Source organism: Pseudomonas sp. SWRI179 (assembly GCF_014268705.1).
GTDB classification, from domain to species: domain Bacteria; phylum Pseudomonadota; class Gammaproteobacteria; order Pseudomonadales; family Pseudomonadaceae; genus Aquipseudomonas; species Aquipseudomonas zanjanensis.
This window is the reverse complement of sequence record NZ_JABWRA010000046.1, coordinates 1-52,875: the sequence shown is the minus strand read 5'-3', so window position 1 is coordinate 52,875 and position 52,875 is coordinate 1. Positions and strand designations below refer to the sequence as shown.

The 52,875-nt window shown below is 61.8% G+C and carries 49 protein-coding genes and 1 pseudogene; 19 read left to right on the top strand and 31 right to left on the bottom strand.

What is annotated here, in order from left to right; all coding sequences use genetic code 11:
• Positions 1–387: 387 nt before the first annotated feature.
• The 4 genes and pseudogenes from HU767_RS22595 to HU767_RS22580 form a co-directional block, all read right to left on the bottom strand.
• Positions 388–1,623 (bottom strand): RNA polymerase sigma factor, encoded by a 1,236-nt coding sequence (locus HU767_RS22595; RefSeq protein ID WP_186709171.1) that lies wholly within the window; start codon positions 1,621–1,623, stop codon positions 388–390.
• Positions 1,623–1,760 (bottom strand): annotated as a pseudogene (locus tag HU767_RS22590) (polyketide cyclase); the annotation flags it as partial. The gene HU767_RS22595 and the pseudogene HU767_RS22590, both read right to left, overlap by 1 nt.
• Before the next feature lie 60 nt (positions 1,761–1,820).
• Positions 1,821–2,165 carry a YciI family protein gene (locus HU767_RS22585; protein ID WP_186709173.1) on the bottom strand — a complete coding sequence of 115 codons (345 nt, stop codon included), beginning with the start codon at positions 2,163–2,165 and terminating at the stop codon, positions 1,821–1,823.
• A 67-nt stretch (positions 2,166–2,232) separates the two neighbouring features.
• The gene (locus tag HU767_RS22580; protein ID WP_186709181.1) at positions 2,233–2,667 is read right to left on the bottom strand and encodes an SgcJ/EcaC family oxidoreductase; all 435 of its coding nucleotides are present in this window, start codon (positions 2,665–2,667) and stop codon (positions 2,233–2,235) included.
• A gap of 142 nt (positions 2,668–2,809) precedes the next feature.
• Between HU767_RS22580 and HU767_RS22575 the strand changes: the two genes are divergently transcribed.
• A complete protein-coding gene (locus HU767_RS22575) occupies positions 2,810–3,295 on the top strand; it encodes a GNAT family N-acetyltransferase (protein WP_186709182.1) in 486 nt (161 codons plus the stop codon).
• Positions 3,296–3,329: 34 nt separating this feature from the next.
• A complete protein-coding gene (locus tag HU767_RS22570; RefSeq protein WP_186730500.1) occupies positions 3,330–3,935 on the top strand; it encodes a pyridoxamine 5'-phosphate oxidase family protein in 606 nt (201 codons plus the stop codon).
• Positions 3,936–3,946: 11 nt separating this feature from the next.
• Here HU767_RS22570 and HU767_RS22565 read toward each other — a convergent pair whose 3' ends face one another.
• Positions 3,947–4,435 (bottom strand): GyrI-like domain-containing protein, encoded by a 489-nt coding sequence (locus HU767_RS22565; protein ID WP_186730499.1) that lies wholly within the window; start codon positions 4,433–4,435, stop codon positions 3,947–3,949.
• A gap of 79 nt (positions 4,436–4,514) precedes the next feature.
• Positions 4,515–5,177, bottom strand: a complete 663-nt coding sequence (locus HU767_RS22560; RefSeq protein ID WP_186709184.1) for a LysE family translocator — start codon at positions 5,175–5,177, stop codon at positions 4,515–4,517.
• A gap of 208 nt (positions 5,178–5,385) precedes the next feature.
• On the opposite strand from HU767_RS22560, the gene alaC reads away from it, so the two are divergent.
• On the top strand, positions 5,386–6,603 hold the full coding sequence (alaC, locus tag HU767_RS22555; protein ID WP_186730498.1) for an alanine transaminase: 1,218 nt from the start codon (positions 5,386–5,388) through the stop codon (positions 6,601–6,603).
• Between the two features lie 119 nt (positions 6,604–6,722).
• Here alaC and HU767_RS22550 read toward each other — a convergent pair whose 3' ends face one another.
• A complete protein-coding gene (locus tag HU767_RS22550) occupies positions 6,723–8,075 on the bottom strand; it encodes a GntP family permease (protein WP_053182604.1) in 1,353 nt (450 codons plus the stop codon).
• Positions 8,076–8,167: 92 nt separating this feature from the next.
• Positions 8,168–8,701 carry a gluconokinase gene (locus tag HU767_RS22545; RefSeq protein ID WP_186613539.1) on the bottom strand — a complete coding sequence of 178 codons (534 nt, stop codon included), beginning with the start codon at positions 8,699–8,701 and terminating at the stop codon, positions 8,168–8,170.
• A gap of 216 nt (positions 8,702–8,917) precedes the next feature.
• Here HU767_RS22545 and HU767_RS22540 point away from each other — a divergent pair, with 216 nt between their 5' ends.
• From HU767_RS22540 to HU767_RS22530, 3 genes are all read left to right on the top strand, one after another.
• The gene (locus HU767_RS22540) at positions 8,918–9,949 is read left to right on the top strand and encodes a LacI family DNA-binding transcriptional regulator (RefSeq protein ID WP_186730497.1); all 1,032 of its coding nucleotides are present in this window, start codon (positions 8,918–8,920) and stop codon (positions 9,947–9,949) included.
• Positions 9,950–10,111: 162 nt separating this feature from the next.
• Positions 10,112–10,666, top strand: a complete 555-nt coding sequence (locus tag HU767_RS22535) for a hypothetical protein (protein WP_186730496.1) — start codon at positions 10,112–10,114, stop codon at positions 10,664–10,666.
• Between the two features lie 290 nt (positions 10,667–10,956).
• Positions 10,957–11,379: a GNAT family N-acetyltransferase gene (locus HU767_RS22530; protein ID WP_186730495.1), complete on the top strand. Its 423-nt coding sequence runs from the start codon at positions 10,957–10,959 to the stop codon at positions 11,377–11,379.
• Positions 11,380–11,503: 124 nt separating this feature from the next.
• On the opposite strand, the gene def is transcribed toward HU767_RS22530, so the two are convergent.
• Positions 11,504–12,043: a peptide deformylase gene (gene def / locus HU767_RS22525; protein ID WP_186730494.1), complete on the bottom strand. Its 540-nt coding sequence runs from the start codon at positions 12,041–12,043 to the stop codon at positions 11,504–11,506.
• Positions 12,040–12,990, bottom strand: coding sequence for a YihY/virulence factor BrkB family protein (locus HU767_RS22520; protein WP_053119137.1), 951 nt, complete (start codon positions 12,988–12,990; stop codon positions 12,040–12,042). The genes def and HU767_RS22520 overlap by 4 nt, the downstream gene beginning before the upstream one ends.
• 246 nt (positions 12,991–13,236) lie before the next feature.
• On the opposite strand from HU767_RS22520, the gene HU767_RS22515 reads away from it, so the two are divergent.
• A complete protein-coding gene (locus tag HU767_RS22515) occupies positions 13,237–13,614 on the top strand; it encodes a hypothetical protein (protein WP_186709198.1) in 378 nt (125 codons plus the stop codon).
• Positions 13,615–13,864: 250 nt separating this feature from the next.
• On the opposite strand, the gene fadD1 is transcribed toward HU767_RS22515, so the two are convergent.
• Together fadD1 and fadD2 are read right to left on the bottom strand one after the other, a co-directional pair.
• Positions 13,865–15,556 (bottom strand): long-chain-fatty-acid--CoA ligase FadD1, encoded by a 1,692-nt coding sequence (gene fadD1 / locus HU767_RS22510; protein WP_186709199.1) that lies wholly within the window; start codon positions 15,554–15,556, stop codon positions 13,865–13,867.
• Positions 15,557–15,918: 362 nt separating this feature from the next.
• The gene (gene fadD2 / locus HU767_RS22505; protein ID WP_186730493.1) at positions 15,919–17,607 is read right to left on the bottom strand and encodes a long-chain-fatty-acid--CoA ligase FadD2; all 1,689 of its coding nucleotides are present in this window, start codon (positions 17,605–17,607) and stop codon (positions 15,919–15,921) included.
• 224 nt (positions 17,608–17,831) lie between these two features.
• On the opposite strand from fadD2, the gene HU767_RS22500 reads away from it, so the two are divergent.
• Entirely contained in the window at positions 17,832–18,776 is a 945-nt protein-coding gene (locus tag HU767_RS22500; protein ID WP_186730492.1) for an alpha/beta hydrolase, read from the top strand.
• Between the two features lie 40 nt (positions 18,777–18,816).
• A complete protein-coding gene (locus tag HU767_RS22495; protein ID WP_014336929.1) occupies positions 18,817–19,287 on the top strand; it encodes a MaoC family dehydratase in 471 nt (156 codons plus the stop codon).
• A gap of 174 nt (positions 19,288–19,461) precedes the next feature.
• Here HU767_RS22495 and HU767_RS22490 read toward each other — a convergent pair whose 3' ends face one another.
• The 4 genes from HU767_RS22490 to HU767_RS22475 form a co-directional block, all read right to left on the bottom strand.
• Positions 19,462–20,325, bottom strand: coding sequence for an HlyD family secretion protein (locus HU767_RS22490; RefSeq protein WP_186730491.1), 864 nt, complete (start codon positions 20,323–20,325; stop codon positions 19,462–19,464).
• A 9-nt stretch (positions 20,326–20,334) separates the two neighbouring features.
• On the bottom strand, positions 20,335–20,541 hold the full coding sequence (locus tag HU767_RS22485) for a DUF1656 domain-containing protein (RefSeq protein WP_053119123.1): 207 nt from the start codon (positions 20,539–20,541) through the stop codon (positions 20,335–20,337).
• Positions 20,528–22,528: an FUSC family protein gene (locus HU767_RS22480; protein WP_186730490.1), complete on the bottom strand. Its 2,001-nt coding sequence runs from the start codon at positions 22,526–22,528 to the stop codon at positions 20,528–20,530. The genes HU767_RS22485 and HU767_RS22480 overlap by 14 nt, the downstream gene beginning before the upstream one ends.
• Before the next feature lie 260 nt (positions 22,529–22,788).
• Positions 22,789–23,253: a PA2169 family four-helix-bundle protein gene (locus HU767_RS22475; protein ID WP_186709209.1), complete on the bottom strand. Its 465-nt coding sequence runs from the start codon at positions 23,251–23,253 to the stop codon at positions 22,789–22,791.
• A gap of 205 nt (positions 23,254–23,458) precedes the next feature.
• Between HU767_RS22475 and HU767_RS22470 the strand changes: the two genes are divergently transcribed.
• Entirely contained in the window at positions 23,459–23,695 is a 237-nt protein-coding gene (locus tag HU767_RS22470) for a DUF3820 family protein (RefSeq protein WP_186709211.1), read from the top strand.
• Between the two features lie 15 nt (positions 23,696–23,710).
• The gene (locus HU767_RS22465; RefSeq protein WP_186730489.1) at positions 23,711–24,898 is read left to right on the top strand and encodes an aminotransferase class V-fold PLP-dependent enzyme; all 1,188 of its coding nucleotides are present in this window, start codon (positions 23,711–23,713) and stop codon (positions 24,896–24,898) included.
• Positions 24,899–25,010: 112 nt separating this feature from the next.
• On the opposite strand, the gene HU767_RS22460 is transcribed toward HU767_RS22465, so the two are convergent.
• The 3 genes from HU767_RS22460 to zwf are packed head-to-tail and all read right to left on the bottom strand — an operon-like array spanning position 25,011 to position 27,863.
• Positions 25,011–25,676, bottom strand: coding sequence for a bifunctional 4-hydroxy-2-oxoglutarate aldolase/2-dehydro-3-deoxy-phosphogluconate aldolase (locus tag HU767_RS22460; RefSeq protein ID WP_053119112.1), 666 nt, complete (start codon positions 25,674–25,676; stop codon positions 25,011–25,013).
• Positions 25,677–25,693: 17 nt separating this feature from the next.
• Complete coding sequence (pgl, locus tag HU767_RS22455; RefSeq protein ID WP_186709215.1) at positions 25,694–26,407, bottom strand: 6-phosphogluconolactonase; 714 nt, start codon at positions 26,405–26,407, stop codon at positions 25,694–25,696.
• Positions 26,394–27,863, bottom strand: coding sequence for a glucose-6-phosphate dehydrogenase (zwf, locus tag HU767_RS22450; protein ID WP_186709220.1), 1,470 nt, complete (start codon positions 27,861–27,863; stop codon positions 26,394–26,396). The genes pgl and zwf overlap by 14 nt, the downstream gene beginning before the upstream one ends.
• A gap of 196 nt (positions 27,864–28,059) precedes the next feature.
• Between zwf and HU767_RS22445 the strand changes: the two genes are divergently transcribed.
• On the top strand, positions 28,060–28,920 hold the full coding sequence (locus HU767_RS22445; protein ID WP_170842276.1) for a MurR/RpiR family transcriptional regulator: 861 nt from the start codon (positions 28,060–28,062) through the stop codon (positions 28,918–28,920).
• A gap of 140 nt (positions 28,921–29,060) precedes the next feature.
• On the opposite strand, the gene HU767_RS22440 is transcribed toward HU767_RS22445, so the two are convergent.
• The 11 genes from HU767_RS22440 to edd form a co-directional block, all read right to left on the bottom strand.
• Positions 29,061–29,915 (bottom strand): D-hexose-6-phosphate mutarotase, encoded by an 855-nt coding sequence (locus HU767_RS22440; RefSeq protein ID WP_186709221.1) that lies wholly within the window; start codon positions 29,913–29,915, stop codon positions 29,061–29,063.
• Positions 29,916–30,193: 278 nt separating this feature from the next.
• On the bottom strand, positions 30,194–31,540 hold the full coding sequence (locus HU767_RS22435) for a carbohydrate porin (protein WP_186709222.1): 1,347 nt from the start codon (positions 31,538–31,540) through the stop codon (positions 30,194–30,196).
• A 227-nt stretch (positions 31,541–31,767) separates the two neighbouring features.
• Entirely contained in the window at positions 31,768–32,928 is a 1,161-nt protein-coding gene (gene ugpC, locus HU767_RS22430; protein WP_186730488.1) for a sn-glycerol-3-phosphate ABC transporter ATP-binding protein UgpC, read from the bottom strand.
• A gap of 2 nt (positions 32,929–32,930) precedes the next feature.
• A complete protein-coding gene (locus tag HU767_RS22425; RefSeq protein WP_003198539.1) occupies positions 32,931–33,776 on the bottom strand; it encodes a carbohydrate ABC transporter permease in 846 nt (281 codons plus the stop codon).
• On the bottom strand, positions 33,769–34,677 hold the full coding sequence (locus HU767_RS22420; RefSeq protein ID WP_003198535.1) for a sugar ABC transporter permease: 909 nt from the start codon (positions 34,675–34,677) through the stop codon (positions 33,769–33,771). The genes HU767_RS22425 and HU767_RS22420 overlap by 8 nt, the downstream gene beginning before the upstream one ends.
• A gap of 182 nt (positions 34,678–34,859) precedes the next feature.
• The gene (locus tag HU767_RS22415) at positions 34,860–36,161 is read right to left on the bottom strand and encodes an ABC transporter substrate-binding protein (protein WP_186730487.1); all 1,302 of its coding nucleotides are present in this window, start codon (positions 36,159–36,161) and stop codon (positions 34,860–34,862) included.
• 116 nt (positions 36,162–36,277) lie between these two features.
• Positions 36,278–37,537 (bottom strand): AGE family epimerase/isomerase, encoded by a 1,260-nt coding sequence (locus HU767_RS22410; RefSeq protein WP_186730486.1) that lies wholly within the window; start codon positions 37,535–37,537, stop codon positions 36,278–36,280.
• 242 nt (positions 37,538–37,779) lie between these two features.
• Positions 37,780–39,249 (bottom strand): ATP-binding protein, encoded by a 1,470-nt coding sequence (locus HU767_RS22405; RefSeq protein WP_186709229.1) that lies wholly within the window; start codon positions 39,247–39,249, stop codon positions 37,780–37,782.
• On the bottom strand, positions 39,239–39,970 hold the full coding sequence (locus HU767_RS22400; RefSeq protein ID WP_186709230.1) for a response regulator transcription factor: 732 nt from the start codon (positions 39,968–39,970) through the stop codon (positions 39,239–39,241). Before HU767_RS22400 ends, HU767_RS22405 begins: the two co-directional genes overlap by 11 nt.
• Positions 39,971–40,151: 181 nt before the next feature.
• A complete protein-coding gene (locus HU767_RS22395; protein WP_186709231.1) occupies positions 40,152–41,111 on the bottom strand; it encodes a glucokinase in 960 nt (319 codons plus the stop codon).
• Entirely contained in the window at positions 41,108–42,934 is a 1,827-nt protein-coding gene (gene edd / locus HU767_RS22390; protein WP_186709232.1) for a phosphogluconate dehydratase, read from the bottom strand. The genes HU767_RS22395 and edd overlap by 4 nt, the downstream gene beginning before the upstream one ends.
• Before the next feature lie 230 nt (positions 42,935–43,164).
• Between edd and gap the strand changes: the two genes are divergently transcribed.
• The 7 genes from gap (at position 43,165) to HU767_RS22355 (ending at position 51,365) form a co-directional block, all read left to right on the top strand.
• Positions 43,165–44,166 carry a type I glyceraldehyde-3-phosphate dehydrogenase gene (gene gap / locus HU767_RS22385; protein WP_003184623.1) on the top strand — a complete coding sequence of 334 codons (1,002 nt, stop codon included), beginning with the start codon at positions 43,165–43,167 and terminating at the stop codon, positions 44,164–44,166.
• Positions 44,167–44,367: 201 nt separating this feature from the next.
• Positions 44,368–44,880 carry a sigma-70 family RNA polymerase sigma factor gene (locus HU767_RS22380; protein ID WP_186730485.1) on the top strand — a complete coding sequence of 171 codons (513 nt, stop codon included), beginning with the start codon at positions 44,368–44,370 and terminating at the stop codon, positions 44,878–44,880.
• Between the two features lie 129 nt (positions 44,881–45,009).
• Positions 45,010–45,915 (top strand): FecR domain-containing protein, encoded by a 906-nt coding sequence (locus HU767_RS22375; protein ID WP_186709245.1) that lies wholly within the window; start codon positions 45,010–45,012, stop codon positions 45,913–45,915.
• 119 nt (positions 45,916–46,034) lie between these two features.
• The gene (locus tag HU767_RS22370) at positions 46,035–48,629 is read left to right on the top strand and encodes a TonB-dependent receptor (RefSeq protein WP_186730484.1); all 2,595 of its coding nucleotides are present in this window, start codon (positions 46,035–46,037) and stop codon (positions 48,627–48,629) included.
• 150 nt (positions 48,630–48,779) lie between these two features.
• Positions 48,780–49,370: a biliverdin-producing heme oxygenase gene (locus tag HU767_RS22365; RefSeq protein ID WP_186730483.1), complete on the top strand. Its 591-nt coding sequence runs from the start codon at positions 48,780–48,782 to the stop codon at positions 49,368–49,370.
• 172 nt (positions 49,371–49,542) lie between these two features.
• Positions 49,543–49,983: a YbaN family protein gene (locus tag HU767_RS22360; protein WP_186730482.1), complete on the top strand. Its 441-nt coding sequence runs from the start codon at positions 49,543–49,545 to the stop codon at positions 49,981–49,983.
• A 35-nt stretch (positions 49,984–50,018) separates the two neighbouring features.
• Positions 50,019–51,365, top strand: a complete 1,347-nt coding sequence (locus HU767_RS22355; protein ID WP_186709239.1) for a CoA transferase — start codon at positions 50,019–50,021, stop codon at positions 51,363–51,365.
• Positions 51,366–51,515: 150 nt separating this feature from the next.
• Here HU767_RS22355 and arcD read toward each other — a convergent pair.
• A partial coding sequence (gene arcD / locus HU767_RS22350; protein WP_186730481.1) for an arginine-ornithine antiporter occupies positions 51,516–52,875 on the bottom strand: 1,360 nt, incomplete at its 5' end.

Here is a 52,875-nt window from a genome sequence, read left to right as displayed (position 1 = left end):
TGTGGGAGCGGGCTTGCTCGCGAAGACGGTGGGTCAATCAACAACTGTCTTGACTGCGCCGACGTTTTCGCGAGCAAGCCCGCTCCCACAGCGGTTTCCGGCGTTTCGAAAATGCTGGATCAGCCATCAATTCCCTTGTGGGAGCGAGCCTGCTCGCGATGAGGGTATGTCAGTCAACATCAATGTTGGCTGATCCACCGCTATCGCGAGCAAGCCCGCTCCCACAGTGGTTTCCGGTGTTTCGAAGATGTGCGATCAGTCATCACTTCCCTTGTGGGAGCGGGCTTGCTCGCGAAGACGGTGGGTCAATCAACAACTGTCTTGACTGCGCCGACGTTTTCGCGAGCAAGCCCGCTCCCACAGGAATTTCGTTGTTCTTGTGGTTCATCACTGCAACCCGGCGAGCCTGGCTTCAATGAACCGCCGTTCCGGCAGTTGCTGCGTCAGTTCAAGCGCACGTCGGTAGGCGGCCCGCGCCTCCTCCACCTGCCCTAACTGCCGACAGAACTCCGCCCGTGCCGAATGGGCCAGGTGATAGTCCGTCAAATCGCCCCTGGCGAGTATTCCGTCAACCAGGCGCAGCCCTTCCTGGGGCCCGTCGCGCTTGGCCAGGGCGGCGGCTCGGTTGAGTTCGATCACCGGCGACGGCACGGCCCGCAGCAGCACATCATAGAGCCCGACGATCTGCGGCCAATCGGTCTCCTCGGCCGTCGGCGCTTCGGCATGCACCGCCGCTATCGCCGCTTGCAAGCAGTACGGCCCGAACCGCCGGGTTTTCAGCGCGGCTTCCACCAACGCGCAGCCCTCGGCGATCAGCTCGGCATCCCACAAGGATCGGGACTGTTCATCCAGCAGGACCAGCTCACCGGTCGACGACGTTCGCGCCGGTCGCCGGGATTCGTGCAGCAGCATCAACGCCAGCAGCCCCATGACCTCGGCCTCGGGCAGCAACTCCATCAGCAGACGCCCGAGGCGGATGGCTTCGCGCGTCAGGTCTTCGCGGGTCAGCTCGGCGCCCATCGACGCCGAGTACCCTTCGTTGAACACCAGGTAGATCACCCGCAGCACGCTGTCCAGACGCTCCGGCAGCTCCGCCCGGGACGGCACCTGGTAGGGGATCCTGGCATCGCGGATTTTCGCCTTGGCCCGCACGATGCGCTGGGCAATGGCCGCCGGGGCGGCGAGGAATGCCCGGGCGATCTGCTCGGTGGTCAGGTCGCAGACTTCCCGCAGCGTCAGGGGCACCTGGGCATCCGCCGCCAGGGCTGGGTGGCAGCAGGTAAAAATCAGCCGCAGGCGATCGTCTTCCACGTCTTCGTCACTCCACTGGCCCTGTTCCAGTTCCTCGAGTTGGGCGATCAACATCGGTTGGGACGCGGCGAAACGCGCCCGTCGGCGCAAACTGTCGATGGCCTTGAAACGCCCGGCAGACACCAGCCAGGCCCGTGGATTGTCCGGCACGCCGTCGCGCTGCCAGCGCTCGACCGCAATGAAAAAGGCCTCGTGCAAGGCCTCTTCCGCCAGGTCGAAGTCCCCCAGCAGGCGAATCAGCGTCGCCAGGATCCGTCGCGAGTCTTGCCGATAAACCTGCTCGACCCGCGCCTTGACCGTTTCGGCCGACATCAGTCGGGCATGCCTCGGGTAACCAGCGCTTCAAGCCGGTCCAGGCTCTCGCCCCGCCCTTCATGGAAGCCCATGGCTTCGTGCGCCTGGCGATCCTCCTCGCTCCAGTGCAGCGCACGGGCGGTGTAACGGGTTTGGGATAACGCATGAGAGGCCGTTGTGTGGTTCATGAATGAAATCCTGTTTGTGCTTGTTGTTCAGGGGTTCAGTTGGCGTACCGGTCGTACTTCGACGCAGCCGACCCGGGCCGCCGGAATATTGCCGGCGACCTGGATGGCTTCGTTGAGGTCCTTGGCGTCGATCAAATAGAAGCCCGCCAGTTGCTCCTTGGTTTCGGCGAACGGGCCGTCGGTGATCGACAGCTTGCCGCCGCGCATGCGCACCGTCGTGGCGGTCTGTACCGACTCCAGGGCCTCGGCGGCCACCATGCGCCCGCTGCCCTGGATCGACTCGGCATAGGCCATGCACTCGGCGTCCTCCGGGCTGTCGGGCGAATTGTGCAGCGTGTGTTCGTTGCTATACACCAGGCATAGGTACTTCATGGAAGGCTCCGTGATCGGACTGATCAACTATGGACGGCAGAATGACCCTCGGCAAAAAAACCGACGATCAGGGTTGCAGGTCGAACAGCGCCGTCCCGGCCATCGGGTCGAACGGGGCGGACCAATGTTCATGGACGATCCGCCATTGTCCGGCAACACGCTGATAGCAGGCCGTCACGCGCATCCAGCAGGCTTGCTCCTCACCCTTTTCGTTGGTGCCGCCGCAATAGGCGAGCCAGTGGGCGAAGGCGATGTTATCGGCCGGGGTAATCTTGACCTGATGAAAGTCGAACTTGTGCGGGCCGGGGCACATTTCCATGCAGGCTTGCCAATGGGCCCGGTAAGCGGCCTTGCCCTTGAACTGCAAGGCCTGGATGGCATCGAACGAGACAATGTCCTCGTCATAGAGCGCCATGACCTTTTCAACGTCCTTGGTCATCACGGCCTGGCGATAGGTGTCGATCAGGGCCTGGATCTGGGTTTCAGTGGTTTGGGTATTCATGGTGATTCTCCGCAGTTTTTTTGTTGAAGACACCCTTGGTCGTTTGGAGAAACAGCGAATCGACAATCCAACAAAAATAATCCAAAGAAAAAAATTCGCTAGAATCCACGTCTCATTTAGCCGGCAAACAATGGATGTTTTTGTGACCGTTCAGCTCGTCCCCTACGAAGACCTGACCCCGCGTCAACGCGAACAGGTCACCGCCATCGAAATCCACCCCGGACAGATCAAGTTCGCCGGCGATATCCACGGCGCCCTGCATACGCTGCTGTCCAAACCCGGCCCCGGGGTCAAAGGCTTTGCGCTATTGGCGCAGGAGGTGCCGGTGGCCTTCCTGCTGCTCAAGCGCCCACCGGTACTGCCCGCCTGGGCCAACGAACACAGCGCCACCCTGCATGCCCTGCAAGTCGACCACCGGGCCCAGGGCCAAGGTTATGGCAAGGCCTGCCTGCAGGCGCTGCCCGCCGTGGCGCGCGCCGCCTGGCCGGAGATCCGCGGGTTGGAGCTCTCGGTGGACGCCGACAACGACTCGGCCATCGGCCTGTACACCCGGATGGGCTGGGTCGACAGTGGCGAAGCCTACAAGGGCCGCATCGGTTATGAGCGGCGGATGGGGTTGATGTTTTGAAGACCTTGGCCCATAGACTCAGGATGAATGGATGATGGTGACGTCGATTGAACAGTTGGAAGCCCTGTATGGCTTGCCTCACGAACGGGCAGTGCGTAAACAGATCCCGTTTTTGAACGAGGATTATCAGGCGATGGTCCGGGCCTCGCCGCTGGTGGTCATCGGTTCCGCAGGCCCCGACGGCCTCGATAGCTCGCCCCGGGGCGACGTGCCAGGTTTTGTGCAGATCCTCGACGAGCGGACCCTGGCCCTGCCGGATCGTCCCGGCAACAACCGCATCGACACGCTGCGCAACGTTTTGCACGATCCACGGGTATCGCTGCTGTTCCTCATTCCAGGCATTGGCGAGACCTTGCGGGTCAACGGCACCGCCCGGATCAGCGCCGAACCGGCACTGCTGGAACGCTTTGCGGTCAACGGCAAGCCGGCTCGCACCGTGCTGCTGGTGACGGTCGAAGCAACGTTTTTCCATTGTGCCAAAGCCATCGTGCGTTCAGATCTGTGGAACCCGGCCCGCCATCTCGAGCGCTCAGCCCTGCCCAGCGCCGGGGCGATCCACAAGCGTTTGAATGATGGGCAGTTCGATGCCGAGACTTACGACCGTGAAGCGCCTGCGCGGGTGCAGGCCAGTTTGTACTGAAGCCGCGACGATCAGCTCGGCTTGAGCGGGATCCAGATCTCCAGGGTGCCTTGGCCGGTCCTGGGGTTGAAATCCTCGCTGTAGCGCTCGAACTCCGGCAGCTCGGCCGCTTCGTGGCCGGAATGCGGCAACCACTCATTCCAGATGTATTGGAACGTGTCCGGCAGCTGTTTCAACGGCCCCTTGTGTTCGAAGACCGCGTAATGCCCTGGCTGGATTTCGATCCAACGGTATTGCTCCGGCAGATCGTCGAGCCGACTGATCTCCACGCCGGCAATGTATTCGAACCCACCCTTCCCGTCCGGGTTGCAACACACGCCGTAGGTCACTTCATCTTTCTGCCCTGGCACTTTGCCGAGCCAGGGCAGGAACTTTTCCCAGAGCAAAGGGATGTCTTGGGCGGTGTCCTCGGTAAACCGGGCACCAAAGCCGGCGATCAGCTGAAAACGTCCCTGCTCAAAGCGTGGTTCGGTTGTGCAATCGCGTTTGTGCTTTTCCATGCGGCAACACTCCAGCAAACGTGAAGTCGGGTTTGGCAGTATAGAAGCCAAACCGTGATTGGCAGGACCGTTTCGCTTGTCAGAAGCCAGGCACAGTGCCGGTGCCGGTTTTTCCTACAAACTCGTTGTAGCCAGAAACGATCACATATACTGCGAAATAGCAGAAGATCGCGGCGGATGCCCAATAGGAATAGCGCAACAGTTTATCCCCCAACAGTTTGCCGCCCTGGGTCGCGGCCAGGCACAAGGCCGCGCACCACAGCAGCCCGGCACAGAGAAAACCGCTGAGGAACAGCGCCGAGCTGAGCAAGGTTCCGCCGCCCGAACGAGCAATCAGCGTGCCGCCCACCGCCGCGAACCAGAGGATGGCACTGGGCGATGACATGGCCAGGAAAATCCCGCGAAAAAACTCCTGGCGCGAAGAGTTGCCCTGCACCTCGCCCGCCTCGGCCAGTACGGTGCTGTGATAGATCGCCGAATGGATCATCTTCGCCGCGAAATACAGCAACAGCACCGAACCACCGAGCCACAGCACCCAGCGCACCGTTTCGTATTGCAGCAGCACGGTCATGCCGGCCAGGGCCAGGACGGCGTAGACCAGGTCGCCCACGCAAGTGCCCAGGCCCAAGGCGAAACCCTGGAAATAGCCACGCTGCATCGCCAGGGTGATCATCGCGATATTGGCCACGCCAATGTCCAGGCACAGGGAAAGGCTCAGCAGGAAGCCGCTGGAAAATTCCATCATTCATTCCATCAGGATTGGGAGAGACAGGTTAAACATGTCGCGGCGACCATCGATAGCGCCGCAGCCTGGGCGACAGTGTCGTCGAAAATAGTTCGACGCGGCTACTGGACAATCCGACATCCGCCCGATTATCTTGCGCCGCAGGCCACCGCAGTGGCCAACGTCGCTCGGACGGTTCCGGGCGCTCACGTATCTCGAGGCAACAATGGCCGAACAAGGTTCGCCGCGCCGCTTTGCGCGCATCGATCGACTCCCCCCGTACGTATTCAATATCACTGCCGAGCTGAAGATGGCTGCGCGTCGGCGCGGCGAAGACATCATCGACTTGAGCATGGGTAACCCCGACGGCGCCACGCCCCCGCACATCGTGGAGAAACTGGTCACCGTCGCCCAGCGTGAAGACACCCACGGCTACTCCACGTCCAAAGGCATCCCACGCCTGCGCCGCGCCATTTCGCGCTGGTACAAGGACCGCTATGAAGTGGACATCGACCCGGAAAGCGAAGCCATCGTCACCATCGGGTCCAAGGAAGGCCTGGCACACCTGATGCTGGCTACCCTGGACCAGGGCGACACGGTGCTGGTGCCCAACCCCAGCTATCCGATCCACATCTACGGCGCGGTGATCGCCGGCGCCCAGGTGCGTTCGGTGCCGCTGGTGCCAGGGGTGGATTTCTTCGACGAACTGGAGCGGGCCATTCGCGGCTCGATTCCCAAGCCGAAGATGATGATCCTGGGCTTCCCCTCCAACCCCACCGCCCAATGCGTGGAGCTGGACTTCTTCGAACGGGTCATCGCCCTCGCCAAGCAGTACGACGTGCTGGTGATCCACGACCTGGCCTACGCCGACATCGTCTATGACGGCTGGAAAGCCCCGTCGATCATGCAGGTGCCTGGCGCCAAAGACATCGCGGTGGAGTTCTTCACTCTGTCCAAGAGCTACAACATGGCCGGCTGGCGCATCGGCTTCATGGTCGGCAACCCGGAACTGGTCAGCGCCCTGGCGCGGATCAAGAGCTACCACGACTACGGCACCTTCACCCCGCTGCAAGTGGCCGCCATCGCCGCTCTCGAAGGCGACCAGCAATGCGTACGCGACATCGCCGAACAGTACCGCCAACGCCGCAATGTGCTGGTCAAGGGCCTGCATGAGCTGGGCTGGATGGTGGAAAACCCCAAGGCTTCGATGTACGTCTGGGCGAAGATTCCCGATGCCTATGCGCACCTGGGCTCGCTGGAATTTGCCAAGAAGCTGTTGGCCGAAGCCAAGGTCTGCGTCTCGCCGGGGGTGGGGTTCGGGGAATATGGAGATGATCATGTGCGCTTTGCGCTGATCGAGAACCAGGACCGGATTCGCCAGGCTGTGCGGGGGATCCGTGGGATGTTTCGGGCGGATGGGCTGACCAAGAAACCTGAGGCCTGACACAAAATTAATGTGGGAGCGGGCTTGCTCGCGAAGGCGGTGTGTCAGTCATCATCTACTCGACTGAGACAACGCCTTCGCGAGCAAGCCCGCTCCCACAGTTTGAGCCGCAGCGCCTGTTAGATCACCAGCGACAACAGCAGGATAAAGATCAGCCCCACCACGGACAGGATGGTTTCCATCGCGGTCCAGGTCTTGAAGGTTTCGGCCACGGTCATGTTGAAGTACTGCTTGACCAGCCAGAAACCTGCGTCGTTCACGTGGGACAGGATCAACGAACCGGCACCGGTCGCCAGCACCAGCAGCTCACGGTTCACGCCCGGCATCATTCCCACCACCGGCACCACGATCCCGGCCCCCGTAATGGTCGCCACAGTGGCCGAACCGGTCGCAATACGAATCACCGCCGCCACCAGCCACGCCAACAGGATCGGCGAAATCTGCGCACTGACCGCCATGTGGCCGATCACATCGCCGACGCCGCTGGTCACCAGCATCTGCTTGAAGCCGCCACCGGCACCGATGATCAGGATGATCGCGGCAGTCGGGGCCAGGCTTGCGTCCAGCCATTTGAGCATCTGGCTGGAGCCGATGCCCTGCTTGTAGCCGAAGGTGTACAGCGACAGCAGCAACGCCAGCAGCAAGGCCGAGATCGGGTGGCCGATCATGTCCATCCAGACGCGGAAGAGGTTGCCGTCCGGCAGCGCTACGTCAGCAAAGGTCTTGAGCAACATCAGGAACACCGGCGACAGTACGGTGATCAGGGTGATGCTGAAGCTTGGCAGCTCGGCGGCGTTCGTCTCGCGGGCCAGCTGATCCACCAATTCCTGGTTCGGATGGCCGGGGATGTGCTTGGCGATGAACGTACCGAAGATCGGGCCGGCAATGATGGCGGTCGGCAGTGCGACGATCAGGCCATAGAGAATGGTCTTGCCGATGTCTGCGCCAAAGATGCCGATCGCCAGCAGCGGACCCGGGTGCGGTGGCACCAGGCCGTGGACTGCGGAAAGGCCGGCCAGCAACGGGATACCGATCTTGATGATCGACACGCCGGTGCGGCGCGCCACGATGAACACCAGCGGGATCAGCAACACGAAGCCGATCTCGAAGAACAGCGGGATGCCCACCAGGAACGCGGCGAACATCATCGCCCACTGCACCTTGTCCTTGCCGAAGGCACGGATCAAGGTCTGGGCAATCTGATCGGCCCCGCCCGACTCGGCCATCATCTTGCCGAGCATCGTACCCAGCGCCAGGATGATGCCGACAAAGCCGAGCACGCCACCGAAGCCGTCCTGGAACGCCTTGATGATGGTGCCGGTCGGCATGCCCGACGTCAGGCCGAGGAACGCGGCGGCGATGGTCAGTGCAATGAACGGGTGGAATTTGAACTTGGTGATGAGGACGATGAGTCCGATCACCGTGACCACTGCATCAAGCAGTAGGAACGTCTCGTGGGACATGCCGAACATGGGAGGTGTCTCCTGATTTGTTGTTGTTATTGAAGCAGTTATTTATAAGCCGTCGGGACAGCGCTATCTTTCTGACGCAAATTTTTTGAAACTCAGCCGGCAAGCTTCAAACCGTGGGCCAACCACCAGACGTAAGCCTGGCGCGCCAGTTCGTCGATGCTGTGGCTGGACGCGTCCAGAGCCAGGGTCAGGGGCTCGCCGACAGGGGATTCAAGGGTGGCAAACTGGCTGTCGATCAGAGTCGACGGCATGAAATGACCGGGACGGTGGGAAACGCGATCGGCGGCCACTTCGGGGGTCAATTCAAGGAATACGAAGCCCAGGCCGGGCAAGGCACTGCGCAGACGTTCGCGATAACTGTGCTTGAGGGCCGAGCAGGTCAGCACCGGGCGCTCGCCCGTGGCGTCGACACGGCGCAACTCATCGCACAGGCTGTCGAGCCAGCCGGCACGGTCGTCGTCGTTCAGGGGAATACCGGCGCTCATCTTCTGGATGTTGGCCGCGGGGTGGAAGGTGTCGCCTTCGATGGCGGTGGCGCCGCTCAATTGGCACAGGGCCTGGCTGACGCATGTCTTGCCGCAACCGGCAACGCCCATGATGACCAGGGCGGTGATGGGATTGTTCATGTAACACCTCAGCGCGCAGACAGCGCTACCTTTGCCAGTTATGACACCGCAGCAAAAGCAGAAGTTGCCGACGCCTTCTTGTCATTTTTGTGGTTGCAGCATGTTCGTTCACGACGCGAGCGGACGGGAGATCAGGCAACCCCCGTTCACGCATTTGCAGCGGCGTCGAGACAGCGCTACCTTAGTGCCTTGATTTTTGTTTGGCAAGCCGCCCTGATGACCGCCCCTAAAAACGATAAGAATACTCGCACCACCGGTCGCCCCACGCTCAACGAAGTCGCACGCCTGGCCGGTGTCAGCCCCATCACCGCCTCCCGTGCCCTGCGCGGCGTCAGCACCGTTGCCTCGGAACTGGTGGAAAAAGTCCGCCAGGCCGCCGTGGAGCTCAACTACGTCGTCAATCCCGCCGCCCGTGCCCTGGCTTCGGCCCAGAGTCATTCGGTGGTGGTGTTGGTGCCGTCGTTGTCCAACCTGTTGTTCATCGACACCTTGGAAGCCATCCATCGGGTCCTGCGGCCCAAGGGTTTCGAAGTGGTGATCGGCAACTATCACTATTCCCGGGACGAGGAAGAAGACCTGTTGCGCAACTACATGGCCTATCAGCCACGGGGTTTGCTGCTGACCGGTTTCGATCGCACCGAAAGTGCCCGGCGGATGATCGAGGCCAGCAACATTCCCTGCGTGTACATGATGGAACTGGACCCCGGCGCCGGGCTCAACTGCGTTGGTTTTTCCCAGCTCAAGGCGGGCGAAACGGCAGCCGAGCACTTGATTTCCAAAGGACGCAAGCGCCTGGCCTACATCGGCGCGCAGCTGGACCAACGCACCCTGCTGCGCGGCGAAGGCTTTCGTCGCGCCCTGCAGAAGGCCGGCTTGTATGACCCGGACCTGGAACTGCTGACCCCGCGCCCCTCCTCGGTGGGCCTGGGTGGTGAATTGTTCCTGCAATTGCTCGACAGCCACCCGGACGTCGATGCGATTTTCTTCGGCAACGACGACCTGGCCCACGGCGCCTTGTTCGAGGCCCTGCGCTGCGGCATCAAGATCCCCGAGCAGGTCTCGGTCTTGGGCTTCAACGACCTGCCCGCCTCGGCCCACATGGTGCCGCGCCTGAGCAGTATCAGCACCCCACGGGAAGCCATCGGCCGTCGCGCCGCCGAACAGATGCTGACGCTGATGGCCGGCAACCGCATCGCCCAACCGGTGGTGGACATGGGCTTTGAGCTCAAGGTACGCGAAAGCACCTGAGCGACCCGGCACGAGGCGGTCGATCCCTGCCGACGAACGGCAAGAATTGGCCGCCCCGCTCGCAGCACGCCCGTCTAAAAGCCCTTGGCATAAGGTTCTCGCGGCAACGGCATGGGAATTGCTCCTGCCCCTCGCTCAGCCATTACCTACAAGGTGTTCATCATGTTGGTCAGTGCAAAACAGCAAGCGATGGTCTTGCCGCTCAAGCGCCCGGGCGAGGATCCCACCGCCGAAGCCGCCAGCGGCCTGCAAAGCGCCGTATTGCAGGCGTTGCGCGATAACGTCCAGGCCCAGGCCAGCCAGGGCAGTGCCCAAGTCCAGGACGCCTTCACCCAACAAGCCACGCAGCAGGTCAGCGCCGCCACCGCCATCGGCGACAAGGTGGACGAGGCATTCGCCAAGACCCGCGTGCACTTGCAGACTGTTGCTTCGTCAGCGTCCGAGGAAACCACGACGCTTGGTGGCTCCGCGACGGCAGAATTCAAGGACTACATGAGCAAGACGCCCGAAGAGCGCCTGCGCGACAGCATCCTTGAAGAGATGGGCATTACCCAGGAAGAGTTGGAGGCGATGCCGCCCGAGAAGCAGATGGCCGTCAGTCAGGAGATTGCCCAGCGCATGCAGGACAAATCGGCGATGGCGCAAGTGGAAAAGGCCGAGGAAAGCCGCACGGGCGACAAGGCCTCGGCCACGGACATGTTTCTCGCCTCGCTTTGAGCTTCGACACATAACGAAGGGGTTGAGCTGGGGCGACCGCCCCAGCTCAAACGGAGGCCAACCCGGACGATAGCGGCTCAATGACCGAACAGATTCACCTTCTTGGCCTTCTTGTCGGCACGCTTTTCATCAGCACTCTTCGCCGGTTTTTTCTTTGCCGCTTTTTTTGAATCCATGCCTTTGGCCATGATACGTACTCCACTCATACGGGATGTGCAGTCAGGTATACACCTATCGCCGCACCCGCGTTCTTTTATAATCACCTCCCCCTTCTGCGCCACGACCCTGCCATGTCCGAAATCCATTACACGCAACTCGACGAGCCGCTGTGGCCACTGATGAACAAGTTTTACCGCGCCCACCAATCTTCGATGAAAGCGGTGCGTGACGCACAATTGTGGGTGGCAAGGCGCGATGAGATTGTCGCCGCCCTGTGCCTGCGGCCCGTGTCGGGCGGGCATTGGTTGACCGGATTGTTCGTCGCCCCGACGTACCGCGTACAGGGCATTGGCGCGCGGTTGATCGCCGAGGCAGTGACAGACGTGGATGAGCCGGTGTGGCTGTTCTGTCACCCGGACTTGCGTGGTTTTTATGAGCGACGTGGTTTCAGCTTCGATCCTGAACTGCCCTATGCCATGGCCGAGCGCCTGAGCCGGTATGCGCGCAGCAAGCCGATGATTGCGATGGGGTTAAAGCTAAATACACAGTCCTGAAGTGCAATACAGATCAATGTGGGAGCGGGCTTGCCCGCGAAGACGGCGGCACATTCAACATCAATGCAAGCTGACCTACCGCTTCGCGAGCAAGCCCGCTCCCACAGGGTTCGGGGGCGGGTTATTAGTCGTCGGCCATGGGATCCAGGTCCGGAAACATCACCTCGGTAAAGCCGAACTTGCTGAAATCCGTAATGCGCGACGGGTACAAGCGCCCGATCAGGTGATCGCATTCATGCTGTACCACCCGCGCATGGAAGCCCGACGCGTAGCGCACGATCGGCTCGCCCTTGGGGTCGAAGCCTTCGTAGCGGATGTCCTGGTAGCGATCCACCGCACCGCGCAGGCCCGGTACCGACAGGCAACCCTCAAAACCCTCTTCCATCTGCGGGCCCAACGGAGTGATCAATGGGTTGATCAGAATCGTCTGGGGCACCGCCTCGGCGTCGGGGTAACGCTCGCTGTGTTCGAAGCCGAAGATCACCAGTTGCAAGTCGACGCCGATCTGCGGCGCCGCCAGACCGACGCCGCCGACGCTTTCCATGGTCTGGAACATGTCGTCGATCAATTGCCACAACTCAGGGCTGTCGAGCAGGTCGGCGGGCACCGGTGGGGCGATGCGCAGCAGGCGTTCGTCGCCCATTTTCAGGATTTCACGGATCATGGTCGGGCTTCGTCAGGGTGGGTGTGAGGGATGGAATGGTCGCGCCCCAGGCCGGACACGTGCTGCTTTTCATGCTCGCCCGGGTTCTTTTCACCTGGATTCTTGCCCTCGGCGGACATGTGCTCGATCACCGCATTCATCTCCGCACCGAGCAGCAGCACCGCCGCAGAAATATAGAAATACAGCAACAACACGATGATCGCGCCGATGCTGCCATACATGGCGTTGTAGTTGGCAAAGGTCTTGACGTAAAACGCGAAGCCCAGGGAGGCGATGATCCACACCACCACCGCCAGCACCGACCCTGGGGTGATGAAGCGAAACTCCTGCTTGACGTCGGGCATCACGTAATAGATCAGCGCCACGGCGACCATCAGCAAGAACACGATCACCGGCCAGCGCACAATCGTCCAGAGCGTGACGATGAACTCCTCCAGGCCGACCTGGGCCGCAATCCAGCCCATCACCTGCGGCCCGAGCACCATCAGCGCCGCGGCGGCCAGGAGCATGCCGGCGATGCCGACCGTGTAGAAGATCGACAGCGGAAAGCGCTTCCAGGCCGGACGGCCCTCGACCACGTCGTAGGCGGCGTTCATCGCGCTCATCATCAACCGCACGCCCGCCGAAGCGGTCCACAAAGCAATGACGATACCCACCGACAACAAGCCGCCCTTGGATTGCTGGAGCTGGTCGATCACCGGGTTGACCTGCTCCAGGGCCTGGGGCGGCAGCACCAGTTCCGATTGCAGGCGCAGCCAGGAGAAGAAGTCCGGCAGGTGCAGGAAGCCGATCAATGCGATCAGAAAGAGAATGAACGGGAACAGCGAAAACAGCATTTGGTAGGCCAAAGCCGAGGCGTAGGTCGACATCTCGTCGTCGAGAAATTCGGTCACGGTGCGCATCATCACACGATGCAAGGGTAAGCCTTTCAAGGCCGGGAACATCATGTGCGTCTCCTTTCGCCGCAAAAAGGGGTGGTCGCTTGGCGACTCAGGGGCGTTGCCTCGACAAAGTAGCCTGTTTGGCGACGCTGGATCAATTTCGTCTTTTCAGGCCCGACGCTGAGTTGACCGATGATTGCCAAGCCAAGTTTCATCGTTCGTACAGGCGGGGCTTTATGTTTACCCGGCAACCACCGAGAATGCCCCACGTATTCAGGCGGCGGCCTGAAGCTCCAACCCCGTAGGAACGTTATGAAACTCGATAAAAAGCAGGCCATCGCCCGCAGAAACCTTGAACTGGGCGGCGCCGTACTGGGCGTCAACAACTGCCACTTCAGCGAATTGAACCGCAACCGCAACATCTTCTGGTTCGATATCCCGGTGGCGCGCCTGGCCATCGGTCAGTACGAATGGATCCACCTGCTGCTGCACACGCCGGCCACCGATGAGCTGTTGCACTTGAAAGTGCCGACCGTGTTCCTGCGCGAAAAGATGGAAGGCCTGGAAGTGCGCAACCAGGGCAAACGCAAGGCAGCCCTGAGCCTGGAGCTGAGCGCTGACAAGGACTCCTACCTGCAGGACATGCGGCCGGGGGGCACCAACCTGGATTTTGCGCAGTTCAGGTTGTAATGCTCCACATAGGTTGATTGCAGGGGAGCTGTTGTGGCGAGGGAGCTTGCTCCCGCTATGTGGGAGCAAGGCTTGCCCGCGATGGACGCGATGCGGTCTTACAGAATCGAGGCGCCTGTTTCGCGAGCAAGCTTTGCTCCCACAGCCCAGCGGGAGCAAGCTCCCTCGCCACAAAAAGCGGCCCCGCCTCGGGACATTCGCCGCACATGAAAAGCCCCGCATCAGCGGGGCTTTGTCATTGGCAACGGCCTTACTTCTTCAGCCCCAGCTTTTTAAGCTCTTCATCACGCAACTCGCGCCGCAGGATCTTGCCCACGTTGGTGGTAGGCAAGGCATCGCGGAATTCCACGGCCTTGGGCACCTTGTAGCCGGTGACGTTGGCGCGCATGTGCTCCATCACCTGTTCCTTGGTCAACGTGACACCCGGCCGTGCGACGATGAAGATCTTGATCGCCTCGCCAGACTTCTCGTCCGGGATGCCGATGGCCGCGCATTGCAGCACGCCCGGCAGGGTTGCCAGCACATCTTCCAGCTCGTTGGGGTACACGTTGAAACCGGAGATCAGGATCATGTCTTTCTTGCGATCGACGATGCGCATGTAGCCATCCGGCTGGATCAGCGCGATGTCACCGGTCTTGAGCCAGCCTTCGCTGTCGAGGATCTCATCGGTGGCTTCCTGGCGCTGCCAATAGCCTTTCATGACCTGCGGGCCTTTCACGCACAACTCGCCGATTTCGCCCAACGGCTGTTCGACGCCCGCATCATTGATCACCTTGCACAGCGTCGACGGCACAGGAATGCCGATGGTACCGACCTGGATGTGCTGGATCGGGTTGACCGTGGCCACCGGGCTGGTTTCGGTCATGCCGTAACCTTCACAGATCGGGCAACCAGTGACCGCTTTCCAGCGCTCGGCTGCCGCGAGTTGCAGGGCCATGCCACCGGACAGGGTGACTTTCAGGGCCGAGAAGTCCAGCTTGCGGAAGGCTTCGTTGTTGCACAGGGCCACGAACAGCGTATTGAGGCCGACGAAACCGCTGAACTTCCATTTCGACAGTTCCTTGACCATCGCCGAGAGGTCACGCGGGTTGCTGATCAGGATGTTGTGGTTGCCGATCAGCATCATCGCCATGCAATGAAAGGTGAAAGCATAAATGTGGTACAGCGGCAGTGGCGTGATCAGTACCTCACAACCTTCATTGAGGTTGGAGCCCATCAGCGCCTTGCACTGCAGCATGTTGGCCACCAGGTTGCGGTGGCTGAGCATCGCGCCCTTGGCCACGCCGGTGGTGCCACCGGTGTATTGCAGCACGGCCACATCGTCGCTGGAGGGGTTGGCTTCGTTCACGGGCTGGCCGTGGCCTTTGCTCAACACGTCGTTGAACTTCACGGCCTTGGGCAAGTGATAGGCCGGGACCATTTTCTTGACGTACTTGATCACGCTGTTGATCAACAGGCGCTTGAGTGGCGGTAGCAGGTCGGCGACTTCGGTGACGATGACGTGCTTGACGCCCGTCTTCGGCACCACGGTCTCGGCCAGGTGCGCCATGTTTGCCAGGCACACCAACGCCTTGGCGCCGGAGTCATTGAACTGGTGCTCCATTTCCCGCGCGGTGTACAACGGGTTGGTGTTGACCACGATCAGCCCGGCGCGGATCGCACCGAACACGGCCACCGGGTACTGGAGAACGTTGGGCAACTGCACGGCGATTCGATCGCCCGGCTGTAAATCGGTATGCTGTTGCAGGTACGCGGCAAACGCCCCGGACAACTCGTAGAGCTCACCGTAGGTGATCGTCTTGCCGAGGTTGCTGAATGCCGGCTTGTTGGCAAAGCGTTGGCAGGACTGCTTCAACACCGCCTGAATATTCGGATACTCGTCTGGATTGATGTCGGCAGCAATCCCAGCTGGGTACTTATCCTTCCAAAAGTCTTCGATCATGGAAGCCCACTCCTCAGCAACGCGAATTCTCACCGCATTTGATGCGATTATTATTGGTGTGTTTATTGGTGAATCTGGCTTGAATCAAGGCCGAGAAGTCACAAAAGCGCGCCGAGAGTAGCAGCTTTGCCGAGGGTCGCCTAGAGCCAAAAACAACCCACACAGTCATAAACATGACTCATGAATAGTCAATGGTCATTTTTAGAGTAAAAATTCAAACTCCAGCACAATTACTACAAAATACACAAACCTGTGGGAGCGAGCCTGCTCGCGAAGGCGGCATATCAGTAACAAAGATGTTGGCTGATATGCCGCCTTCGCGAGCAGGCTCGCTCCCACAAGAACACCATGAGGCAGGCGCCTCAGGCGATATCCCGCAACTCCCGCCGCAGGATCTTGCCCACCGGCGTCATCGGCAATGAGTCCCGCAAGACGATGTGCTTGGGAATCTTGTAGCCGGTGAAGTTCTCCTTGCAGTAGGCCTTGAGTTCTTCAAGGCTGACCCCGGTTTCCCGCGCCACCACGAACAACTTCACCGCCTCTCCCGAACGCTCGTCCGGCACGCCGATCACCGCACAGTTGGCGACCTTGGGGTGGGCCATCACGACGTCTTCGATTTCGTTGGGGTACACGTTGAAACCCGAGACGATGATCATGTCCTTCTTGCGGTCAACGATGCGCACGAAGCCGTCCGGGTCGATCACCGCGATGTCGCCGGACTTGAACCAGCCCTCGCTGTCCAGCACTTCGGCCGTGGCCTCGGGCTTGTTCCAGTAGCCTTTCATGATCTGCGGCCCCTTGATGCACAGCTCGCCACGCTCGCCCAGGGGTTGCTCGACGCCCTCGTCATCGATCACTTTCATCAGCGTGCCCGGCACCGGCATCCCCACCGTGCCCAGGCGGGACTTGCCGCCATAAGGATTGGCACTGGCCACCGGCGAGGTCTCGGTCAGGCCATACCCCTCGGTAATGCCGCAACCGGTAATCTGCTGCCAGCGCTCGGCGGTGGCCTTGATCAACGCGGTGCCGCCGGAGTTGGTGACCTTGAGGTGGGAAAAATCCAGGGTCTTGAAATCCGGATGGTCCATCAGCGCCACGAACAGCGTGTTGAGCCCCAGCAATAACGAGAAACGCCAGTTCTTCAGCTCCTTGATGAAGCCACCGATGTCCCGCGGATTGGTGATCAGCACGTTGTGGTTACCGGTCACCATCATGCACATGCAGTTCGCCGTGAACGCATAGATATGGTACAGCGGCAATGGCGCGATCATGACCTCCTGGCCTTCGCGCAGCAGCGGCTGGCCGTCATCGCCGAGCTGTCCCAGGCACGCCCGGGCCTGTTGCATGTTGGCCACCAGGTTGCCGTGGGTCAGCATCGCCCCCTTTGCCAACCCGGTGGTGCCGCCGGTGTATTGCAGCACGGCAATGTCATCGAGGCTGACCTTCAACGGCTTGATGCCCTGGCCGCGTCCCAGGCGCAAGGCGCTCTTGAAGGAAATGGCCTGGGGCAGCGAATAGTCCGGGACCATTTTCTTGACCTTGCTCACCACCGTGTTGACCAGCCAGCCCTTGGCGGTGGGCATCAGGTCACCCATCTTCGCTTCGATCAGGTATTGCAGGTCCGTGTCGGGCAACACCTCCTGGACTTTCTGCCCGAACATGTTCAGGTAAACCAGCGCCCGGGCACCGGAGTCCTTGAACTGATGACGCATTTCCCGCGGGGTGTACAACGGGTTGGTGTTGACCACGATCAGCCCGGCGCGCAACGCACCGAACACGGCGATCGGGTACTGCAGGATGTTAGGCATCTGCACCGCGATACGATCGCCCGGCGCCAGGTCGGTATGGGCTTGCAGGTAACCGGCGAAGGCTGCGCTGTGGCGCTCGAGCTCGGCGTACGTGAGGGTCACCCCCATGTTGCTGAACGCCGGGCGGTCGGCGAATTTCTTGCAGGAACGCTCGAACACCTCGACCACCGACTTGTAGGCCCCGAGGTCGACATCCAGGGGCACGCCGGCCGGGCGTTTGTCATTCCAGAAATCAGGCTGCATTGTTTTTGTCCTCTTTACCTGAGCATATCCGGGCCGCGTCTGTATCGCTTGCAGAGGCGGAGCTCCTGGGACACTAGCAGCTATGGCGAATCAGGCAAATATGGCAACCTGCGTCATAGATTGTGTGAATCTTCCTCCCATGGATCAGCCTGATCAGGCGAGACGCAGCGGATGCGCTATACAATGCAGCGACGCTGCGTCTGACTTTGTGCAAAGGAACCGCCATGATCCACCAAACGTTCTGGCTGACCGCGACCGACCACAGCCGCCTGTTCGTCAACCAGTGGCTGCCTGAAACCGCCCCGCTGGCGGTGGTCATGCTGGCCCATGGCATGGCCGAACACAGCGGCCGCTACGCCCGCCTGGCCCAGGCGCTGTGCGACGAAGGTTACGGAGTCTACGCGCTGGACCTGCGCGGCCATGGCAAGACCGGCGAAGAAGCGATCCTCGGTCACTTTGCCGACGAGGACGGCTGGGCGAAGGTCGTGGGCGACCTGGCCAGCCTCAACCATCACATCGGCCAGCAACATCCGGATACGCCTATTCTGCTACTGGGCCACAGCATGGGCAGCTACCTGGCCCAGGGTTACCTGCTGCATCACAGCGCCAGCCTGCACGGGGCGATTCTCAGCGGCTCGAACTTTCAACCGGTGGTGCTCTATCGCAGCGCTCGCCTGATCGCCCGCTTCGAACGCCGACGCCAGGGTGCGGCGGGGCGCAGCGCCCTGATCGAGTGGCTGTCGTTCGGCAGTTTCAACAAGAAATTCAAACCGACGCGTACTCCCTTCGACTGGCTCAGCCGTGACCCGGTCGAAGTCGATAAATACATCCACGACCCTTTGTGCGGTTTCCGTTGCACCAATCAGCTTTGGATCGACCTGCTCGGCGGCTTGCAGCAAATCAGCAAAGCGTCCAATCTCGCCCAGATCGATCCGGGCCTGCCCCTGCTGGTGATCGGCGGTGAATGTGATCCGGTGAGCGAAGGCAAGCGTCTGAAGGATCTGGCCGACGCCCTGCGCGACGCGGGCAGCCAACACCTGCGATTGACGATTTACCCGCAGGCCCGGCACGAATTGTTCAATGACACCAACCGCGATGAAGTGACCGCCGACGTGCTGGCCTGGATCGCCCAGGCCTTGGACCACAAGCGGCCGCCACGCAGCGAGTAGGTTTGCGACGTTTTTCTTTACCCCACAGGATCTGAAACAGATGACCCAGGTTACCAACACCCCTTACGAAGCCCTCGAAATCGGCCAGACCGCCAGCTACAGCAAGACCGTCGAGGAACGCGACATCCAGCTGTTCGCGGCGATGTCGGGCGATCACAACCCGGTGCACCTGGACGCCGAATTCGCCGCGGCGAGCATGTTCAAGGAGCGCATCGCCCATGGCATGTTCAGCGGTGCGCTGATCAGCGCGGCGGTGGCGTGTGAGTTGCCTGGGCCGGGCACCATCTACATCGGCCAGCAGATGAGTTTCCAGAAACCAGTGAAAATTGGCGACACCCTGACCGTGCGCCTGGAAATCCTGGAAAAACTGCCGAAGTTCCGCGTGCGTATCGCCACCCGCGTATTCAACCAGCGCGACGAGCTGGTGGTGGACGGCGAGGCCGAGATCCTCGCCCCGCGCAAGCAGCAGACCGTGACGTTGCCGACGTTGCCGGCGATTACTGTCGGTTGATGCACCCTGTGGATTGAATGAACTGTGGCGAGGGAGCTTGCTCCCGCTCGGCGGCGAAGCCGTCGTAAAAAAAGCGTCCGCGTTTGATCAGATCTAACGTGGGCGCCTTTTTTGGGGACGCTTCGCGCCCCAGCGGGAGCAAGCTCCCTCGCCACAGGGAACGCAGCGCGGCGGTTATTGCGGGTCTTCCCGCACCTGCACGCTCGCCGTCATCCCGGCGCTCAGGTTCACGCCCTCAGGCACCTTGTCCAGCTTGATCCGCACCGGGATCCGCTGGGCCAGGCGCACCCAGTTGAAGGTCGGCTCGACCTCCGCCAGCAACTGCGCATCGGGGTTGGTGTTGCGGTCGGTAATGCCACGACTGATGCTTTCGACATGCCCCTCCAGCGCATGGCCGGCACTCATCAGCCAGACCTTGACCGGATCGCCCACACGAATCCTGGGCAACTTGGTCTCTTCGAAATAGGCCTGAACATAAAACGTCGAGTCGTCGATCAGCGCCATGACCGGCTGCCCGGCATTCACGTAGTTGCCTTCGGCCAGGCGCAGGTTGGTGATGTGGCCGCTGCGGGGGGCCAGGACCTGGCTGCGGGCCAGGTTGAGTTCGGCCACCTTGGCCTCGGCCTGGGCTTCGCGCAATTCGCCCCGGGCGATGCCGGCGTTGATCTGGGCGTTTTCCCGCAGTTCGGCACTGATGGCCTGGGGGCCCAAAGCGGCGCGGCGACTGGCTTCGTGTTCACGCAGACTCAACTGCTGCTGGCGTGTCTGGACCACGGCCCGGGCCTTCTCCAGCGCCGCTTCGAAACGCTCGCGATCAATGCTCAACAGCAGGTCGCCAGCCTTGACCTGCTGGTTATCCACCGCCTTGAGCTCGCGCACCCACCCCGACACATCGGGGGCAATCACCACCACGTCGGCGCGGATCCGCGCATCGCGGGTCCAGGGTGTGAGCATGTAGTACTGCCACAGGTGAAAGCCGGCGAAGATCGCCACGGCCACCATGCACAGCGTGACGGCAACACGTACGGATGTACGCATGTTCAACTCCTATAGCGGCCCGAGGACCACGGTAATAACAGTCAGGACACAGACATACAGGGCGCAGTCGAACAAGGCTTCATGCCAGATCCAGCGCCCGGCCGGCACCAGGCTGAGCAACAGGCGCAACGCACCCGTCACCAGCAAGGCCAGCACCACATAAATCAGGAACGGGCTGAGCAACACCCCACCCATCGACCACTCACGCAAGCCCATGGCTGTGCTCCCGTCGTTCAGGTTCGTGCTGGCGGCACCAGGCGCGCCAGCTGTTTTGCAATTGCACCACCGCGCCTTGGGCCAGCTTCAGTGCGTCACCGGGCGGCTGGGCAGACAGCACGTTCAGGAACTCGGCGCTCGCCGGGGCCAGCGCATCGGCCTGGTCACCGGCCGGGCCGCGTTCGAGTACCTGCTCCAGCGCTTCGAAATAACGGCGCTGCGCCCGGGTATCGGGCACTTGGGCGACGGCCAGGCTCAGGCGCAAATGCAGCAACTCATCGCCAATGTCCAAGCCAAGCAAACCATCATCCCAACGGCTGCGCGCCTGCACCGGCAATTCAGGGTAATGCCGCGCCAGCTGCAACAGCCGGTCGGCCATGCGCCCACCGAACCAGCTCTCGGCGCCACGCAGGCTGCGATGGGTCAGGCGCACCAGATCGTGGAGAGTCGCCGCCAGCAGGCGGCGGCTGTGCCAGGCCGGATTGCGCAAAATCAGCAGATTGAAAGCCAGCACCGCCGCGCCCACGCCGATCATCATCGCTTGGGCGTTGTTGAAGAACGCCGCGACGTCGTATTTCATCGCATTGAGCGGCGAAATCAGCACCACGAAATGCAGGCAGAACGACGTCGCCGTGGCGAAGATCTGCGGCTTGGCCATGCCCAATGCGCCGAAAAACAACGGCACGCCCATGGCCATGCACAGCATTGCGAAACTGCTCCATTGCGGCAGTATGAGCTCGCCGATCACGAACGCCGTGGGCACGGCCAACAGGATACCTCGCAGAAAACTCATGCCGATCTGCGCGCCGTTTTCGCGACTGGCGAACAGGCTGCACACCACGCACGTCAGCAGCATCGCACCCGATGCGGCGGGCCAGGCGGTCGCCAGCCAGAAACAGGCAACGACCAGGAACGCCAGGGCGCTGCGAGCGCCGAAGACCATGGCCAGGGACAAGTCGCGATGGGGCGCCAGGGTGCGGGGTGGATCCGCCGCTTCCCTACCCTCCTGCACTGCCGTCAAGGCGGCGCAGGCGGCCAGGGCGGTATCGAGCAACAAGGCGAAGCGGGCCAGGCAGTAACTTTGCGCCGCGCTGAACTGCGGGTCGTGGGACGCATCCCATACCCGGGGACGCAAGGCTTGGAGGGTCGCACTGTCGGCGTCGAGGGCTAGCTGTACCTCGTTCATCCATGGCTGGAGCGCCACGGTTTCCTCGGGATCGAGCTGTTTCCACTGCCGCCGCACCGAGCGTGAAAGGCGCAACAGCATCAGCAACTTCTGGCTCAAGCCGCTGATGGCCCGGGCGCGCTGCCGGCCACGGCTGCCTTCGAACCAGGCATGTTCACGCTGGGCATCCACCGCGACAATCCTGCCCAGGATTTCCAGCAACCCTTTACGGGCCTGGGCATCGCCGGCCAGGGTCGCACGGGCGGCCTGCATGCCGCTTTGCCACGCCGCCAGCGCCTGACCGGCCAATTGCCGCTCGACCCGCAACGGCCAGAGCAAGGCGCTGGCCGCCGTGGCGCAGACGATGCCCAGGCTGATCTCGGTGCAGCGCGCCACCGCCTGATCGAACACGCCCAGCGGATGGGAAAGGGCCGGCAAGGCAATGATCGCCACCGTGTAACCGGCCAACACGAATGAGTACGACCAGGCACTGCGCAGCAGCGTCGAGCAGGCCGTGCACAGGCCCAACCAGAGTGCCAACGCCAGCAGGAATAACCACGGTGCCTGGGCGAACAGGCCCATGAACACCACCGACATGACGGTGCCCACCAATGTGCCGAGCAATCGCGCCAAGCCCTTCTGCACCACCATCCCGGACAAGGGCTGGGCGACGATGAACGCGGTCATCAGCGCCCACGACGGCTGCTCCAGCCCCAAGCGCAAGGCCAGCCACAACGCCAACCCACCGCCGAGCACGGTCTTGATGGCGAACTGTAAGGCGAGGCGGTCGGGGGCGAACAAGGCCTGGATAGTAATGGGCACGCGGAAAACTCTTTGGGGGACGCCAGTAACAATAGATGCAATGCGAGGGGATGGGCGATGCAATTATTAGCTAGCTATCTATTGGAGTCCAGAGCTGATTGTGGATGGATTGAACAACACACTTTTCCTGTTTGATGCTGAATGAGTTGAAATGCCATCGACCTGACTCCCCTCGCCACAACAGCGTTCACCTTCAACCTGAGTCGTCACACACAAAAAAACGCCAGCATGCTGGCGTTTTTTTGTGTGTGACGGGTTGTTTAGCTCGCGCGCGCCTGGTTACGCAGCGCCTTGACCTGGTCATGGTTGCGTTGCACACCGTGGTACTGACGCTCCACAAGGTCACGGATGCCCACCAAGTTGTGTTTGTTGATCTTCTCGATGGCTTCCTTGTACGCCTTCAGCGCGTGGTCTTCGCCGCGCTCGGCTTCGTTCAACACGGCTTCTTCATCCTTGCCGGTGAACATGGATTTTACATCTACCCAACGGCGGTGCAGGTCACCGGCCACGCTGGTGGAAGTTTCCGGATCGCCGCCCAAGGAACGAACCGCTGCTTGCAGCTCAGCCGCGGCGGTTGCGCAATCTGCGGCGCGCTTGACAAACAGAGCCTTGAGTTCGGGGTGCTTGATGTCCTCAGCGCAGGTCTTGAAGCCTTCCTGGCCATCCTTGCTGGTCTCGATCAGGTCGTTCAAGACAGAGATGGATTCTTTGTTGATGTCAGTCATTTTTCAGTTCCTTTGCTGGTGAATAAAAACCTGCAAGGGATATTGCATTGGCCATGCCAGCCCTCAATCAAAGTTAATTTTCTTTAAAATCAAAAAGTTAACTAACACGCAAAAATCTGTATCCGCGCGATTTGCATGATCTGTCATTTGGCCTGCATGCAGAATGCCTGTATTTTCGAGGCAGGTTTGAATCAAGACAATTGCCATGAACCCGGAAAAGCTCGAATTGCTCGTCACGCGCCAAATGCCCTTCGGAAAATACAAGGGCCGAATCCTCGCCGACCTGCCGGGTCAATACCTGAACTGGTTCGCTCGCGAGGGTTTCCCCAAGGGAGAGCTGGGCGGTTTGCTGGCCTTGATGCAGGAAATCGACCACAACGGCTTGGCCGACCTGCTGGATCCATTGCGCGCCAAACATGGCCTGCCCAAACCTCGCCATTGACTGACTGAGACCGCCATGCCCGAGAACACGCTGCGCGCCCACGATGAAGTTTTCTGGCGAACCTTCGTCGACCGCTACGACATCGACCCCGCCGGGCCGCTCAATCTGGAAAACGGCTACTTCGGGCGCATGTCCCGCACCGTGGTGGAGGAGTACCAGCGCAACATCGAATTCATCAACCGTGGCAATTCGGTGTACGTGCGCCAGCATTTCGACCTGGAACACAGCGAAGCCATTCGGCGGCAGGTGGCCCGGCTGATCCACGCTTCCCCCCAGAGCGTGGCCTTGGCTGGCAGCGCCGTGGATGCCCTGCAAACGTTGATTCGCAACTACAACGGCCTCAAGCCGGGCGATCAGGTGCTGATCTGCGATGTGGAGTACGCCTCGGTCAAAAGCGCCATGCGCTGGCTGGCCCGCCAGCGTGGCGTGGAAGTGATCGAAATTGTCCACCAGCACCCCGCCAGCTTCGAAAGCCTGGTGGGCACTTATCGCGAAGCGTTCATTCGCTACCCGCGCCTCAAGTTGATGGCGCTGACCTACGTCAACCACCTCACCGGCTTGGTGATGCCGGTCCAGGCCATTGCCGAGAGCGCCCGGGAATTTGCCGTCGATATCATCCTCGACGGTGCCCATGCCCTGGGCCAGATCGATTTCGACCTGAAGAAGCTCGGGATCGAATTCGCCGGATTCAACCTGCAGAAGTGGATCGGCGGCCCGCTCTCCCAAGGCTTCCTGTACATCGCCCCACAGCGGTTGGCCGACATCGATCCGGACATGGACGAAGACAGCTATCCCACCACCGACGTCCGCTCCCGCACGCCCCACAGCACGCCGAACATCCCCGCCTTGCTCACCCTGCCCCTGGTCTTCGAAGAACATCGGGCCCTGGGGGGTGCCTTGGCCAAGGGCGCGCGCCTCTGTTACCTGCGTGACTTGTGGGTGGACGCCGTGCGCGATGTACCGGGCATCGAAGTCATGACCCCGGATGACCGGCGCCTCTATTGCGGCATCACGGCGATGCGCTTCAGCGCCCACACCGATCAACAGGCGATGGCTGATCGATTGCTCAATGAACATGGGATCTTCACGGTGGTGCGCCAGACCAGCACCGGGCCGTGCATCCGCATTACTCCGGGGTTGATTACCTTGGCGAGTGATATCGAGCGGTTGACCCAGGCACTGATCCATCTGAGCCGCACCTAGATCCCTTGCCACAGGAAATCTTTGCCGGCATGAAAACCCGGGCAAAAAAAAAACGGTGCGCCGACCAAGCGCACCGTAAACCGTAGAACACCCAACGAGGTTCGGTAAAAAATCAGTCCAGCAGGGCCAAGGCCTCGGCGGTGCATTCCTGAATGCGGGCCCAGTCGCCGTTCTTGATCCACTCCGGATCGAGCATCCAGCTACCGCCCACGCACATCACGTTTTTCAACGCCATGTAGCTCTTGATGTTGGCCGGGCTCACGCCGCCGGTCGGGCAGAATTTCACTTCGCCGAACGGACCGCCCAAGGCCTTGATGGCCGCGACGCCGCCGCTGACTTCGGCCGGGAACAGTTTGAAGCGACGATAGCCCAGGCCGTAGCCTTCCATGATGCCCGAGGCGTTGCTGATGCCGGGCAGCAAGGGGATTGGGCTGTAGACGCTGGCTTCGAGCAGATCACGGGTAATGCCCGGGGTGACGATGAACTGCGAACCGGCAGCCTCGGCGGCAGCCAGCATGTGGCGGTCGAGCACCGTGCCGGCGCCGGTCACCAGTTCCGGACGCTGCTCGCGCAGCACCTGGATGGCCTTGAGGCCGTATTGGGAACGCAGCGTCACTTCCAGCGCCGTCAGGCCGCCGGCGGCCAGGGCATCGGCCAGCGGCAGGATGTCCTGTTCACGGGCGATGGTGATCACCGGCAGGATCCGCGCCTTGGCGCAGAGGCTGTCGATCAGGGCAACTTTGTCCGCCATGGAAACGGTCGGGGATGGGTTTGTCATAGCGGCTGATCCTTGGTTCATGGGCACCAGTAAATCTCTAACGTAGGTTGCAGAAACGCGCGGATCGGCATTTCGGCGACGTCGTCACCCGCCACCGCAGCGTTCAATGTGGTCAACTTCGATTGGCCGGAAATCGACAGCACTTTGTGTTGCGCCGAAGCCAGCAAGGCGCGGCTCATGGTCAGGCGCTGGTGCGGCACGGTCGGCGCCAGCATCGGCCAGCAGCGGCGTGCGCCATTGATGTCCAGGGCCTGGGCCAGGTTCGGACTGTCGGGGAACAGCGAGGCGGTATGCCCGTCATCGCCCATGCCCAGTACCAACACGTCGATAGGCGGCAGCTCGGCCAGCAAACGGTCCGCCTGTTCGGCCGCCGCTTCCAGGTTGGCGCTGGCGCTGTAGAGGCTCAGGAACTGGGCCTTGGCCGCCGCGCCTTGCAACAGGTAACGCTTGAGCAGGCCGGCGTTGCTGTCGGCGTGCTCAACCGGTACCCAGCGCTCGTCGGCCAGGCTGACCACCACTTTGGACCAGTCCAGCGCCTGCTTGGCCAGGTGTTGGAAAAACGCCACCGGGCTGCGGCCACCGGAGACCACCAGGGTCGCCGCACCGCGCGCGTCGATTGCGTTGCGCAACTGCTCGGCCACCTTCAGCGCCAGGCCTTCGGCCAGCAGCACCGGATTCTTGAATGCATGGGCGCTGACGCCCTGCGGCAGTTTCACATCAGATATCGCCATACCACGACCTCCCATCCCGCGTGATCAGTGCAATGGAGCTCATCGGCCCCCACGACCCGGCCGCATACGGCTTGGGCGCATCGCCGGACTTCTTCCACCCGGCGATCAACTGGTCACACCACGTCCACGCGGCTTCAATTTCATCTTTACGGACAAACAGGTTCTGATTGCCGTTCATGACTTCCAGCAACAACCGCTCGTAGGCATCGGGGATACGTGCGCTGCGATAGGTGTCGGAGAAGTTGAGTTGCAGCGGACCACTGCGCAATTGCATGCCCTTGTCCAGGCCCTGCTCCTTGGTCATCACCCGCAAGGAAATCCCTTCGTCCGGTTGCAGGCGGATGATCAGCTTGTTGCTGATCTGCAAGCGCTGCTCGGGGGCGAAGATGTAGTGGGACGGTTCCTTGAAGTGAATGACGATCTGCGACAGCTTCTGCGGCATGCGCTTGCCGGTACGCAGGTAAAACGGCACCCCAGCCCAACGCCAGTTGCGGATGTCGGCGCGCAGGGCGACGAACGTCTCGGTGTCGCTCTGGGTGTTGGAATTGGGTTCTTCGAGGTAGCCAGGCACCGCCTTGCCTTCGCTGTGGCCGGCGATGTACTGGCCGCGCACCACCTGGGTGGTCAGGCCTTCCGGGCTGATCGGGGCCAAGGCCTTGAGCACCTTGACCTTCTCGTCGCGGATGCTGTCGGCGGACAAGTCGGCCGGAGGATCCATGGCGATCAGGCACAACAGCTGGAGCAGGTGGTTCTGGATCATGTCCCGCAGTTGGCCGGCCTTGTCGAAATAACCCCAGCGGCCCTCGATACCGACCTTCTCGGCCACGGTGATTTCCACGTGGGAGATGTAGTTCTGGTTCCACTGGGTCTCGAACAGGCTGTTGGCGAACCGCAACGCGATCAGGTTCTGGACCGTTTCCTTGCCCAGGTAATGGTCGATGCGATAGGTACGGTTTTCCGGGAAGAACTGCGCCACGGCGTCGTTGACCTTGCGCGACGACTCAAGGTCCGAGCCGATCGGTTTTTCCAGGACGACGCGGGTATTTTCGCTCAAGCCGACCTTCGCCAGGTTCTCGCAGATCGCCCCATACACCGCCGCCGGGGTGGCGAAATAGGCAATGACCTGCTGGGCCGAACCGGCCGCTTCGGCCAGGGCAACGTAATCGTCGGCCTTGAGGAAATCCACGTGCAGATAGGTCAAACGTGCCAGGAAGCGCTCGAGCACGGCTTCGTCCACGTCTTTTTCCCCCACGTAGCGACGCAGCTCGGCGGCAATGAATGCCAGGTGCTGCTGCTCGCCGCCGGGTTCACGGGCCAGCGCTATGATCCGCGTGTCCTCGTGCAACAGTTGAGCGCCATCGAGTTGATACAGGGCAGGAAAGAGCTTGCGCAGGGCCAGATCGCCCAACGCGCCGAACAAGGCAAAGGTGCACGGTTCAACCGTAATCGAAGGCATGATGTTTGTTCTTTTATCAAGTTAAACTACAAATACCTTTTTTCAAGGTATCACTCAAGGAAAAATGTAGTAATAACCACAACATTTTTCGAAAATACCGATTCCGAGTGGTGGTCCGCCGGAGCCATCAGTAGGATAGGCCACCGCAAAGGGTCGTATCAAAGACCCGTCTTCCTAGGAATCTTGTATGGACCGCGTGCGAAATCTACTGGAACAGATCCAGAGTCGCCTTGAAGACCTGAACAAGGCCGAACGCAAGGTGGCCGAGATCATCCTGCTCAACCCGCAGCAGGCCACCCGCTTCAGCATCGCCGCCCTCGCCCAGGCGGCTTCGGTCAGCGAACCGACCGTCAACCGCTTCTGCCGCTCGTTCGGCGTCAGCGGCTACCCGGAACTCAAGCTGCAATTGGCCCAGAGCCTGGCCAGCGGCGCCGCTTATGTAAGCCGCGCAGTGGAAGCCGACGACAACCCTGAAGCCTATACCCGCAAGATCTTTGGCAGCGCCATTGCCTCATTGGACAGCGCCTGCCAGGCCCTTGATCCCAATTTGATCAGCCGCGCCGTGGACCTGTTGATCCAGGCCCGGCAGATCCACTTCTTCGGCCTCGGCGCCTCCGCCCCGGTGGCCCTGGATGCCCAGCACAAGTTTTTTCGCTTCAACCTGGCGGTGACCGCCCACGCCGACGTGCTGATGCAGCGCATGATCGCGTCGGTGGCCCATACCGGCGAACTGTTCGTGATCATTTCCTACACCGGCCGCACCCGCGAGCTGGTGGAAGTGGCACGCATCGCCCGGGAAAACGGCGCGTCGGTGCTGGGCCTGACCGCCGAAGGTTCGCCGCTGGCCAAGGCCAGCACCCTGAGCCTGAACATTCCCCTGCCCGAAGACACTGACATCTATATGCCGATGACCTCGCGGATCATCCAGCTCACCGTGCTGGACGTGCTCGCCACCGGCATGACCCTGCGCCGGGGCGTGGACTTCCAGCCGCACCTGCGCAAGATCAAGGAAAGCCTGAATGCCAGCCGGTATCCGGTGGGGGATGAGTTCAACTGATTCGGTCCAGAATCTCTAGCGTCTGGTAGTCCGTCTTCGCGAGCAGGCTCGCTCCCACAGGGGTTTTGTGAACACCAAAGATCCAATGTGGGAGCGAGCCTGCTCGCGAAGGGGCCAGCCGCCACACCAGAGATCCTGGCCTAAGCCCCCACCCACGCCTGCAAACTCAAGTGCGCCCGCTCCCCCGGCGCCAGGCACAGGCTGTCGGTGCCGCCACTGGCCGCTTCGACACAGACAAACTCGTTGACCTCATCCCAACTCACCCCCAACAGCGGCCGGGTGCCGGGATGCCAGACCACGGTGTCGGCGCTGTCACCGGTGTCGATGCACAATTCGCGCTGCCAGGCGTGGTCCTTGAGCTGCAATTCGCCTTCATGCTGGAACACTCGCTGACAGCCGCCCTCGACCCGTAACTCGCCTTCCTGCTGGCAAGCTTCGCGGCTCAACTGGTCGTAACCCTGGGCGCCTTCGAGCCCAGACAGCGCTACCTCGCCGACATCGCCAATACGCCAGTAAGCGTGCAAAGCCTGGCTCAACTGGCACGGCAGGCTGTCCTGGTGCTCGGTGCTCAAGCGCAGCTCCATGCGTTCACCCAAGTCTGCATGCAGGTCCACTTGCCAGTCGCACAGTTGCAGCTGCCAGTGCAAATGCACGCCCTCTTCATCACTGCGGCTGTCCAGCAGTTTCCAATCGATCAACCGCGCCCAACCGTGGGACGGCCAGGCGTTTTCGCTGGGATGACGTCCATACCACGGCCAGCACACCGGCACCCCGCCGCGTATCGCCCCGACTTGCGGCCACTTGGCCGCGCACCACAACCAGGGCTTCTGGCCGCGCGGCTGGAAGTGCAGCAACTGCGCGCCCTGGCGACTGAACACCGCCTGGCACAACGGGTGATCGATCACTAGCACATCGCGCTGCCGATAGCGCTCCCACGCGAATACCGGGCGCTCGCGCAAGGATCTGAAAAAGCGTTGTAGCGGATGCTCATGCATGGGCCGCGGTCCTGGAAATCATTGAATAGCTCATCTGTTTGCAACGCTTGCTTTTGTGGCGAGGGAGCTTGCTCCCGCTCGGCTGCGAAGCAGTCGCAAACGAGGTAAATACGGTCTGGCGGACACACCGCAGTGAATGGCTTTGGGGTCGCTTCGCAACCCAGCGGGAGCAAGCTCCCTCGCCACAGGTTCAGTGTCAGCCACCTCCGCAAAAAAAAGCGGACAGCCTTGGCCGTCCGCAAATATGCGCACATAGAGAGGAGCTTATCGCAACAGCGTTAGAACACCGACTGAATTTTCAGGCCGGCCACCAGCGCGTTGTCGACTTCATCCACACCACCTGGGTGAGTGATGTATTGCAGGTTCGGACGCACGGTCAGCCAGTTGGTGACGTGGAAACCGTAGTTGATCTCGTAGTTGTACTCAGTGCTACGCAGTGGCGCGAACAGCGGATCGTCGTAGTCGGTGACGCCATTGGCGGCGTTGACCAGTTCGGAGTTTTTCTTCACGTCTTCGTTGACATGGATACGCGAGAAGCCGATGCCGACATCGTCTTTTGGACGAGCATCGAACGGCCCCTTGTACACGAACATCAACGACTGGTAGTTGTCGACGACGTTGGTTTCCTTGTCGTGGAAAGTGGCGTTGGCGGCGATGTTCAGGCCGCGCGAAGCATCACCGTTGTGGCTGGTGAGCTGTTGCTGCACGACGAGCCAGTAGCCGTCCTTGCTGCTGTGGCTGCGATAGGCGTTGCCGGTGGTCGCGGCGTCGTTGCCATCCTCGTCTTCACGGACGTCATCGGCCTTGGCTGTACTTTTGTAGTAACCAACACGGTATTCACCCGGCAGGTTATTGATCTTCGGCGACCAGACCAACTCGACCGGTATCAGGGTACCCTTGGTACCGCTGCCGCTGAGTTTGTAGCGGTTGTTGTTTTCCAGCTGCGAAGGGTTCTGGTTGTAGGCGCCGATTTGCGCATAGAGCTCAGGCGTGAGGTTGTATTTGACGCGAATCGCCGCCTGCATGATCGGCCAGTTGTACCAGATGCCGGTCGCCCAGTTACCCGCTTGTGAACCGCAGAACGCCAGGTTCTGGAATTCGCACGGGAAGGTGTTGAAGTCTTCGCCTTCACCGAAATAACCGGCTTTGACATCCAGTTTGCTGTCGAAGTATTTCTGCTTGATCCACAACTGGGTCAGACGCGTGGTTTGCCCACGGCCCCAGACTTCCTGGGAAGAACTGAGGGTACCGGCGCGTGGATCACCGATGCGGTCGTTGGAGATGTTGCGACCGTCACGTCGGGTGAACTGGATCTTGGCTTCCGTATCGCCCCAGCCTGCCAGTTTTTCCAGGTCGAGCGCGACGCCCAGGCCAAACTGCTGGGACCAGCGCGCGGTCTTGTCATCGTTGTAGCCGCCGTGGAGGTTGGCACCCATCTCACCGACGAAATCCGCCTTGATATCGATACCTTGCTCGATCAGCTTGGTCCGTTCACCGCCCCAGTCGCCCGTCATCCACTGCGAATCGGCGCTGAACGCGTCGGCTGCGTGTGCGCTACCGGCCAGCATCATCGCCGCAACGGCTGACAACTGGCAGATACGCTGGGCGTTTTTTTGCTTTTTCATCCCTACATCCTCGTCTTTATTTATTGTTATTAACTGTTTTTATCTAACGCGGTTTACAACGATTGCGGTGGATGTCCCCATCCACCGCATACTCCTTTCCAGTGGGAGAGAGCTTTTGTGGGATCTGAGCTTGCTCGCGATGAAAGCACCTCGGTCTTTCGAATGACCGCGTTATCGTTCATCGCGAGCAAGCTTTGCTCCCACAAGCGCCCTCCCACACTCGTTCTTCACCGACCTTTGAACTGCGCTACGTTGGCGCTTCGGGCATCGGTTTGCGGCTGGCCGGCCGCACCCAGGCGTTCGCCGGACTGGGCGTCGAACAGCAGCACTTTCGACGGATCGAATTGCAGCGTCAGGGTTTCCCCGGGCTGCGGTGCCACGTCCGGCGCCAGGCGGCAGCAGACCTTGGTGTCGTTGAGGTTGACGAATACCAGGGTGTCCGGCCCGGTAGGCTCGGTGACCTGGACTTCCGCGCGAATGGTCGGCAAACCATTGGGCTCGCTACCGGCCAACGCGATCTGTTCCGGACGCATGCCAAGAATCACTTCGCGGTCTTCCAGGCCGGCGTCCTGCATGCCCAACGGCAGCTCGCAACGGGCCTGGCCGCTGTCGAGCAGTGCCAGCAGGCGACCGTCCTTGCGTTGCAGGCGCAGCGGGATGAAGTTCATCGGCGGCGAACCGATGAAGCTCGCCACGAACAGGTTGGCCGGGTTGGTGTAGATGTCTTTCGGCGTGCCGAACTGCTGGATGATCCCGTCCTTCATCACCGCAACTTTGTCGCCCAGGGTCATGGCTTCGATCTGGTCGTGGGTGACGTAGACCGTGGTGGTCTTCAGGCGCTGGTGCATCAGCTTCATTTCGGTGCGCATCTCGACCCGCAGCTTGGCGTCGAGGTTGGACAGCGGTTCATCGAACAGGTAGATCTTCGGCCGCCGCGCCAGGGCCCGGCCCATGGCCACGCGCTGTTGCTGGCCGCCGGAAAGCTGGCCAGGCTTGCGATTGAGCAAGTGCTCGATCTGCAGCAGCTTGGCCACGCGGTTGACTTCTTCGTCGATGTCCGACTGTTTCATCTTGCGGATTTTCAGGCCGAACTCGATGTTCTCGCGCACGCTCATGGTCGGATACAACGCGTAGGACTGGAACACCATGGCGATGTCGCGATCCTTCGGGCTCATGCCGCTGACATCCTGGTCACCGATCATGATCGCGCCGCCGGTGATGCTCTCCAGGCCGGCGATGCAGTTCATCAGCGTTGACTTGCCGCAGCCCGAAGGGCCGACGAGGATCAGGAACTCACCGTCCTTGATCGACAACTCGATGTTCTTCAGGGTGTCCGGCAGGCCGGCACCATAGGTCTTGTTTACATTGCGAAGTTCAAGCGTTGCCATGATTACCCCTTGACTGCGCCGGCCGTCAGGCCGCGCACGAAATACTTGCCTGCCACCACATAGACCAGCAGGGTCGGCAGCCCGGCGATCATCGCCGCCGCCATGTCCACGTTGTATTCCTTGGCCCCGGTACTGGTGTTGACCAGGTTGTTCAGCGCCACGGTGATGGGTTGAGAATCACCGCTGGAGAACACCACGCCGAACAGGAAGTCGTTCCAGATCTGCGTGAACTGCCAGATCAGGCAAACCATGATGATCGGGGTCGACATTGGCAGGATGATCCGCCGGAAAATGGTGAAGAAACCCGCACCGTCCAGTCGCGCCGCCTTCACCAGCGCATCGGGAATGCTGACGTAGTAGTTGCGGAAGAACAGCGTGGTGAATGCCAGGCCGTAGACCACGTGCACGAACACCAAACCGGTGGTGGTGCTGGCCAGGCCCATCTTGCCAAGGGTGAACGAGGCCGGCAGCAGGACGGTCTGGAACGGCAGGAAGCAGCCGAACAGCAACAGGCCGAAGAACAGCTGCGAACCGCGGAAGCGCCACATCGACAACACGTAGCCATTCAAGGCACCGATGGCGGTGGAGATCAGCACCGCCGGGACGGTGATCTTGATCGAGTTCCAGAAGTAGCCGTCGACCGTGGCCCAGGCCTTGACCCAACCGATGCCGCTGACCACGGTCGGCCAGCTCAGCAGGTTGCCGGTGCTGATGTCTTCCGGCGTCTTGAAGCTGGTCAACAGCATGACCACCAACGGCACCAGGTAAAGCAGCACGGCGAGGATCAGCACCGCGTAGATCGCGATGCGACTCAGGCTGATGGAAGGTTTGGCAGCGAGACTAGTCATGACGCTTGGTCCTCAGCTCGGAGTACAGGTAAGGCACGATGATCGCGAGGATCGCACCGAGCATCAGGATTGCACTGGCCGAGCCCATGCCCATCTGGCCGCGACTGAAGGTGAACGAATACATGAACATGGCAGGCAGGTCGGAGGAATAACCCGGGCCACCGGCTGTCATCGCCGCCACCAGGTCGAAGCTCTTGATCGCGATGTGTGCCAGGATCATCACGGCGCTGAAGAACACCGGGCGCAGGCTCGGCAGCACCACTTTCCAATAGATGCGCGGCATGCTCGCGCCATCGATCTGTGCGGCACGGATGATCGACTGGTCGACGCCCCGCAGGCCGGCCAGGAACATCGCCATGATGAAACCCGAGGCCTGCCACACCGCCGCGATCACCAGGCAGTACACCACGCGGTCCGGGTCGATCAGCCAATCCAGGCGGAAGCCTTCCCAGCCCCAGTCACGCAACAATTTGTCCAGGCCCATGCCCGGGTTGAGCAGCCATTTCCAGGCCGTACCGGTGACGATCATCGACAGCGCCATCGGGTACAGGTAAATGGTGCGGATGAAACCTTCGCGACGAATGCGCTGGTCCAGGAACACGGCCAGCAGCACGCCGATCACCAGGGTGATGCCAATGAACAGGCCGCCGAACAGCGCCAGGTTCTTGCTCGCCACCCACCAGCGGTCGTTGTCCATCAGCCGCGCATACTGCGCCAAGCCTGCCCATTTGTAGTTCGGCAGGAACGTCGAAGTGGTGAACGACAGGACGAACGTCCACAAGATATAGCCATAGAAGCCCACCAGAACGATGAACATGCTCGGCGCCAGCACCAGTTTCGGGAGCCAGCGCTGCAATGCATCGAACGGCGAGGCCTTGCTGAACACAGCAACAGAACTCATGGGAAGATCCAGTACAAGGGAAAAAAGACTACAGAACATTCCCTGTGCGGGAGCGAGCTTGTGTGGGAGCTGAGCTTGCTCGCGATGAAGGCACCTCGGTCTTTCGAATGACCGCGTTACCGTTCATCGCGAGCAAGCTTTGCTCCCACAGGCCCGCTCCCACAAAGGGACCGCGGCGCTAATTACTTGGCTGACTGAACCGCTGCACCCAATTTCTTGGCTGCATCGGCCGGGTCGGCTTTCGGGTCGTTGATGTAGTTGGTCACCACATCGAAGAACGCACCCTGTACCGCCAGCGTGGTCGCCATGTTGTGCGCCATGCTCGGCTGCAGGCCGCCGGACTTGGCGTCCGTCAGGAAGTCCTTGGCCGCGGTCTGGGCGCAGGAATCGAAACCGTACTTGGCCATGTCGCCGAGCATGTCGTTACGCACCGGGATCGAGCCCTTGTTGATGCTGAAGACTTTCTGGAAGTTCTCACCCAGCACGACCTTGGCGATATCCTGCTGGCCCGCCGCAGTGCCTGCGTCCTTCTGCTTGAACACCGCCAGGGAGTCGATGTTGTAGGTGAAGGCCTTGTCGGTGCCCGGGAAGGCCACGCACTCATAGTCCTTGCCGGCGACTTTCTTCGCGGCGGTCCACTCGCTCTTGGCCCAGTCACCCATGATCTGCATGCCGGCCTTGCCGTTGATGACCTTGGCCGCTTCGAGGTTCCAGTCCTGGCCCTTGCCGTCGGCGTCCATGTAGGTCGCGACTTTCTTCAGCTCGGTCAGCGCCTTGACCATTTCCGGACCGGTCAGGGCCTTGTTGTCCAGGTCGACGAGGGCCTTCTTGTAGCCATCGGCCCCCATGACCGAGAGCACCACGGCTTCGAACACGGTGCTGTCCTGCCAAGGTTGACCGCCGTGGGCGAGCGCAATGAAACCCGCGGCCTTGAGCTTGTCGCCAGCCGCATAGAATTCTTCAAGGGTGGTCGGGTTCTTGGTGATGCCGGCTTTCTTAAAGACTTCCGGGTTGATCCACAGCCAGTTGACGCGGTGAATGTTCACCGGCACGGCGACGTAGTCACCTTCGTACTTCACGGTATCGGAGACTTTCTTGTCGAGCAGGCTGTCCCACTTCTCGGCCTTGGCGACGTCCTCGAGGATGTCGGTGTCGAGCAGCCCGGTGGACGCCCACTCCTGGATGTCCGGGCCCTTGATCTGGGCGACACCCGGTGGGTTGCCGGCCACGGCACGGCTCTTGAGTACGGTCATGGCAGTGGAACCACCACCGCCGGCGACAGCGCCGTCCTTCCAGGTAAAGCCGTCTTTTTCTACCTGGGCCTTGAGCACATCGACCGCGGCTTTTTCGCCACCCGACGTCCACCAGTGGACGACTTCCACGGAACCTTTGGATTCGGCGGCAAGGGTAGTGACGGGAAATGCTGCGACGGGAAGCAGGGAAGCAAGAGAAATGACAGTAGCGAGGCGAGAAATCGCATTCATCTAGAATTACCTTTCTTGTTGTTATGCATGCAAGTCTGGAGCTTGCGCTGCATGGATTCTAATCAGAGGGAATCCCTTCGCAGGTAACGAAGGGACGTGCAAATGTCACGACATGGTTACACAGGCGCAGGGCTGGATAACCGCGCCAGGGCTGACGCCATGCTCGGTGCCAGGGGCAGGCGCGGAATCAGGACCGCCTGCCAGGCGTGATACAGGTCCGGCTTGCCCGGCCAGATGTCGGCGCTGGGACGGTTTTGCGGATCGAGTTCGTGATGCCAGCTGCCGTTGCAGCGATCGATGAAATGTTTGTCACAGAACTCCCAGAAACGCCGATACCAGGCTTCGTATTTCGCCTCGTCGGTGCGCTTGAGCAAGGCGCTGGCCGCCGCCGCCGCTTCGGCGTGGACCCAATGCAGACGGTGGCGAACCACGGCGCGGTTGTCCCAGTCCAGGGTGTAGACAATGCCCGGCGCACCATCGACGTCCCAGCCGTGGCGGCAGTTTTGGTCGAAGAGTTTTTGCGCGTCCTGGGCCAGCCAACCCGGGGTCAGCATGCCAATCTGCACCCGCGCCGCTTCAAGGTGCAGCAACAACCGCGCCCATTCGAAACCGTGGCCGGGCGTGGTGCCGTAGGGGCGAAAACCATCGGCGGGATTGTCCTGGTTGTAGTCGCGCAGTGGCTGCCAATGGCGGTCGAAATGCTCCACCACCAAGTAGTCGTTGGCGGCGGCATGGTCATGGATCACCCGCTCGACGATGCGCAGGGCGCGGGCCAGCCAACGCGGATCGTCGGTGGCATCGGCCAGGGCGAGAAAGGCTTCGGTGGCGTGCATGTTGCTGTTGGCACCGCGATAGGCCTCTTCCTCGCGCCAGTCGCGGTTGAAGGATTCGCGCATGGCGCCCTCCTCCTCACACCAGAAATGCGCGTCGATGATCCGCACCGCTTCGTCCAGCAATGCAGGGGCGCCGGGACGCTGGGCCACCACCGCGGAACTGGCCGCCAGGGCGACGAAGGCATGCAGGTAGGCGGCTTTGCCGGTGCTGTCCGCATCGGGTTGCGACGTGGCGAACCAGCCACCGTGCTCGGCATCGCGCAAGGGGCCATTGAGGGCCTGGATACCGTGGTCCACCAGCTCGGCGAAACCCGGCAAGCCCTGGATATGGGCCATGGCGAAGCTGTGGGTCATGCGCGCGGTGTTCATGGTTTCGGCCCGGGCATCGGCCGGAAGGCGCCCAAGCTCATCCAGGTTGCCAAAGCCGTCCGGCAGCTTCGAGGCCTTGGCGAACGCCAGCAGCCGCACGCCTTCATCGGCGAGCCAACGCTGGTGGACAGGGGCATTCAGCCAACTGCTGAAGGCCGGTTGGAAGGTGTCCATCGGAGTACCTTTTTTGTTGTTTTGACGCAGGGAGTCTAAACAAGGGAGGGTGGGTGGCAGGTAACGAAAGGGGCGAGTTATGTCACCGACTTGTGACACTCCCCTGCGGCATGCGTCGAGGCTACTGACGTATTCGCGAGCAAGCCCGCTCCCACAGGGGATCTGTGTCGAACACAATATCTGTGTCCAATGAGGACCAATGTGGGAGCGGGCTTGCTCGCGAAGAACGATAACGCGGTCTATTAATCCACACTACGAGGCAACTGCAACGTCACCCGCAACCCCCCTTCACGAAGGTTCTGCAGGCTCACCTCGCCGCCATGGCTGTGGGCGATGTTGCGGGCGATGCCCAGGCCCAGGCCATAGCCCTGCTGTTGCCCGGCGAGGCGGAAATGCGGCTCGAAGACTTGCTCCAGGCGCTGTTCCGGCACCCCGGGGCCTTCGTCGTCGACGTGGAGGATGAAGGCGGTTTCATCGTCATCGATGTGCAGGTGGGCGTTCTGCCCGTATTTCAAGGCGTTGTCGATCAGGTTGCCGATGCAACGCTTGAGGGCCAGCGGCTTGCCGGGATATGGCGCCAGCGCCCGGCCATCCTGGGTCACCCGGCCGTTGCCGTTGGGCGCCAGGTAAGGCTCGACCAGGCAATCGAGCACATGATTGAGGTCCACCGGCTCGATGTTCTCGTGGATGTCGGTGTCCTTGACGCATTGCAGCGCGCCTTTGACCAGCAGCTCCAGTTCATCCAGGTCACGGCCGAACTTGGCTTGCAGGTTTTCGTCCTCCAGCAGCTCGACCCGCAGCCGCAATCGGGTGATCGGTGTGCGCAAGTCGTGGGAAATCGCGCTGAACAACTGGCTGCGCTCCGTCAGGTAACGGCTGATGCGTTCGCGCATGGCATTGAACGCCCGCCCCACTTCCACCACTTCGCTGCCGCCGCCCTCGGCCACCGGCTCCACTTCGGCGCCCAGGGACATGTCCCGCGCGGCCCGCGCCAATCGCTTGAGGGGCCGGCTCTGCCAGTGCACCAGCAAGCCGATGAACAGCAACAACAGGCTGCTGGTGAGCACGATGAAACCAACCTGTTGCTTGGGCAGGTCTTGCTCTTCGAGGCTGGTGTACGGTTCGGGCAGCAGCGAGGCGATGTACAACCATTCCCCCGGCGCCATCTGGATCTGCGTGACCAGCACCGGTGGATTTACCGGCTCCAGCGTCAGGGCATAGTGGGCCCACGAACGAGGCAGTTCATCGAGCTTGAGCCCGGCATTGAAAATCCGCAGGTCGTCGGGGCTGACGAACGTCACCGAGATGTCGGCGTTATGACCCAAGGAGCGGCGCAGCACTTCATCCACGGCCGTGAGCACCGCCTGCTTGCGCGGCGTCACCGGCAGCACGTCCATGCCCAGGGGTTTGTCGTTGAGGGTGACGACGAACCGCGTGCCGCCCATGCTGCGCAACTGGTCCAGTACCAACGGCCGGTACGCCACGGGCAGCGAGCGCAAATAACTGACGCTGGCGGTCATCGAATGGGCCAGGCTGCGAGCGCTGGTGACCAGGCCTTCGAGTTGGGTGGCGCGCAATTGCGAAACCCAGATCAGGCTGGACAGGGTTTGGGCGAACAGCACCACCAGCAAAGTCAGCAACAACATCCGGCCCAGCAACGAGCGCGGCACCGGTACCCGCCGGGCGATTTTCTTGATCCCGTCAATGACCATTGCTGGCAACCACACTGGCCGCCAACTGGTAACCGCTGCCCCGCACCGTGCGAATCAGCCGCGGCGGCTTGTCGGTGTCCCGCAGGCGCTGGCGCAAGCGGCTGACCGCCATGTCGACGATCCGGTCCAGGGGCATCAGCTCACGGCCACGGGTCGCGTTGCCAATGGTGTCGCGGTCGAGGATTTCCTGGGGATGGTCGAGAAACAACTTGAGCAAAGCGAAGTCGGCACCGGAGAGAATCACTTCTTCACCGTCGGTATGGAACAGCCGATGGCTGACCATGTCCAGCCGCCATTCATCGAAGGCCAGCACTTCGCCGCCGGCGCGTTCCTGGCCGAATTGTGCCCGGCGCAGCAGCGCCTTGATGCGCGCCTGCAACTCACGCGGGCTGAAGGGTTTGCCCAGGTAATCATCGGCGCCCAGCTCAAGGCCGATGACCCGGTCGGCCTCGTCGGAACTGGCGGTGAGCATGATGATCGGCACATGCGCCTGGCGCGGGTGCTGGCGAACCCAGCGGCAAAGGCTGAAGCCGTCTTCATCGGGCAGCATGACATCGAGGATCACCAGGTCGCTCGGTGCATCGTTCAACGCCTGGCGAAACCCGGCGCCGTCGGGCGTGGTCCGCACGTGGAAACCCGCACGGCTGAGGTAGGTGTCCAGCAGCTCGCGAATCTCCTGGTCGTCGTCGACCAACAAAATCGATTTGTTTACTGAACTCACGGGCCTCGTCCTTGTTGTTTGGATGGGGGCGATTATGCCTGATGGACGGGTTCTACAAACACACTGCGCCCCCCTGTGGGAGCGGGCTTGCTCGCGAAGGCGGTGTGTCATTCAACTTTTTTGTTGTCTGACACACCGCCTTCGCGAGCAAGCCCGCTCCCACAAGAGACCACATTTCACTTCAAACAGCGGCGGATTGCTCCAACGCCACGCCCGCGCCCATCAGGCCGGAGTATGGCGCGGTCACCAGCCAGACCGGAATGCCCTTGAAATAATCGCTCATGCAACCCTTGTCGGCGAAGCACTTGGCGAAACCGCTTTCGAGGAAGAAATCGGCAAAGCGCGGGACCACGCCACCGACGATGTAGACGCCGCCGCGTCCGCCCAGCGTCAACACATTGTTGCCCGCCACGCGCCCCAGCCAGCGACAGAACTGCTCCAGCACTTCCAAAGCGATTGGGTCGCCAGCCAGGCCGGCCGCGGTGATGGATTCGGGGGTATCGAGCACCGGCACATGGCCGTCCACGGCGCAAATGGCCCGGTACACCCGAGGCAAACCGCTGCCGCTCAAAGCGGTTTCGGCGCTGACGTGGCCGATCTCGTTGTAGATGTGCTGCCACAACTGGGTTTCCCGCGGGCTGCTCATGGGCAGGTCGACATGGCCGCCCTCCCCTGGCAACGCGGCGAACCGGCCCTCACCCAGATCCAACAGCGTACCGACGCCCAGCCCGGTGCCTGGCCCGATCACCACCGCCGGACGCATCGGCTCCGGGGTGCCTTCGCACACGACTCGGTATTCATCGGGACGCAAGCGGGTCATGCCCAGGGCCATGGCCGAGAAGTCGTTGACCAGCAACAGCTTCTCCACCTGCAACCTTTCGCAGAACGCCAGGTTGCTCAGGCGCCAGTGATTGTTGGTAAAACGAAACTCATCGCCGCTCACGGGACCGGCCACCGACAGGCACACCGAACCGATGGCGCCCGGCTTCAGGCCCATGCCACTCAAGTAAACCTCGATGGCATCTTCCGGGCAGGCGTAATCCGCCGTGGCCAGCACCTGGATGTTTTCCAGGGTGTGATTTTTCCACAGCGCGAAGCGTGCGTTGGTCCCACCGATGTCACCGACCAAAGCCAGTTTCAATTAAGCGTCTCCAGGGCAGAAGTGAAGGCGCTGGCGCCCTGCTCCGCCGAGCTGAAGGCCATGCGCATGAAACCGAACAGCTCGCGACCAGTGCCGATGTTGTTGCCCAACAGGCCCTTGGCCGGCGTGCGCGCGGCAAATTCTTCGGCGTCCACCTTCAGTTCCAAGGTGCCTTTGACGCCATCGACACGGATGATATCGCCCTCCTGCACCCGGGCCAACGCACCACCGACATACGCTTCCGGGCTGACATGGATGGCCGCCGGAATTTTCCCCGATGCGCCGGACATGCGCCCGTCGGTCACCAGCGCCACTTTGAAGCCGCGATCCTGCAGCACACCGAGGAATGGCGTCATCTTGTGCAGCTCCGGCATGCCGTTGGAGCGCGGGCCCTGGAAGCGCATCACCGCGACAAAATCTTTCTCCAGCAGGCCGGCCTTGAACGCGTCCGCCAGGTCCTGTTGGTCCTGGAAGACCATGGCCGGGGCCTCGACCACCTGGTTTTCCAAGGCCACGGCCGAAACCTTCATCACGCCACGGCCAAGGTTGCCTTCCATCACCCGCAACCCGCCTTCTGGCGAGAAGGCGCGGGCCACCGGGCGCAGGATGTTTTCGTCGAGGCTTTCGATCGGACCGTCGCGCCATACCAGCTCGCCGTCCTCGAGGAACGGCTCCTGGGTGTAGCGGCTCAGGCCGTGACCGAGCACGGTGTTGACGTTTTCGTGGAGCAAACCGGCTTCCAGCAATTCACGGATCAGGAACGACATGCCGCCCGCCGCCTGGAAGTGGTTGATGTCGGCCTTGCCGTTCGGGTAGACGTGGCTCAGGGTCGGCACCACCTCGGAGAGGTCGGCCATGTCCTGCCAGGTCAGCTGGATACCCGCCGCCATGGCAATGGCCGGCATGTGCAGGGTGTGGTTGGTGGAGCCGCCGGTGGCATGCAGCGCGACGATGGAGTTGACCAGCGAGCGCTCGTCAACGATTTCGCCGATGGGCATGAAGTTGCCGCTCTGCTTGGTCAGGCGCGTCACCTGGAACGCCGCTTCACGGGTCAGTGCATCGCGCAGCGGCGTGTTCGGGTTGACGAACGAGGCGCCCGGCAAGTGCAGGCCCATCACTTCCATCAACAACTGGTTGGTGTTGGCGGTGCCGTAGAAGGTGCAGGTGCCGGGGCTGTGGTAGGACTTCATCTCCGATTCCAGCAGCTCTTCGCGGGTGGCCTTGCCTTCGGCGTAACGCTGGCGCACGTCGGCTTTTTCCTTGTTGGAAATGCCCGAGACCATCGGCCCGCCGGGCACGAAGATCGTCGGCAAGTGACCGAAGCGCAGCGCGCCCATCATCAGGCCCGGAACGATCTTGTCACAGATGCCGAGCATCAGTGCGCCGTCGAACATGTTGTGGGACAACGCCACCGCCGTGGACAGCGCGATCACTTCGCGGCTCGGCAGACTCAGTTCCATCCCCGCCTCGCCCTGGGTCACGCCGTCGCACATCGCCGGCGTGCCACCGGCGAACTGGCCGACCGAGCCGATTTCGCGCAGGGCTTTCTTGATCTGTTCCGGGAAGGTTTCGTAAGGCTGGTGGGCCGAGAGCATGTCGTTATAGGACGACACGATGGCGATGTTGGCGGCGTTCATCATCCGCAGGTGGTGTTTGTCTTCGGTGCCGCAACCGGCCACGCCATGAGCGAAGTTGGCGCATTGCAGCTTGCCGCGCATCGGACCGTCGCTGGCCGCACCACGGATCAATGCAAGGTAAGCCTCACGCGTGGCGCGGCTGCGGGCGATAAGCCGTTCGGTGACCTCAAGAACGCGGGGATGCATGTGTAGAACTCCAGGCTAACGGATGTGGCGACCTGATTGTCTATGCTGGTCAAAAGCCCGCTGCACGCTGTGTGGAAGGCGAGGCGACAGACGGTTTTTGACCATTCGGACCAGTTGATTCAGGTCACTCGTTGTAGATAAAACAAAATATTGCCACTAAAAAGGCTTGTTTTCTATTTTTATGCGAATAATCTTGTAATTCCAACAACAAATCGACGGCGGCGCAGTTAATGACTCTTCGAATCGCAATCAATGGTTTTGGCCGCATCGGCCGCAACGTCCTCCGTGCACTGTATACCCAAGGCTACCGTCGCGACCTGCAGATCGTCGCCATCAACGACCTGGGTGACAGTGCAATCAATGCCCATCTGCTCAAGTTCGACACCGTGCATGGCACCTTCGATGCCGACGTCCAGCACGATCATGAGAGCCTGACGGTCAATGGCGACCGCATCTCGGTCAGCGCCATCCGCAACCCGGCCGAACTGCCCTGGGCCGCCGAGAAAATCGACGTCGTGTTCGAATGCACCGGTCTGTTTACCGACCGTGCCAAGGCAGCCGCGCACATCAGCGCCGGCGCCCGCAAGGTGATCATCTCGGCCCCGGCCAAGGGCGCCGATGCCACCGTCGTGTATGGCGTGAACCATGACATCCTGCGCCAGTCCCACCAGATCATCTCCAACGCGTCGTGCACCACCAACTGCCTGGCCCCGGTGGCCCAGGTGCTGCACCGCGAGCTGGGCATCGAAAGCGGCCTGATGACCACTATCCATGCCTACACCAACGACCAGAACCTGACCGACGTCTACCACAGCGACCCGTACCGCGCCCGTTCGGCCACCCAGAACATGATCCCGAGCAAGACCGGCGCCGCCGAAGCGGTGGGCCTGGTGCTGCCGGAACTGGCCGGCAAGCTGACCGGCATGGCCGTGCGCGTACCGGTGATCAACGTCTCCCTGGTCGACCTCACCGTGCAGCTCAAGCGCGAAGCCTCGGCCGAAGAAGTCAACGAACTGCTACGCCATGCCAGCCAGCATTCGAAGATCCTCGGCTACAACACCCTGCCGCTGGTCTCCAGCGATTTCAACCACAACCCGCTGTCGTCGATCTTCGACGCCAACCACACCAAGGCCAGCGGCAAGCTGCTCAAGGTGCTGGCCTGGTATGACAACGAATGGGGCTTCTCCAACCGCATGCTGGATAACTGCCTGGCGTTGTGTAACGCCGAGTAACTGAAACGGCAGTTGAGCTTTTTTGTGGGAGCGGGCTTGCTCGCGAAAGCGGAGTGTCAGTCAATAAAAAAGGTGGCTGATCCACCGCTTTCGCGAGCAAGCCCGCTCCCACAGGGTTACAGGGGACCGGTGAAATGAAGGCTTGACCCACCATGTAGATGATAAGCATTATCATCTTCTCGAACCGGATCGGGCCCTACCGTGAGTCAATCGCGCTTTCATCATGTCTTCCTCGCCCAGCGCACGCCGCTGCTACGCACCCTCGAGCGCATGGTCAGCAACCCCAGTACCGCCGAAGACCTGCTTCAGGAAACCTACCTGCGCGTCACCCGAGCGTTGGCCGAACGTACGGTCGAGCACCTCGAACCCTTTGTTTTCCAGACCGCCCGCAACCTGGCGCTGGACCATCTGCGTGCCCGGCGCATCCAATCCCGAACGCTGTTGGACGACGTACCGCTGGAAGTCGTCCACAACGTCGTCGCCCCCCAGAGCAGTGCCGAGGACGCCGCCCATGCCCAGCAACTGCTCGAGCGCCTGGACGTCAGCCTGCAAGCCCTGAGCCCGCGCCAACAGCAGATCTTCATCCTCAGCCGCCTGCATGGCCACAGTTACCAGGAAATCGCCGAACGGCTCGGTGTATCCCTGAGCACCGTGCAAAAGGAACTGAAGCTGATCATGGCGATCTGTGTGGGTGTGGCTGAGCGCAACCCATGAACTTCACGCTGCGTACAGGCTTGCCTCCTAATGCCTGCGGCTTGTAGCTTGTGCGGGCCGCTAATAAGAGAACCCACCGTGACGGACTACTCCCCTTCTCCTGAGCCGACGCCGGAAACCGCCCATGCCATGGAGCAGGCGCTGGACTGGCTGATCCTGCTGGACAGCCCCAGCGCGGAACAGACGCGGCAGTTCCAGGCCTGGCTGGCGGCCGATCCACGTCACGGCGAGGCGTTTGCCCGGGCCCAGGCGATCTGGAACGGCCCGCAGGTGCTGGAAAGTGCCCGCCGGCTGGAAACCGCGCCCAAGGTCACCGCCCTGTCGCGCCTGCGTGACCACTGGAAACCCCTGGCCACCGCCGCTGTTCTGCTTCTCGGCCTGTTCAACTTCAGCGACCTACCCCTGCATTTCCAGGCCGATCACCTGACCGTGGTCGGTGAGCGCCAGCGCCTGCAATTGGAGGACGGTTCCAAGGTCCTGCTCAACACCGATTCGGCCTTCTCCAGCACGTTCAACGAACAACGGCACGTGGCGCGCCTGTACAAAGGCGAGGCCTTCTTCGAAGTCCCGGGCAACAGCACCCTGCCGCTGGAAATCGATGCCGGCCCGGTCACCGCCAGCGTCAGCGACACCACCTTCGCCGTGCGTTACCTCGACGGTGTGGCCCAGGTCCAGGTGCAGCGCGGCGATGTGGACCTGCGGGCCACCCGCAACGACACCCATGTACGCTTGTCCGCCGGGGAAAGCATCCGCATCGGCCCCAACGGCTTCGACCGCCCGGCCCGGCTCGATGCCAGCACCGAGCTGGCCTGGGTCCAGGGTCGGCTGGTGTTCGAAAACCGGCCGCTGAGCCAGGTACTGGCCGAGCTGCGCCGCTACTACCCCGGCTGGATCATCAACAGCAACGAACAATTGGCCAACGTCGCGGTGACCGGCAATTACCGCCTCGATCAGCCGCTGGACGTGGTCCGTTCCCTGGCCCACATCACCTCGGCGCGCCTACAGGAATTCCCCGCGCTGGTAATCCTGAACTAAATGAGAATTATTTTTACTCGATAGGCTTCGCTGGTTCGTCTCGTTATAGCCAATGCAATTGATTCGCATCCATAAACGCGAATCTGCACCTATAACAGATGCGACACGGAGCGCTATCGATGTCCTCTCGCCTTACTTGCCGGTTTCTTGCCCCTTCTTGCACGCTGTCACTGCTCACCGCCGCCATCCTGATGGCCGGCACCGCGCCGCTCGCCCTGGCCGCCACCACCGTGCAGCCCCCTGCACGCAACATGGGCGACTACACCTTTGCCATCGCCCGGCAACCCCTGGTCTCGGCCCTGAATGCATTCACCGCGGTCACCGGCTGGCAGGTCGGCCTGCCGGCTGAACTGGCCGAAGGCGTCGCGTCGCCAGGGGTGAACGGCTCGCTACCGCCGGAAAAAGCCCTGGAACGCCTGCTGGCGGGGACCCAACTGAGCTATCGCAAGCTGGGCGACAACAGCATCGTCCTGGAAAAACGCAGCCGCGGCAGCGCGCTGGAACTGCAACAGGTGACCATCAGCGCCACCCGCCAGGAACAGGACATCACCAGCGTACCGAGCACGGTCACCGTCCACGACCGCCAGGCACTGGACCGCAACAACGTCAATACCCTCAAGGACCTGGTGCGCCATGAACCGGGCGTATCGGTGGGTGGTGCGGGCCAGCGCGGCGGCATCAGCGGCTACAACATCCGCGGCATCGACGGCAATCGGATCCTGACCCAGGTCGACGGCGTGGAAATACCCGGCGGGTTCTTCAACGGCCCCTACGCCAAGACCCAACGCAACTACGTCGACCCGGAAATCATCAAGCGCGTGGAAATCCTCCGCGGCCCGGCCTCGGTGCTGTACGGCAGCAATGCCATTGGCGGTGCCGTCAGCTACTTCACCCTCGATCCGGACGACATCATCAAGCCGGGCGAGGACGTCGGCGCGCGCCTGAAGACCGGCTACAGCTCCGCCGACGAGAGCTGGCTCAAGTCCGCCACCGTCGCCGGCCGTAGCGGCCCAGTCGATGGCTTGCTGCACTATAGCCAGCGTGACGGCCACGAAACCGAATCCTACGGCAGCCACAACGGCACCGGCCTGGATCGCACCGCCGCCAACCCTGAAGACGTGCGCACCTACAACGTGCTGGCCAAGCTCGGCTGGAACTATAACGATGATGCACGCCTTGGCCTGGTCTACGAGAAATACAAGGACGACCGCGACAGCGACCTGAAAAGCGCCTATGGCGGCCCCTACTCCAACGGCCGCCCCACGATCCCCACCTCCATGCTGCCCGGCGGCATGTACCAGTGGCGCACCGGCAACGACACCATCACCCGCGAGCGTTTCGGCCTGGAACACAGCTTCGCCCTCGACAGCCTGCTGGCCGATCACGTCAAGTGGAGCCTGAATCACCAGGTCGCCAAGACCGACCAGAGCACCGCCGAGTTCTATTTCCCCATCACCCGCCAGGTCCTGCGCACCCGGGAGACCCTCTACGAAGAGAAGCAGTGGGTCTTCGATGCGCAACTGGACAAGGCCTTCAGCGTCGCCGACACCGACCACGCCTTGACCTACGGCACCACCCTCAAGCAACAGAAAGTCACCGGCTCGCGCAGTGGCAATGGCGTGTGCCTGGCGGTCGGCGTCGGTTGCCCGGCGGTGGGCGCCATCAGCACCCGGGACGTGCTGGCAAAAGCCAGTGACTTCCCCGACCCGACCATCAACACCTACAGCCTGTTCGCCCAGGACCAGATCAGTTGGGACAAATGGACCTTCACCCCCGGCCTGCGCTACGACTACACCCGGCTCAAACCGCACCTGACCGAGGAATTCCTCAGTACCGTGGACCCTACCGGCGGCGGTACAGTCAGCGGCAAGGACAAGACCTGGCATCGCGTCTCGCCCAAGTTCGGCGTGACGTACGCCCTGAGCGATGAGTATACCTGGTACGGCCAGTACGCCGAGGGTTTCCGCACCCCCACCGCCAAGGCCCTGTATGGCCGCTTCGAGAACACCAACCCTGGCTATAGCGTGGAGCCCAACCCCGACCTGGAGCCGGAAAAAAGCCAGGGCTACGAGACCGGCCTGCGTGGCCGTTTCGATTCCGGTTCGTTCGACGTGGCGGTGTTCTACAACAAGTACCGCGACTTCATCAACGAGGACGCCATCATCCCCGGTGCCGACCAGTTGACCTTCCAGAGCAACAACATCAAGCACGCCACCATCAAGGGCGTCGAAGCCAAGGGGCGCCTGGACCTGGACGTGCTGGGCGCGCCAAAGGGCCTTTACACCCAGGGTTCGGTGGCCTACCTCTACGGTCGCAACAACGACACGGGCGAACCGCTCAACAGCATCAACCCGCTCACCGGCGTGTTCGGCCTGGGCTACGACCAGGAGCAGTTCGGCACCTTGCTCAGCTGGACCCTGGTCAAGAAAAAGGACCGCGTCGACGACAGCAACTTCAACTCCCCCGATGGCGTGAGCAGCCAATTCAAAACCCCAGGCTTCGGCATCCTCGACCTGACGGGTTACTACAAGGTGACCGGCGACGTGACCGTCAGCGGCGGCCTCTACAACCTCACCGACAAGAAATACTGGCTGTGGGATGACGTGCGCGGCTACGACAGCGTCGGCGAAGCGGCCGTGCTGAGCCCCGCCAACCTCGATCGCCTGACGGCGCCCGGGCGTAACTTCGCGGTGAACCTGATCTGGGATATCTGACCAAGATTTTTGTCGACAAGCCAAATGCCCTGTGGCGAGGGAGCTTGCTCCCGCTGGACTGCGCAGCAGTCCCAAGAACTTGCGGTCGCTGCGCAACCGAGCGGGAGCAAGCTCCCTCGCCACAATGTTCCAACTCGAAGGAATTTTTTCATGACCACACAACGCCCCGCTTCACGCTCCCAACGCCTGAACCAGATCACCCACGAGCCCCACGGCAAGCTCGATGCGCTGGTCAAGGCCCATGCGCCGTTCGACACCCCGGCCAGCTTCGCCCGTTTCGTCGTCGCCCAGTACCTGTTCCAGTCAGAACTGGTGGCGCTGTACAACGACGCCGAACTGGCCGCCTTGATCCCCGACCTGCCAGCCCGCTGCCGTGCCGACGCAGCCAAGGCGGATCTCGCCGACCTGGACACCGAAGTCCCTGGGCCGGTGGCCGGTGCGGTGAAAAACCCGACCCAGGCCGAAGCCCTGGGCTGGCTGTTCGTCTCCGAAGGTTCGAAGCTCGGCGCCGCCTTCCTGATCAAGCGTGCCGTAGGCCTGGGGCTGAGCGAAACCTTCGGCGCCCGGCATCTGGCCGAACCTGACGGCGGGCGTGCCGAAGGCTGGAAAACCTTCACCCGCACCCTCGATGGCCTGACCTTCACCGAACAACAGGAAGCCGAGGCGGACAAAGGCGCGCTGGATGCCTTTAACCGCTTCACGGTGCTGCTGGAGCAGGCTTACGCGACCGAGTTGGCCTGATTCGCACAAGGAATCTAGGGGTGGATGCATATCTTGCAGTCCACCCAGAAACCAGTGTGGGAGCGGGCTTGCTCGCGAAGGCGGTGGGTCAGTTAACGGTTATGTTGGCTGATATACCGCCTTCGCGAGCAAGCCCGCTCCCACAGGAAATGTGTATGACTGAAAAACGCTGATGAACCATCCGTCGAAACTCACCCAACTGCTCTTCGCCCTGCTCGCCTACACCAGCCTGGCCATCGGCCTGGTCGCCATCGTCGTGCCTGGCCTGCCGACCACCGAGTTCATCCTCTTGGCCGCCTGGGCCGCGACCCGCAGTTCGCCGCGCCTGAGCGCCTGGCTGGAGAACCATCGGCTGTTCGGGCCGATGCTGCACAACTGGCGCAACGGCAAGGTCATCCCGCGCCGGGCCAAGGTCGGTGCCAGCGCCAGCATGCTGCTGTGTGCCGGGCTGATGTTGGTGATGCTCGACCACGGCTGGCCGGTCTACCTGGCGCTCGCCGGCATGGGCCTTGGCAACCTGTGGATCTGGTCGCGACCGGAACAGGCACAGGGCGCTTGTGGCGAGGGAGCTTGCTCCCGCTGGGCCGCAAAGCGGCCCCCAACGGATTTTTGATCTATGCTCGCCCTCTGGTTCAGGAGGGGCTTTCGATGGCAGATCTACTCACATCCATGCAAGCCGCGCTCGGCTTGCCCACGACCCCGATCACCTTCAGCGGCGAAGGCGCCCTGCCCTCGGCGTTCGCCGTCACGGAGCTGGCCAGCGCCAGCATCGCCGCAGCCGGCCAAGCCACCGCCGAGCTCATCCACCAGCAGACCGGCCGCCTGCCCCCCGTCGAAGTCGACCGACGCCTGGCATCGTTCTGGTTCGCCACCTCCCTACGCCCCATCGGCTGGCGCGTGCCGCCGATGTGGGATCCGGTGGCCGGCGACTATGCCTGCGCCGACGGCTGGATTCGCCTGCACACCAACGCGCCGCATCATCGCCTGGCGGCGGAAAAAGTCCTCGGCACCTGCACCGACCGCGCCGACATGGCGGCCAGGGTCACCCGCTGGAACAAGGCCGAGCTGGAGCAAGCCGTGGTCGACGCCGGCGGTTGCGCAGCCCAGATGCGTTCGTGGCAGGCCTGGCAAACTCACCCTCAAGGCATGGCAGTGAATGCCGAACCGCTGGTGCATCTGAGTGAAACGACTGGAGGACAGCAGAAACCCTGGCCTGGCTCCGTGACCCAGCCACTGGCGGGCCTCAGGGTCCTGGACCTGACCCGCGTACTGGCCGGCCCCGTCGCCAGCCGCTTCCTCGCCGGCCTCGGGGCCGACGTGCTGCGCATCGACCCGCCAACCTGGAACGAACCCGGCGTGGTCCCGGAAGTCACCCTGGGCAAACGCTGCGCCCGCCTCGACCTGCATCGAGCCGATGATCGCGCGGCGTTCGAGGCATTGCTCAAGGACACCGACCTCCTCCTGCACGGCTACCGTGCCGACGCTCTGGAACGCCTGGGCTACGGCGCCGAACAGCGCAGTAAACTGGCTCCGGGCCTGATCGACGTCAGCCTCAACGCCTACGGCTGGAGCGGCCCCTGGCAGAACCGGCGCGGCTTCGACAGCCTGGTGCAGATGAGCAGTGGCATTGCCGAAGCCGGCATGGCTTGGAAACACACCGACAAACCGACACCGCTGCCCGTGCAAGCACTGGACCACGGCACCGGCTATCTGCTGGCGGCCAGCGCCTTGGTGCTGTTGGCCCGGCGCCTGCACACGGGCCATGGCGGCTCGGCACGTCTGTCACTGGCACGCACGGCGAAGCTGTTGATCGAGCGTGGCGCAGGGGACTCGAGCCCATTGCGAGCCGAGGCAGAGGATGATCAGGGCCTGGTGATCGAACAGACGCCATGGGGGCCAGCCCACCGGCTGCAGGTGCCCTTGAAAATCACCGGGACGCCGCTGCAATGGACCTTGCCGGCAGCTGAACTGGGGGCGCATCGGGCCCGGTGGTGACATGCACTAGCAGTTTCAACGGCCCCCTGTGGCGAGGGAGCTTGCTCCCGCTGGGGCGCGTAGCGGCCCTATTTTTTTGGGGGCTGCTGCGCAGCCCAGCGGGAGCAAGCTCCCTCGCCACAAGGGTTCGCCTCGGCATTACGGTGAACCTCACAACGCCAAAAACCCACTGTACAACCCATACGCCGCTACACCCGCGCCAAACAGCACACAGGCAAAAACACCTTTTTCCACAGCGGTGAACAAGGGCTGTCCCTGTTCCCACTTGGCCTGGGCAAACAGGATCACTCCGGGTGCATACAACAACGCCGACAGCAGCAGGTATTTCAACCCGCCGGCGTACAGCAGCCACACCGCGTAGCACAGGGCCACGCCACCTATGCACAGGTCTTTCATGCGCTGGGCCGAGGCTCGTTCGTAGGTTTCCCCACGGACGCACAGCAGCACCGCATAAGCGGCTGACCAAAGGTACGGCATCAGGATCATCGATGAGGCCAGATAAATCAGGCTGGTGTAGGTGCCGGCGGAAAACAACGTGATCAGCAAAAACAGTTGGATCATGCCATTGGTCAACCACAGCGCATTGACCGGCGCATGGTTGGCATTTTCCTTGGTGAGGAATGCCGGCATGGTCTTGTCCCGGGCGGTGGCGTAGAGGATCTCGGCGCACAGCAGCGCCCAGGACAGCAGCGCCCCCAGTAATGACACCGCCAAGCCCAGGCTGATCAGCAATGCGCCCCAAGGCCCGACAATGTGCTCCAGCACGCCGGCCAGTGACGGGTTCTGCAACTGCGCCAATTCCGGCTGGCTCATGACCCCCAGGGACAACACATTCACCAGCACCAGCAACGCCAGGACACCGAGGAAACCGATCACCGTCGCCCGCCCAACGTCCGCACGTTTCTGTGCCCGCGCCGAGTACACGCTGGCACCTTCGATACCGATGAACACGAACACCGTGACCAGCATCATGTGCCGCACCTGGTCCATCACGCTGCCCAGGTCCGGGCTCATCGCGCCCCAGATATCGCGGGTGAACACCTCGGCCTTGAAGGCCACGGCGGCCAGGACGATGAACATCAACAGCGGCACGACCTTGGCCACGGTGGTCACCAGGTTGATGAACGCCGCCTCCTTGATGCCCCGCAACACCAGGAAATGCACGGCCCACAACAGCAACGATGCACAGCCGATGGCCACCGGCGTGTTGCCCTGGCCAAACGCCGGGAAGAAATACCCCAAGGTGCTGAACAGCAGCACGAAGTAACCGACATTGCCCATCCAGGCGCTGATCCAGTAACCCCAGGCGGACGAGAAGCCCATGTAGTCACCGAACCCGGCCTTGGCGTAGGCATACACGCCCGAGTCCAATGCCGGTTTGCGATTGGCCAGGGTCTGGAACACGAAAGCCAGGGTGAGCATGCCGACAGCGGTGATGGCCCAGCCGATCAGTACCGCACCGACATCGGCCCTAGCCGCGACGTTTTGCGGCAGGGAAAAGATCCCACCA

What these genes read in the sequence shown, in the direction of transcription:
- HU767_RS22595 (WP_186709171.1), bottom strand. Translation starts at nt 1,623, where the DNA reads ATGTCGGCCGAAACGGTCAAGGCGCGGGTCGAGCAGGTTTATCGGCAA.
- HU767_RS22585 (WP_186709173.1), bottom strand. Translation starts at nt 2,165, where the DNA reads ATGAAGTACCTATGCCTGGTGTATAGCAACGAACACACGCTGCACAAT.
- HU767_RS22580 (WP_186709181.1), bottom strand. Translation starts at nt 2,667, where the DNA reads ATGAATACCCAAACCACTGAAACCCAGATCCAGGCCCTGATCGACACC.
- HU767_RS22570 (WP_186730500.1), top strand. Translation starts at nt 3,330, where the DNA reads ATGGTGACGTCGATTGAACAGTTGGAAGCCCTGTATGGCTTGCCTCAC.
- HU767_RS22565 (WP_186730499.1), bottom strand. Translation starts at nt 4,435, where the DNA reads ATGGAAAAGCACAAACGCGATTGCACAACCGAACCACGCTTTGAGCAG.
- HU767_RS22560 (WP_186709184.1), bottom strand. Translation starts at nt 5,177, where the DNA reads ATGGAATTTTCCAGCGGCTTCCTGCTGAGCCTTTCCCTGTGCCTGGAC.
- alaC (WP_186730498.1), top strand. Translation starts at nt 5,386, where the DNA reads ATGGCCGAACAAGGTTCGCCGCGCCGCTTTGCGCGCATCGATCGACTC.
- HU767_RS22550 (WP_053182604.1), bottom strand. Translation starts at nt 8,075, where the DNA reads ATGTTCGGCATGTCCCACGAGACGTTCCTACTGCTTGATGCAGTGGTC.
- HU767_RS22545 (WP_186613539.1), bottom strand. Translation starts at nt 8,701, where the DNA reads ATGAACAATCCCATCACCGCCCTGGTCATCATGGGCGTTGCCGGTTGC.
- HU767_RS22540 (WP_186730497.1), top strand. Translation starts at nt 8,918, where the DNA reads ATGACCGCCCCTAAAAACGATAAGAATACTCGCACCACCGGTCGCCCC.
- HU767_RS22535 (WP_186730496.1), top strand. Translation starts at nt 10,112, where the DNA reads ATGTTGGTCAGTGCAAAACAGCAAGCGATGGTCTTGCCGCTCAAGCGC.
- HU767_RS22530 (WP_186730495.1), top strand. Translation starts at nt 10,957, where the DNA reads ATGTCCGAAATCCATTACACGCAACTCGACGAGCCGCTGTGGCCACTG.
- def (WP_186730494.1), bottom strand. Translation starts at nt 12,043, where the DNA reads ATGATCCGTGAAATCCTGAAAATGGGCGACGAACGCCTGCTGCGCATC.
- HU767_RS22520 (WP_053119137.1), bottom strand. Translation starts at nt 12,990, where the DNA reads ATGATGTTCCCGGCCTTGAAAGGCTTACCCTTGCATCGTGTGATGATG.
- HU767_RS22515 (WP_186709198.1), top strand. Translation starts at nt 13,237, where the DNA reads ATGAAACTCGATAAAAAGCAGGCCATCGCCCGCAGAAACCTTGAACTG.
- fadD1 (WP_186709199.1), bottom strand. Translation starts at nt 15,556, where the DNA reads ATGATCGAAGACTTTTGGAAGGATAAGTACCCAGCTGGGATTGCTGCC.
- fadD2 (WP_186730493.1), bottom strand. Translation starts at nt 17,607, where the DNA reads ATGCAGCCTGATTTCTGGAATGACAAACGCCCGGCCGGCGTGCCCCTG.
- HU767_RS22500 (WP_186730492.1), top strand. Translation starts at nt 17,832, where the DNA reads ATGATCCACCAAACGTTCTGGCTGACCGCGACCGACCACAGCCGCCTG.
- HU767_RS22495 (WP_014336929.1), top strand. Translation starts at nt 18,817, where the DNA reads ATGACCCAGGTTACCAACACCCCTTACGAAGCCCTCGAAATCGGCCAG.
- HU767_RS22490 (WP_186730491.1), bottom strand. Translation starts at nt 20,325, where the DNA reads ATGCGTACATCCGTACGTGTTGCCGTCACGCTGTGCATGGTGGCCGTG.
- HU767_RS22485 (WP_053119123.1), bottom strand. Translation starts at nt 20,541, where the DNA reads ATGGGCTTGCGTGAGTGGTCGATGGGTGGGGTGTTGCTCAGCCCGTTC.
- HU767_RS22475 (WP_186709209.1), bottom strand. Translation starts at nt 23,253, where the DNA reads ATGACTGACATCAACAAAGAATCCATCTCTGTCTTGAACGACCTGATC.
- HU767_RS22470 (WP_186709211.1), top strand. Translation starts at nt 23,459, where the DNA reads ATGAACCCGGAAAAGCTCGAATTGCTCGTCACGCGCCAAATGCCCTTC.
- HU767_RS22465 (WP_186730489.1), top strand. Translation starts at nt 23,711, where the DNA reads ATGCCCGAGAACACGCTGCGCGCCCACGATGAAGTTTTCTGGCGAACC.
- HU767_RS22460 (WP_053119112.1), bottom strand. Translation starts at nt 25,676, where the DNA reads ATGACAAACCCATCCCCGACCGTTTCCATGGCGGACAAAGTTGCCCTG.
- pgl (WP_186709215.1), bottom strand. Translation starts at nt 26,407, where the DNA reads ATGGCGATATCTGATGTGAAACTGCCGCAGGGCGTCAGCGCCCATGCA.
- zwf (WP_186709220.1), bottom strand. Translation starts at nt 27,863, where the DNA reads ATGCCTTCGATTACGGTTGAACCGTGCACCTTTGCCTTGTTCGGCGCG.
- HU767_RS22440 (WP_186709221.1), bottom strand. Translation starts at nt 29,915, where the DNA reads ATGCATGAGCATCCGCTACAACGCTTTTTCAGATCCTTGCGCGAGCGC.
- HU767_RS22435 (WP_186709222.1), bottom strand. Translation starts at nt 31,540, where the DNA reads ATGAAAAAGCAAAAAAACGCCCAGCGTATCTGCCAGTTGTCAGCCGTT.
- ugpC (WP_186730488.1), bottom strand. Translation starts at nt 32,928, where the DNA reads ATGGCAACGCTTGAACTTCGCAATGTAAACAAGACCTATGGTGCCGGC.
- HU767_RS22425 (WP_003198539.1), bottom strand. Translation starts at nt 33,776, where the DNA reads ATGACTAGTCTCGCTGCCAAACCTTCCATCAGCCTGAGTCGCATCGCG.
- HU767_RS22420 (WP_003198535.1), bottom strand. Translation starts at nt 34,677, where the DNA reads ATGAGTTCTGTTGCTGTGTTCAGCAAGGCCTCGCCGTTCGATGCATTG.
- HU767_RS22415 (WP_186730487.1), bottom strand. Translation starts at nt 36,161, where the DNA reads ATGAATGCGATTTCTCGCCTCGCTACTGTCATTTCTCTTGCTTCCCTG.
- HU767_RS22410 (WP_186730486.1), bottom strand. Translation starts at nt 37,537, where the DNA reads ATGGACACCTTCCAACCGGCCTTCAGCAGTTGGCTGAATGCCCCTGTC.
- HU767_RS22405 (WP_186709229.1), bottom strand. Translation starts at nt 39,249, where the DNA reads ATGGTCATTGACGGGATCAAGAAAATCGCCCGGCGGGTACCGGTGCCG.
- edd (WP_186709232.1), bottom strand. Translation starts at nt 42,934, where the DNA reads ATGCATCCCCGCGTTCTTGAGGTCACCGAACGGCTTATCGCCCGCAGC.
- gap (WP_003184623.1), top strand. Translation starts at nt 43,165, where the DNA reads ATGACTCTTCGAATCGCAATCAATGGTTTTGGCCGCATCGGCCGCAAC.
- HU767_RS22375 (WP_186709245.1), top strand. Translation starts at nt 45,010, where the DNA reads ATGGAGCAGGCGCTGGACTGGCTGATCCTGCTGGACAGCCCCAGCGCG.
- HU767_RS22370 (WP_186730484.1), top strand. Translation starts at nt 46,035, where the DNA reads ATGTCCTCTCGCCTTACTTGCCGGTTTCTTGCCCCTTCTTGCACGCTG.
- HU767_RS22365 (WP_186730483.1), top strand. Translation starts at nt 48,780, where the DNA reads ATGACCACACAACGCCCCGCTTCACGCTCCCAACGCCTGAACCAGATC.
- HU767_RS22360 (WP_186730482.1), top strand. Translation starts at nt 49,543, where the DNA reads ATGAACCATCCGTCGAAACTCACCCAACTGCTCTTCGCCCTGCTCGCC.
- HU767_RS22355 (WP_186709239.1), top strand. Translation starts at nt 50,019, where the DNA reads ATGGCAGATCTACTCACATCCATGCAAGCCGCGCTCGGCTTGCCCACG.